This window comes from Paenibacillus lacisediminis (assembly GCF_046567315.2).
The window spans coordinates 346,029-403,699 of sequence record NZ_JBKIAX020000006.1 but is presented as its reverse complement, the minus strand read 5'-3'; the positions used below and the strand labels follow the sequence as shown (position 1 = coordinate 403,699).

Annotated in this window: 55 protein-coding genes, 1 pseudogene and 1 riboswitch (2 of these 57 cut by a window edge); of the genes and pseudogenes, 33 read left to right on the top strand and 23 right to left on the bottom strand. The window is 47.9% G+C overall.

The window, feature by feature from the left end:
- The 6 genes in view from ACLD72_RS14815 to atzF are tightly spaced (at most 60 nt apart) and all read right to left on the bottom strand, a layout consistent with a single transcriptional unit that may run on beyond the window.
- Positions 1-288 carry the beginning of an ABC transporter substrate-binding protein gene (locus ACLD72_RS14815; protein ID WP_410995333.1) on the bottom strand. The gene continues 810 nt to the left of window position 1, outside the view, so 288 of the gene's 1,098 nt are visible here — the first part of the coding sequence; it begins with the start codon at positions 286-288; the stop codon falls past the left edge of the window.
- A gap of 60 nt (positions 289-348) precedes the next feature.
- Positions 349-1,722 (bottom strand): MATE family efflux transporter, encoded by a 1,374-nt coding sequence (locus ACLD72_RS14810; RefSeq protein ID WP_410995334.1) that lies wholly within the window; start codon positions 1,720-1,722, stop codon positions 349-351.
- Positions 1,709-2,512, bottom strand: a complete 804-nt coding sequence (locus ACLD72_RS14805; protein ID WP_410995335.1) for an ABC transporter ATP-binding protein — start codon at positions 2,510-2,512, stop codon at positions 1,709-1,711. The genes ACLD72_RS14810 and ACLD72_RS14805 overlap by 14 nt, the downstream gene beginning before the upstream one ends.
- Before the next feature lie 36 nt (positions 2,513-2,548).
- Positions 2,549-3,355, bottom strand: a complete 807-nt coding sequence (locus tag ACLD72_RS14800; RefSeq protein WP_316560366.1) for an ABC transporter permease — start codon at positions 3,353-3,355, stop codon at positions 2,549-2,551.
- Between the two features lie 30 nt (positions 3,356-3,385).
- The gene (locus ACLD72_RS14795) at positions 3,386-5,020 is read right to left on the bottom strand and encodes a PucR family transcriptional regulator (protein WP_410995337.1); all 1,635 of its coding nucleotides are present in this window, start codon (positions 5,018-5,020) and stop codon (positions 3,386-3,388) included.
- A 31-nt stretch (positions 5,021-5,051) separates the two neighbouring features.
- Positions 5,052-6,800 (bottom strand): allophanate hydrolase, encoded by a 1,749-nt coding sequence (atzF, locus tag ACLD72_RS14790; RefSeq protein ID WP_410995338.1) that lies wholly within the window; start codon positions 6,798-6,800, stop codon positions 5,052-5,054.
- A 456-nt stretch (positions 6,801-7,256) separates the two neighbouring features.
- Positions 7,257-7,356, top strand: a riboswitch (guanidine-I (ykkC/yxkD leader).
- 101 nt (positions 7,357-7,457) lie between these two features.
- On the opposite strand from atzF, the gene ACLD72_RS14785 reads away from it, so the two are divergent.
- The 8 genes and pseudogenes from ACLD72_RS14785 (at position 7,458) to ACLD72_RS14750 (ending at position 15,359) form a co-directional block, all read left to right on the top strand.
- Positions 7,458-8,174: an urea amidolyase associated protein UAAP1 gene (locus ACLD72_RS14785; protein WP_410995339.1), complete on the top strand. Its 717-nt coding sequence runs from the start codon at positions 7,458-7,460 to the stop codon at positions 8,172-8,174.
- Between the two features lie 31 nt (positions 8,175-8,205).
- Complete coding sequence (locus tag ACLD72_RS14780; protein WP_410995340.1) at positions 8,206-8,862, top strand: urea amidolyase associated protein UAAP2; 657 nt, start codon at positions 8,206-8,208, stop codon at positions 8,860-8,862.
- Positions 8,863-9,155: 293 nt separating this feature from the next.
- Positions 9,156-9,302: a hypothetical protein gene (locus ACLD72_RS14775; protein ID WP_410995341.1), complete on the top strand. Its 147-nt coding sequence runs from the start codon at positions 9,156-9,158 to the stop codon at positions 9,300-9,302.
- Between the two features lie 151 nt (positions 9,303-9,453).
- Positions 9,454-11,184: pseudogene (locus tag ACLD72_RS14770) on the top strand (glycoside hydrolase family 6 protein); the annotation flags it as partial.
- The gene (locus ACLD72_RS14765; protein ID WP_458475840.1) at positions 11,176-12,123 is read left to right on the top strand and encodes a fibronectin type III domain-containing protein; all 948 of its coding nucleotides are present in this window, start codon (positions 11,176-11,178) and stop codon (positions 12,121-12,123) included. The pseudogene ACLD72_RS14770 and the gene ACLD72_RS14765, both read left to right, overlap by 9 nt.
- 270 nt (positions 12,124-12,393) lie before the next feature.
- Positions 12,394-13,227, top strand: a complete 834-nt coding sequence (locus ACLD72_RS14760) for a sugar phosphate isomerase/epimerase family protein (protein ID WP_410995343.1) — start codon at positions 12,394-12,396, stop codon at positions 13,225-13,227.
- 481 nt (positions 13,228-13,708) lie between these two features.
- The gene (locus ACLD72_RS14755; RefSeq protein WP_410995344.1) at positions 13,709-14,776 is read left to right on the top strand and encodes an SMI1/KNR4 family protein; all 1,068 of its coding nucleotides are present in this window, start codon (positions 13,709-13,711) and stop codon (positions 14,774-14,776) included.
- A 181-nt stretch (positions 14,777-14,957) separates the two neighbouring features.
- The gene (locus ACLD72_RS14750) at positions 14,958-15,359 is read left to right on the top strand and encodes an AEC family transporter (protein WP_410995346.1); all 402 of its coding nucleotides are present in this window, start codon (positions 14,958-14,960) and stop codon (positions 15,357-15,359) included.
- Between the two features lie 13 nt (positions 15,360-15,372).
- Here the strand turns inward: ACLD72_RS14750 and ACLD72_RS14745 are convergent, their stop codons facing one another.
- The 6 genes from ACLD72_RS14745 to leuB form a co-directional block, all read right to left on the bottom strand.
- Positions 15,373-16,362 (bottom strand): D-isomer specific 2-hydroxyacid dehydrogenase family protein, encoded by a 990-nt coding sequence (locus tag ACLD72_RS14745; protein ID WP_410995348.1) that lies wholly within the window; start codon positions 16,360-16,362, stop codon positions 15,373-15,375.
- Positions 16,363-16,490: 128 nt separating this feature from the next.
- Complete coding sequence (locus tag ACLD72_RS14740; protein ID WP_410995350.1) at positions 16,491-17,837, bottom strand: 2-hydroxycarboxylate transporter family protein; 1,347 nt, start codon at positions 17,835-17,837, stop codon at positions 16,491-16,493.
- Between the two features lie 20 nt (positions 17,838-17,857).
- Complete coding sequence (locus tag ACLD72_RS14735; RefSeq protein WP_410995351.1) at positions 17,858-19,123, bottom strand: aconitase/3-isopropylmalate dehydratase large subunit family protein; 1,266 nt, start codon at positions 19,121-19,123, stop codon at positions 17,858-17,860.
- A 7-nt stretch (positions 19,124-19,130) separates the two neighbouring features.
- Positions 19,131-19,640, bottom strand: coding sequence for a LeuD/DmdB family oxidoreductase small subunit (locus ACLD72_RS14730; protein WP_410995352.1), 510 nt, complete (start codon positions 19,638-19,640; stop codon positions 19,131-19,133).
- A 12-nt stretch (positions 19,641-19,652) separates the two neighbouring features.
- Positions 19,653-20,795, bottom strand: a complete 1,143-nt coding sequence (locus ACLD72_RS14725) for an aconitase family protein (RefSeq protein ID WP_410995353.1) — start codon at positions 20,793-20,795, stop codon at positions 19,653-19,655.
- A 1-nt stretch (position 20,796) separates the two neighbouring features.
- On the bottom strand, positions 20,797-21,897 hold the full coding sequence (leuB, locus tag ACLD72_RS14720; protein WP_410995354.1) for a 3-isopropylmalate dehydrogenase: 1,101 nt from the start codon (positions 21,895-21,897) through the stop codon (positions 20,797-20,799).
- Positions 21,898-22,121: 224 nt separating this feature from the next.
- Here leuB and ACLD72_RS14715 point away from each other — a divergent pair, with 224 nt between their 5' ends.
- Positions 22,122-23,150: a substrate-binding domain-containing protein gene (locus ACLD72_RS14715; RefSeq protein WP_410995355.1), complete on the top strand. Its 1,029-nt coding sequence runs from the start codon at positions 22,122-22,124 to the stop codon at positions 23,148-23,150.
- Between the two features lie 172 nt (positions 23,151-23,322).
- Positions 23,323-24,285, top strand: coding sequence for a hypothetical protein (locus ACLD72_RS14710; protein ID WP_410995356.1), 963 nt, complete (start codon positions 23,323-23,325; stop codon positions 24,283-24,285).
- A gap of 94 nt (positions 24,286-24,379) precedes the next feature.
- Here the strand turns inward: ACLD72_RS14710 and ACLD72_RS14705 are convergent, their stop codons facing one another.
- On the bottom strand, positions 24,380-25,189 hold the full coding sequence (locus tag ACLD72_RS14705; protein WP_410995357.1) for a hypothetical protein: 810 nt from the start codon (positions 25,187-25,189) through the stop codon (positions 24,380-24,382).
- Between the two features lie 201 nt (positions 25,190-25,390).
- On the opposite strand from ACLD72_RS14705, the gene ACLD72_RS14700 reads away from it, so the two are divergent.
- Entirely contained in the window at positions 25,391-25,879 is a 489-nt protein-coding gene (locus tag ACLD72_RS14700) for a pyridoxamine 5'-phosphate oxidase family protein (protein WP_410995359.1), read from the top strand.
- A 97-nt stretch (positions 25,880-25,976) separates the two neighbouring features.
- Here ACLD72_RS14700 and ACLD72_RS14695 read toward each other — a convergent pair whose 3' ends face one another.
- Positions 25,977-28,289 (bottom strand): bifunctional 2',3'-cyclic-nucleotide 2'-phosphodiesterase/3'-nucleotidase, encoded by a 2,313-nt coding sequence (locus tag ACLD72_RS14695; protein ID WP_410995672.1) that lies wholly within the window; start codon positions 28,287-28,289, stop codon positions 25,977-25,979.
- A gap of 605 nt (positions 28,290-28,894) precedes the next feature.
- Between ACLD72_RS14695 and ACLD72_RS14690 the strand changes: the two genes are divergently transcribed.
- The gene (locus ACLD72_RS14690) at positions 28,895-29,227 is read left to right on the top strand and encodes a nucleotide pyrophosphohydrolase (RefSeq protein WP_410995361.1); all 333 of its coding nucleotides are present in this window, start codon (positions 28,895-28,897) and stop codon (positions 29,225-29,227) included.
- Between the two features lie 68 nt (positions 29,228-29,295).
- On the opposite strand, the gene ACLD72_RS14685 is transcribed toward ACLD72_RS14690, so the two are convergent.
- Positions 29,296-30,705 carry a hypothetical protein gene (locus ACLD72_RS14685; protein WP_410995363.1) on the bottom strand — a complete coding sequence of 470 codons (1,410 nt, stop codon included), beginning with the start codon at positions 30,703-30,705 and terminating at the stop codon, positions 29,296-29,298.
- 178 nt (positions 30,706-30,883) lie between these two features.
- Between ACLD72_RS14685 and ACLD72_RS14680 the strand changes: the two genes are divergently transcribed.
- Complete coding sequence (locus ACLD72_RS14680) at positions 30,884-32,641, top strand: ATP-dependent nuclease (protein WP_410995364.1); 1,758 nt, start codon at positions 30,884-30,886, stop codon at positions 32,639-32,641.
- A gap of 544 nt (positions 32,642-33,185) precedes the next feature.
- Here the strand turns inward: ACLD72_RS14680 and ACLD72_RS14675 are convergent.
- The gene (locus ACLD72_RS14675; protein ID WP_410995365.1) at positions 33,186-33,830 is read right to left on the bottom strand and encodes a hypothetical protein; all 645 of its coding nucleotides are present in this window, start codon (positions 33,828-33,830) and stop codon (positions 33,186-33,188) included.
- A 190-nt stretch (positions 33,831-34,020) separates the two neighbouring features.
- Here ACLD72_RS14675 and ACLD72_RS14670 point away from each other — a divergent pair, with 190 nt between their 5' ends.
- Positions 34,021-34,626 carry a TetR/AcrR family transcriptional regulator gene (locus tag ACLD72_RS14670; protein WP_410995367.1) on the top strand — a complete coding sequence of 202 codons (606 nt, stop codon included), beginning with the start codon at positions 34,021-34,023 and terminating at the stop codon, positions 34,624-34,626.
- A gap of 56 nt (positions 34,627-34,682) precedes the next feature.
- Positions 34,683-35,147 carry a DoxX family protein gene (locus ACLD72_RS14665; RefSeq protein WP_410995369.1) on the top strand — a complete coding sequence of 155 codons (465 nt, stop codon included), beginning with the start codon at positions 34,683-34,685 and terminating at the stop codon, positions 35,145-35,147.
- A gap of 16 nt (positions 35,148-35,163) precedes the next feature.
- On the opposite strand, the gene imm47 is transcribed toward ACLD72_RS14665, so the two are convergent.
- The 5 genes from imm47 to ACLD72_RS14640 all read right to left on the bottom strand — a co-directional run bounded on the left by imm47 (position 35,164) and on the right by ACLD72_RS14640 (position 38,804).
- On the bottom strand, positions 35,164-35,940 hold the full coding sequence (imm47, locus tag ACLD72_RS14660; RefSeq protein WP_410995371.1) for an Imm47 family immunity protein: 777 nt from the start codon (positions 35,938-35,940) through the stop codon (positions 35,164-35,166).
- Positions 35,941-36,233: 293 nt separating this feature from the next.
- The gene (locus ACLD72_RS14655) at positions 36,234-36,947 is read right to left on the bottom strand and encodes an Abi family protein (protein ID WP_458475839.1); all 714 of its coding nucleotides are present in this window, start codon (positions 36,945-36,947) and stop codon (positions 36,234-36,236) included.
- A 284-nt stretch (positions 36,948-37,231) separates the two neighbouring features.
- On the bottom strand, positions 37,232-37,567 hold the full coding sequence (locus ACLD72_RS14650; RefSeq protein ID WP_410995374.1) for a helix-turn-helix domain-containing protein: 336 nt from the start codon (positions 37,565-37,567) through the stop codon (positions 37,232-37,234).
- 267 nt (positions 37,568-37,834) lie between these two features.
- A complete protein-coding gene (locus ACLD72_RS14645; RefSeq protein WP_458475833.1) occupies positions 37,835-38,197 on the bottom strand; it encodes a hypothetical protein in 363 nt (120 codons plus the stop codon).
- 67 nt (positions 38,198-38,264) lie between these two features.
- Complete coding sequence (locus tag ACLD72_RS14640; protein WP_410995375.1) at positions 38,265-38,804, bottom strand: hypothetical protein; 540 nt, start codon at positions 38,802-38,804, stop codon at positions 38,265-38,267.
- 136 nt (positions 38,805-38,940) lie between these two features.
- Between ACLD72_RS14640 and ACLD72_RS14635 the strand changes: the two genes are divergently transcribed.
- The 3 genes from ACLD72_RS14635 (at position 38,941) to ACLD72_RS14625 (ending at position 41,783) form a co-directional block, all read left to right on the top strand.
- Entirely contained in the window at positions 38,941-39,294 is a 354-nt protein-coding gene (locus ACLD72_RS14635; protein WP_410995376.1) for a helix-turn-helix domain-containing protein, read from the top strand.
- A 280-nt stretch (positions 39,295-39,574) separates the two neighbouring features.
- Positions 39,575-39,907 (top strand): nucleotide pyrophosphohydrolase, encoded by a 333-nt coding sequence (locus ACLD72_RS14630; RefSeq protein WP_410995377.1) that lies wholly within the window; start codon positions 39,575-39,577, stop codon positions 39,905-39,907.
- A gap of 13 nt (positions 39,908-39,920) precedes the next feature.
- Positions 39,921-41,783: a DNA/RNA helicase domain-containing protein gene (locus ACLD72_RS14625; RefSeq protein ID WP_410995378.1), complete on the top strand. Its 1,863-nt coding sequence runs from the start codon at positions 39,921-39,923 to the stop codon at positions 41,781-41,783.
- Between the two features lie 158 nt (positions 41,784-41,941).
- Here the strand turns inward: ACLD72_RS14625 and ACLD72_RS14620 are convergent, their stop codons facing one another.
- Positions 41,942-42,286, bottom strand: coding sequence for a helix-turn-helix domain-containing protein (locus ACLD72_RS14620; protein WP_410995379.1), 345 nt, complete (start codon positions 42,284-42,286; stop codon positions 41,942-41,944).
- A 185-nt stretch (positions 42,287-42,471) separates the two neighbouring features.
- On the opposite strand from ACLD72_RS14620, the gene ACLD72_RS14615 reads away from it, so the two are divergent.
- Positions 42,472-43,875 carry a helix-turn-helix domain-containing protein gene (locus ACLD72_RS14615; RefSeq protein WP_410995380.1) on the top strand — a complete coding sequence of 468 codons (1,404 nt, stop codon included), beginning with the start codon at positions 42,472-42,474 and terminating at the stop codon, positions 43,873-43,875.
- Between the two features lie 179 nt (positions 43,876-44,054).
- Here the strand turns inward: ACLD72_RS14615 and ACLD72_RS14610 are convergent, their stop codons facing one another.
- Positions 44,055-44,276: a hypothetical protein gene (locus tag ACLD72_RS14610; protein WP_410995381.1), complete on the bottom strand. Its 222-nt coding sequence runs from the start codon at positions 44,274-44,276 to the stop codon at positions 44,055-44,057.
- 120 nt (positions 44,277-44,396) lie between these two features.
- On the opposite strand from ACLD72_RS14610, the gene ACLD72_RS14605 reads away from it, so the two are divergent.
- The 14 genes from ACLD72_RS14605 to ACLD72_RS14540 form a co-directional block, all read left to right on the top strand.
- Positions 44,397-44,690 (top strand): hypothetical protein, encoded by a 294-nt coding sequence (locus tag ACLD72_RS14605; RefSeq protein WP_410995382.1) that lies wholly within the window; start codon positions 44,397-44,399, stop codon positions 44,688-44,690.
- A 241-nt stretch (positions 44,691-44,931) separates the two neighbouring features.
- Positions 44,932-45,639: a LytR/AlgR family response regulator transcription factor gene (locus ACLD72_RS14600; RefSeq protein WP_410995383.1), complete on the top strand. Its 708-nt coding sequence runs from the start codon at positions 44,932-44,934 to the stop codon at positions 45,637-45,639.
- 50 nt (positions 45,640-45,689) lie between these two features.
- Positions 45,690-46,439 (top strand): LytR/AlgR family response regulator transcription factor, encoded by a 750-nt coding sequence (locus tag ACLD72_RS14595; RefSeq protein ID WP_410995384.1) that lies wholly within the window; start codon positions 45,690-45,692, stop codon positions 46,437-46,439.
- Between the two features lie 7 nt (positions 46,440-46,446).
- Positions 46,447-47,499: a S8 family serine peptidase gene (locus ACLD72_RS14590; protein ID WP_410995385.1), complete on the top strand. Its 1,053-nt coding sequence runs from the start codon at positions 46,447-46,449 to the stop codon at positions 47,497-47,499.
- A gap of 146 nt (positions 47,500-47,645) precedes the next feature.
- Positions 47,646-47,792, top strand: coding sequence for a pseudouridine synthase (locus ACLD72_RS14585; protein WP_115311321.1), 147 nt, complete (start codon positions 47,646-47,648; stop codon positions 47,790-47,792).
- 171 nt (positions 47,793-47,963) lie between these two features.
- The gene (locus tag ACLD72_RS14580) at positions 47,964-48,668 is read left to right on the top strand and encodes an ABC transporter ATP-binding protein (RefSeq protein WP_410995388.1); all 705 of its coding nucleotides are present in this window, start codon (positions 47,964-47,966) and stop codon (positions 48,666-48,668) included.
- Positions 48,656-51,052: an ABC transporter permease gene (locus ACLD72_RS14575; RefSeq protein ID WP_410995389.1), complete on the top strand. Its 2,397-nt coding sequence runs from the start codon at positions 48,656-48,658 to the stop codon at positions 51,050-51,052. The genes ACLD72_RS14580 and ACLD72_RS14575 overlap by 13 nt, the downstream gene beginning before the upstream one ends.
- A gap of 134 nt (positions 51,053-51,186) precedes the next feature.
- The gene (locus ACLD72_RS14570) at positions 51,187-52,344 is read left to right on the top strand and encodes a radical SAM protein (protein ID WP_410995391.1); all 1,158 of its coding nucleotides are present in this window, start codon (positions 51,187-51,189) and stop codon (positions 52,342-52,344) included.
- Positions 52,319-53,464, top strand: coding sequence for a radical SAM protein (locus ACLD72_RS14565; protein WP_458475832.1), 1,146 nt, complete (start codon positions 52,319-52,321; stop codon positions 53,462-53,464). The genes ACLD72_RS14570 and ACLD72_RS14565 overlap by 26 nt, the downstream gene beginning before the upstream one ends.
- The gene (locus ACLD72_RS14560) at positions 53,448-54,725 is read left to right on the top strand and encodes a radical SAM protein (RefSeq protein WP_410995394.1); all 1,278 of its coding nucleotides are present in this window, start codon (positions 53,448-53,450) and stop codon (positions 54,723-54,725) included. Before ACLD72_RS14565 ends, ACLD72_RS14560 begins: the two co-directional genes overlap by 17 nt.
- A gap of 44 nt (positions 54,726-54,769) precedes the next feature.
- A complete protein-coding gene (locus ACLD72_RS14555; RefSeq protein ID WP_410995395.1) occupies positions 54,770-56,470 on the top strand; it encodes an ABC transporter ATP-binding protein in 1,701 nt (566 codons plus the stop codon).
- 445 nt (positions 56,471-56,915) lie between these two features.
- Positions 56,916-57,344 carry a phage tail terminator family protein gene (locus tag ACLD72_RS14550; RefSeq protein ID WP_458475831.1) on the top strand — a complete coding sequence of 143 codons (429 nt, stop codon included), beginning with the start codon at positions 56,916-56,918 and terminating at the stop codon, positions 57,342-57,344.
- A complete protein-coding gene (locus ACLD72_RS14545) occupies positions 57,337-57,540 on the top strand; it encodes a hypothetical protein (RefSeq protein ID WP_458475830.1) in 204 nt (67 codons plus the stop codon). Before ACLD72_RS14550 ends, ACLD72_RS14545 begins: the two co-directional genes overlap by 8 nt.
- On the top strand, positions 57,533-57,671 hold the 5' end (the start) of the coding sequence (locus ACLD72_RS14540) for a phage tail sheath family protein (RefSeq protein WP_410995398.1). The gene runs 1,190 nt beyond the window's last position; 139 of the gene's 1,329 nt are visible here — the first part of the coding sequence; the start codon lies at positions 57,533-57,535; its stop codon lies off the right edge, out of view. Before ACLD72_RS14545 ends, ACLD72_RS14540 begins: the two co-directional genes overlap by 8 nt.

Here is a 57,671-nt window from a genome sequence, read left to right as displayed (position 1 = left end):
ATCCACGCCGTGGGCCAGGTCAAACTCCTTGTCATCGAGGGCGTAGACCCCGATACCTCCGATAAACGGCGCATACGCCGTTTTGACGGTCACGGGCGCGGAGGAGCCCGCCGCGCCGTTCGAGCCTGCCGCCGACCCGGCGGCGTTGGCAGGGCTATTGCCTCCGCCGCCGGTCGTCCCGCTGGCGGAATTGCCGTTTCCGCATGCGATCACACCGAACATCATGGCCGTTAATAGCAGCAGCGTTGCCCCCGTTTTCATCAAGCCGCGTTTCTTTTGTCTCGTCATGATTTCTCGCCTCCAATTATTTTTTTATTTGATTACATCCGGTGAAGTAGCCATTAGCCGCTAGCCCACCAGATTGCGAATCCATTTATTGCTCCGGATGCGAAGCCGGACAAGCACGTATTTGCAAACATCGTCAATGATGACGAAGAGATAAACGACTTCGATGCCGAGATTCAGTGTATAGCCGGCAAGAAACGTCAGCGGAAGCGAGACGCACCATAGGGCGGCATTGTCGATGATGAAGCACATCTTCGTATCTCCGCCGGCGCGCAGCGTCCCCATGATGTGTACGAAGTTCATTCCCTTAATCGGCATGATGACGGCGAGGTAAACGACGATCAGTATGACGTTGTCCCGCACCGTATCCGAGATGCCTTGATAAAGCTGGAGCATCAGCGGCGTTCCCAAAACCATAACCGCTCCGGTCAAAACGCCGAACAGGGCGGTATAAGCTTCCATGCGCTTGACGTAATAGGGCGCTTTCTCCGGTCGGCCTTCGCCGATCGTCTGTCCGAGCATGATCGCGGCCGCCTGTCCGGTGCCGATGAAGAAAGCGATGAGCAGCTGCTCCAGCACCTTGGCGATCCCCACGGCCGCGCCGACGGTGTAGCTCATATGGTAAAAGACGACGCTGTACAGAGCGTAGCCGATGCTCCAAACCGTTTCATTGATGATGACGGGAAAAGAGGTTTTGAAAAAAACAGCCAGGAAATCCCGCTTGGCCGCGAACAAATCGCCGGCCGCCGGTGCGAAGTCGCGGAATTTGCCGTACAGCACCGCCGTCATAATGAGCATTTCGACGCATCTCGCGGCGACGATTGCGTAAGCGGCCCCTTGGATACCCAGCGCCGGCATGCCGAACTTCCCGAAAATCAGTCCATAGCTCAGAGCGATGTCGATCAGGATGGTCAGCACGGTAATGCGCAGCGGGAAGCCGGGACGGCCGATATTCCGGAAGATCATCGTGCAGGCGAGCGATAGTCCTGTCGGCAAATAGCTGAGACAGACCACTTGCAGATAGCGTCCCGCCGCCGCGACCACTTCGCTTTCGTTGGAGAACACCCGCAGCGCCTGCTCCGACCAGAACAGCCCGATCGCTGTAAACAATCCGCTGACGCCCAGGATGAGGATGAAGGCGAGCGCCGAGGCGATTTTTAGCTGCCGCCGGTCTCCTTTGCCGTAAAATTGCGACAGGAAAATGGTGGCCCCGCTGACGATGCCGACGATAACCAGATTCAGAATGAAAAAGACTTGGCCGGCCAGGCTGGTGGCCGACACCTGCAGGTCGCCAAGCTGGCCCACCATCACCGAGCTGAGCGTGTTCGTAATGCTCGTAACCATGCTTTGCAGGCCGATCGGCAGTGACAGAAGCAGGAAGCTTTTTAGAAACGGAGCATCCTCACGAAAGGTCGATAGGAGGTCAGGTCGCCGCATGCAGGTCATTCCTGAAATCGCCGGAGTGCAGCAGGCCGTGAATCCTTTTGCGAATGTGGATGAACTCCGGCGTGTCCTTCAGCTCGAGATCGCGCCGGGCCGGCAGGTCGATCGGGATATCGGCGATAATCCGCCCCGGACGGGCGCTCATGACGTATACGCGCTGGGAGAGAAACACCGCTTCCTCGATATCGTGCGTGATGAAAATAACGGTGTGCTTTTCTTGTTCCCACAGCTCGCGCAGCTGCAGCTGCATATTGCCTTTCGTATCCGGATCCAGGGCCCCAAACGGCTCGTCCATCAGCAGCACCTCGGGGCTGTTCGCCAGCGCCCGGGCGATGGCTACGCGCTGCTTCATCCCGCCGGACAGCTCTTTCGGCAGCCGGCCCCGGAAATCCGTCAATCCGACGAGGCTCAAATATTTCTCCGTGATCCGGTCGGCTTCGTCCTTCGGCATTTTTTTCAGCTTGAGACCAAAGCGGATGTTTTGCTCGACCGACAGCCAGGGAAACAGTGTATAGGCCTGGAACACCATGCCGCGGTCGGCGCCCGGCCCCGTCATGACGCGGTCCCCCAGCATCACATCGCCGGAGGTGGCCTCGTCGAGCCCGGCAAAGATGCGGAGCAGGGTTGATTTTCCGCAGCCGGACGGGCCGACGACGCAAATGAACTCATTGTCCTCAATGTCTATGTTGATGTCTTTCAGCGCATACGTTTCCGATCTTTTGGAACGATAGATTTTGTTAAGGTTTTTACAGGAGATTTTTGGGCTGGACGCTTGTTGCAACATGATTATTTCCCCCTTCCATGGCATCGCAGTATGAGTTTAGAGGTCTTCGGCCCAGTGAAACAGCAGCTTGTTGATGTAAGCGAAAATGCGGTCGAACAGCAGTCCCAACAGACCGATGACGAAGATGCCGCCGAAAATGATGTAGGTTTTCATGAAGCGTTCGGCAATCATGATGCTGTAGCCCAGGCCGGAGCTGGAGGCGAGCATTTCCGCCATAATCAAATAGGTCCAGGCCCAGCCCATTACCATCCGCATCGTGTCCATCACGCTTGGCATCATCGCGGGAATGATCACGCTGCGAATAACCTGTCCTTGTGTGGCACCGAGCGTATAGGCGGTATTGATGAGGTCGATTTGGATGTTTTTTACGATGTCGGCGATCATGGCTGTCATGGAAAAAACGGCTCCGACGACGATAATCGTGATTTTGGCGGTTTCGCCAACGCCGGTCCAGACCATGATGAGCGGGATCAAGGCGGAAACCGGGAGGTAGCGGAAAAACTCGATCAACGGCTTCATCACCGCGTTCACGACCTTGTAGGCCCCCGAAAGCAGGCCCAGCGGAACGCCGATCAGAACGGAGATCAGGAAGCCCATCAACACCCGGTAGCAGCTGACGCCGATGTCTCCCCAGAGGCTTCCGTCTTGAAGGACGGAGAACAAGTAAGCGAAGGTCGCCTCTGGCGTCGGCAGAAAAATCGGATTGATGCCGGAAAAATGGCTCCCGGCATACCACAGCGCAATCAGCAGCAGAAACGTTACCGCCATGATCGTATTGAACAGGCGCGGAGGGATGTCCCGGCGAATTCGAAACAGGGTGCGCGGCTGGCTTCGGTGGTTCATTGTTAATTCCCCCTTTGTGGTTTGAATGCTCTACTCTCCCATTTCGTAAATTTTCAAGCCCAGCTGCAGTTGAAGCCGCGCTTCCGGATCGTCGAACGAGATGCCCAGCAAGGACTTGATTTTATCGAGGCGGTACACAACGGTATTGTAGTGCGTGTACATATTTTGAGCGGTAAGCTTGATGTTGCCGCCCATTTGAAAATAGACCTTCAGCGTTTGAATCAGGCTGGAGTGATGCGCTTCATCGTATACAACCAGCGGCTTTACGTAACGGCCCAAATATTTGTCCACATTGGCGTGTTTGGGCAAAAGGCTGAGGACGGCGTAGATGCCGAGCCGTTCCCACGTAATCAGCCTGGCGTTCTCTTTGCTGATGCATGAGGCGGTGTATAAGTTTTCCGCGTCGATATAGCTGTCGTTCACCGCGAGCGGCCCGCTTGCTTCGCCGACGCATAGGGAGAAGTCGTCCGTTCCGCATACGTCCGCGATGTGGCGGAATAACGGTTCGGTATCCTCCGGCGTGAGTACGGCCCCGCTATTGGCCGTTTGCGGCAGGAGCCCGATGATTTTGCCGCCGATGCTCGTAAACAGGCTGTCGTTTGGCGCGGAGCGGGTAAGCTCGGCGATCAAGCCACTATCCAAAGCGGGCGGCGAGCCGGCATGAAATTTGACGATCGCTGCCCGGTAGGTTTTGGAGGAGAGACCGTCGTACCCGTAGAGCCGGCCTTTAATATCGAGTTGCTCCGCGCTGGGAACGACTCCGGTCAGCCAGTCCTTGATAAAATCGTCGAAGTATTTGGCTTTTACCAGGTTGTACGTGTTTTCGCCGCTCAGCCTGATGTTGATCAGCGGCAAAATCCGCGATACGGTGGACAGGTCCAGCTCGGTGCATTCGCCGTTTTTCTCGGCCAACAGCACAAGAATCGGGTCCTTCTCCGCCTCCCAAAGATTGAATACATGCAGGCGGACGTCGCTGCCCTTGGGCGGCTTGCCCGGGACCGTGATGACACTGCGGCTTTGGGGGGAGTTGGAATTCAGGTTCATCAAACGCTCGCGGAACGGGGAGAAGTAGGCGGCATGCCGCGGCGAGGCGATCATCCGGCCTTCGGCACCTAAAATGCAGAGCGGATTGCCGACCATCGCTTCAACCGCCTCCACGATCCGCGGCATTTCGCGGCCGTGCAGCATCAGTTCCGCCACTTGCTCCAGCCGCTGCTGCAGCAACAGGACGTTTTTCGTTTCTAGCGAAATTACCTTCTCCATCACCTCGCGTACGACGTTGGAGAAGATCGTCGACTCCGGCAGCTCGAAGAGCGGCAGTTCATACGCCTCGGCGCAGTCGATAATCTGCCTGGGGATGTCCGTAATGAACCGCTTGGGCTTGATGCCGAGCGCGGCCACGCCGCGTTCGACCAGCTGCGGGATGATCTCCAGGAAGGCGTCCATATTATGGTGGTGCGAGTAGCCGGTCGTCACCAAAAATTCGTTAGCCTGGGCCCAATTCTGGATATCGGGAACTTCCATAATGTTGACCCGGCTGATGGCGTTGTCCAGCCGGCATTCGCCCGCCAGCAGCTTTAGGTTGGGGAGTGAGTTCATATGAAACAGGTCTGCGCAGCGGAATTCGCGGGCCAAAGGCTCCGTTAAACGACGGGTCATGTTCATGATTGTTCGCTCCCTTCTCTCCTGCTTTCTTTTATCCCGTGGCGGGCTCGCCGTTTTGTCTCCTGCTCCGTTCTGCGGCCGCCCAGCCGCCGTAGCGGGTGATGTCTTCTCCGCCCGGCTCGGCGTAAGGCTCGCACAGGAAGCCGGTGACCTCGCTTCCGTTTTGCAGCTCGATCTTGCCCAGCCCGAGCGGCGCGGGCACCTTGCGGATGAACTCGCCAAGCCGGTGCAGCGGAATCCGCCAGACCTCCAGCTCGATCGAGCTGCCTGGCGCGGAGCGGATCAGGCCCGGCTTCGGAGGGTTCGATTGCAGCCGGATCAGGCGGTAGCATGGGGCTGTCCGGTCCGGCCGCAGGAAGGAGGCGCCGCATTCCAGCAGCTGTTTTTCCAGCGGGAACCCCCGCATATGCAAGCCGCAGACGGCCAGTTCGATCGAATCGGTCTGCATAAACTCGGCGGCGGCACCCTTCAGGATGTGGTCCTGGCCGCGCAAGGCAAACATTGTGATGCCGAAAGGCAGCCGCTCGCCGGCGTAATCGGACGGCAGCGCAATGGCCGTCAGATCGAGCAGGTTGCAGTGGTTGGTGTAGTAGCCCATGTCGCTGTTGGCGGCAACCGGCGAAGCGGCGACCTGCTCCCGCGTATACGTTCCGCCGCAGGTCGGCATGACGAGAATGGCGTCCCGCATCAGCGCGCCGGTCTGCTCTTTATAGCCGCGAAGCTGGTGTTGCGCCGTAAACACGGAGGCGGCGTCGTACCCTCGTTCGCTCGAGGAGCGGAGGACTTGCTCCGTCACCGGGAAAATGTCGCCGGGATGCGATTCGACGAATTCTCCTAAATCGGACCAGCGCTCCGCGATCCACGGGCCGTCATACAGGATGCCGGACACCTTGCGGAAAATGCCGCAATCGATGTATTCGATGGGGATTCCGCATTGCTCCAGCCGTTTTACCGCTTTGTCCCAAGCGGAGCGGTAAGCGTCTTTGTGATCGCCGTAAAAGAACAGCGGCTCCTTCGGCAGCAGCAGCTTCCGCGGCTTGCCCGAAGCGATGGGCGGGTTGAAGCGGAATCCGCCGCCGTTGTGGGCATCCTGCTCCCGTATTCCCCGGGCAACGGAATCGACAAGATAAGCGTCCTCCAGCGCGGACGTGAACACCGTTACGCAATCGAGACTGGCGCAGGCCGGAACGACGCCTTTGACCGGCCAGTCGCCGATCGCGGCTTTGTAGCCGATCAGATCGTTCAGCGCGGCGGGAACACGCCCCGACCCGGCCGTGTCGGTGCCAAGCGCGAAGACGGCCTGCCCGCGGGCGACGGCCACCGCCGACCCGGCGCTGGAGCCGCCGCTGATCAGTTCGGGCAGCAGCGCATTGTGCGTTTCGCCGTAAGGGCTGCGGGTGCCGACAAGCCCGGTCGCAAACTGGTCGAGATTGGTTTTGCCGAGCGGGATGGCCCCGGCTTCGACGAGCCTTTGCACTACCTCCGCGCTTTGCCCGGGTGTATAAGCATAGGCCGGGCAAGCCGCCGTTGTCGGGACGCCCGCCAGATCGATATTGTCCTTAATGGCGAAGGGGACGCCCCAAAGCGGATATTGCTCCGGATTTTTGTCCTTCAGGCCGTCCAAATAAGGCTGAATAAACGACAGGGACGGAGGAACGATCCAGATGTTTAAGGACTTGTCGCATTCGGCCTTTTCAATAATCGCTTCGATCAGCGCCTGTGGCGTCGTCTTCCTGCTCCTGTACATGGCCTTCAACGTAGCGATAGTCAGCTTCTCCAAGATGTGAACCCCTCTCTCTCAAAATTTGCATCCATAATGGAAAATCAAAAAAATAATATTCGTGTAATATTTTATAACTCTAAATGTTAACAAATTGCTGTAAAACTCTTTGATTTGCGGATTGATGTAATGTAACTTGACGTTGTGTTATGGCTTTTATTATTGTCGCTGTTGTCGAAGACTGTCAAGATACCACGAATCGGACTCGATATTTTCATGGTTCGTCCACAGAAATGGTGCCTTCCTCCCTCTGGAATTTGTGTACGCTCCACAAATAATTGCCGGGAGAACTATGAACAGATTCAATAATGGCGCGGAAAAACCCGCTGTTTGCGGGGGGGTTGAAGATGTGCTCGTTTCAGTTGGCGGGAGATTTTCTTCAGAATTATTTACATTTATTTGATTTGACAAGGAAATGATTCTGTTGTTATGTTATCTAACATAAAATAAAATAGTTTAACGGTTTACTAGGGTTCCGTCTGGAAACAGAGTCTGGTCCGAGAGTAAACGGTCCCGTGCATGGGGGATTACACGGAAGGATAAAAACCTGGGAGATATCGTAAGGGCGCGCGCCAAGCTGCGTTTAAAGATGTCTTCCTTTTGTTTTACCTTCCGAAAGTTCGGCGCGAACCGCCAGGAAAAAAGGAGTGGATAGCCATGAACGTGATTTGGAGCGAAACGATGCACCCGGGAGGCAAATGGTCCGGGGTGATCGGCAGGGGCAAGCTGATTCGTTTGACGGCCCTGGAAGAAGGGGCGAATGTTGCAATGCTGATGTACCACGCCCGCGATTTGACGGAACGTTACAATATGCCGGATACGCTCAAAGCCCAACACACCGCGCATTTAACGAGGGGGAACGTGCTTATGAGCGACAACGGCCGGGTGCTGGCAAGCATCGTTCAGGATGATTTGGGTTGGCATGACCCGTTAGGGGGCCACACGACGCGAGAAGCCACCGACGCGAAATACGGCCTAAGCCGGTATCAGGAGAAGCGCAATGAATGGCTGCGCAGCGGCCAGGAAAATTTGGCGGTGGAGCTTACCCGCAGCGGGCTTGGCAACCGGGATTTGTCGCCGGTTGTCAACTGGTTTTCCAAAGTGTTCTGCGACGAGGAAGGCAATATGAGTTTTGTCCAAAGTCACTGTGCTGCGGGACAGGCAGTCACACTGCGTACGGAAATGGATGTCCTCGTTATCTTTTCGAATACACCCCATCCGTTGGATCCGCGAGAGCCGTACCCGTCGGTGCCGGTCAAGATCGAAGTGCTGCCCGGATTGCCGGTTGATTCGCTGGACCCGTGTGTTAACCACCGTCCGGAGAACCGCCGGGCTTTTGATAACACGTGGAATTATTATGCGCTGCAATGCTAAATGACGTAAAGAAAAAAAGGAGGTTAAACTTATGAAGGCATTTTATCGGGTGGAAAGTTCCCGGGTGGCAGCAACGGCGGTTTGTGACGAGGTCATACCGGCGGGCCAAGGCTGGATGCATGAGCTTGGGCCGGGGCAGGTGCTGCGTATCGTGGATCTGGAGGGGAATCAGGCGGCGGATACACTGTTTTACGATGCCGACAATCCTGAGGATCATTATAGCGCCGTGCGGACGATTCATGCGCAGAATAATATTTACCTGACAACGGGCTCCGCGCTGCTTGCCGAATCGGGCAAGGAACTGGCCCGGATCGTCGCCGATACGTGCGGCCGTCACGATACGCTGGGCGGGGCATGCTCGTCCCAGAGCAATACGGTCCGCTACGCCCATGAGAAAGGCTATATGCACAACTGCCGCGATACGTTTATGCTGGAGCTGTCGAAGTATCCGGAAGGCCACTTATACGGGAAACGTGATTTGTCGCCGAATATCAACTTTTTTATGAACGTGCCGGTTACGCCGGAAGGCGGGTTGACCTTCGAAGACGGCGTATCGGGGCCGGGCTGCTATGTGGAAGTTCAGTCGAGCTGCCGCTCCATGGTACTGATCAGCAATTGCCCGCAGCTCAACAATCCGTGCAACGCCTACAATCCGACGCCAATCCGCGTGTTGATCTGGAACGAGTAGAAGCCGGATATTCAATAGAATCTGAGAATTTTACGCAAGTAGTCTTCCAATTGCCTGCCTCTATCAACTATGGGGGCGGGTATTTTTGTCTAAACGGGGCGGAGGAACATATCAATTGTAAAATGAATGTAAAATATTGGATTAAAACCAGGTTATAAGATTCGATGGAAAATAGAGTAATTTTTTTAATTGACAAATTATTCCTCCTATGTATACGATGAAACTAGTTTGCAAGCGTTTCTTACTAACGCCCAAAAACTACTAATTTGTCAGCAGGAGGCGATGTATAAAAGGTGAAGATCGGATGGCTGAACGATGCGGAAAATATGGGGAACGAGTCGGCCAAGGGACTGGGGGAATTCAGGCTGCCGAGCTGCCTGGCGGCTTTAATTCTCTTTTTCTATCGTTTCCAACCTAAAATGCTAGAAAGAGGAGCGTGAATTATGAACTGTTAAAGGCTGTCGCTTGCGGCTTTTCCGAGGGAGCTGAAGCGTCAGCCAACGATGAGATTTTATAGTTATATTCATACAATTTTTGTTAGAAAAGTTCGAATTTGCGGAAATTGTCGAAACAACGAAGGGAGTAAAAGAAATGAAGAAAAAGCTTTTCGCCAAAATGAAGACCCTCTTCATGGCTAGTATGATTACAGCATTAACCGTTCCGGCAGCTTTGCCGGCTTCGGCTGCGGACTCCGGACATGTGGACAACCCATTTGTCGGGGCCACGGCGTACATTAATCCGGATTACGCGGACTTTGTCGACACGTCGATTGTGCAGGTAACCGACGATGAATTGGCGGCGAAGATGGAGACCGTCAAATCGTATCCGACGGCCGTCTGGCTCGACCGCATTTCGGCAATCGAGGGCGGTGACGGACGTCTCAGCCTGGAAGAGCATCTGGACAACGCCCTGGCGCAAAAACAGGGTGATACGCCGATCACGGCCAGTTTCGTCATCTATGATATGCCGGGACGCGACTGTCACGCTCTGGCTTCCAACGGCGAACTGCCGCTCACGCAAGATGCGTTGGAAAGATATAAAAAGGAATATATCGATGTAATCGCGGATATTTTCTCCAATCCGAAGTATGAAGATATCCGTATCGTCACTGTGATCGAACCTGACTCGCTGCCTAACCTGGTGACGAACTTGAGCACCCCGGCTTGTGCAGCGGCAAATTCCAGCAATATTTACCGCGACGGGATCCGTTATACGCTGGACCAATTGCATGACATCCCGAACGTCTACAAATATCTGGACATCGGGCACTCCGGCTGGCTCGGATGGGATTCCAACCTCCAGCCTGCAGTCAATCTGTATACTTCCGTAGTTCAGGGAACCAAAGGCGGTTTCTCCAGCGTTGACGGTTTCGTCACCAATACGGCCAACACCACGCCTTTGGAAGAACCGAACTTGCCGAACGCGGATTTGCAGATTAACGGACAGCCGATTCGCGCGGCGAAATACTATGAATGGAATCCGTACTTCGATGAGGCCGACTTTACGGCGGCGCTGTACTCCGGCTTTGTAGCCAAGGGCTGGCCGTCCGACATCGGTTTCCTGATCGATACCTCGCGTAACGGATGGGGCGGACCTGACCGTCCGACCGGCGCATCCGGCTCGGATATCAATACTTATGTAAATTCCGGACGTATCGATAAACGTCTGCATCGCGGTAACTGGTGTAATGCGGCGGGCGCAGGGATGGGCATGCCGCCGGAAGCCGCTCCGCAAGCTTATCCGCATGTCGATGCGCTGGTATGGGTGAAGCCGCCCGGAGATTCGGACGGTTCGAGTACCCAAATCCCGAATGATGAAGGCAAAGGCTTTGACCGGATGTGCGATCCGACTTACACGACAGCCGACGGTACGTTGACCGGGGCACTGCCGAACGCTCCGCTGTCGGGTCACTGGTTCCATGATCAGTTTGTAGAGCTTATACAAAACGCTTATCCGGCTATTCCGCTGTCTGACAACGGCGGCAATCAAGATACGCCTCCTGTAGCTCCGGATAGCCTGACGGCCGCAGTAACGCTGAACTGGTCGAAGGCGGAAGGCGCGAAAAGTTATAACGTAAAACGCGCGACAAGCGCGGAAGGTCCGTTTACCGTTATCGCCTCCGAAGTGAAGGGCTTAACCTACACGGACGCAAGCGTGAAGAGTGACACTACTTACTACTATGTTGTCAGCGCCGTTAACAAAGCCGGCGAGAGTGTGGATTCCGCCGTACAGGTCGTCGTAACGACGGGCTACGGCAAATCCGTTCCTACGGTACCGGCCGCTCCTGCGAAGGTGACCGCAAAAGCGGGGGACGTGCAAGTGAAGTTGAACTGGAATGCCGTGGGCGGAGCCGATAGTTACACCGTGAAGCGCGCGGACAATGCGGGAGGCCCGTTTGAGGCGATTGCCGAGACCGTAACGGGGACCGTATATACGGATAGCAATGTGATCAACGGCACTACTTATTACTACGTCATCAGCGCCGTAAACGGCGCCGGAGTAAGTCCTGAATCTACCGTGGTCAGCGCGACTCCTGCCGCAGAACCAGCCCCGGGTGCGCCTGAGGGTCTGAAAGCAACGGCCGGCAGTGCTGAGGTGAAGCTGAGCTGGAACGCGGTGAGAGGCGCAGAGAGCTATAATGTGAAGCGCGCGGATAGCGCTGAGGGACCATTTGATGTAATCGCGGATTCCGTAACGGGAACCTCTTTTACGGACAATGATGTGAAAAATGGCAACACGTACTACTATGTCGTGAGCGCCAACAATAAATCGGGAGAGAGCGCGGACTCCAATGCGGTCAGCGCAGCTCCCCGGGAATTGCCTAAAGGCGATTTGGCCGCGCAATACCGTAACGGCGATTCCAGCGCTACCGACAACCAAATCCGGCCTCAGTTCAACATCAAAAACAATGGTTCGACCGCCGTCAAACTGAGCGATGTGAAGCTCCGCTACTATTTCACTAAAGAGGGCAGCGATGCCATGCAAGCCTGGGTGGACTGGGCGCAAGTCGGTTCCTCTAACGTAGTGGTAACCTTCACGGACAGTTACATGGAAGTTGGTTTCACCAGCGGTGCGGGCTCGATTGCTCCGGGAGGACAATCCGGGGATATCCAGATCCGTGCAGCTAAATCAAGCTGGACCAACTTTGACGAAACCGATGATTACTCCTACAATGCAACCCAAACATCGTTCGCAAACTGGGAAAAAGTGACGCTTTTCCAAAACGGAGAACTGGTGTGGGGGATCGAACCGGGGGTATGATGGCAAGCTTAAGCGCTAAACAGCCGGTGTGTGCCTGAAAACTTTTAAAAACGCTCCGTGATGAAGGCGCTGGTGCTTTGCGCAGCTTTGTACCTGCGGTGAAAAATTTGAATTTTGCTTAGGAATAAATGACCCGGGCCCAAAAACGGCTCGGGTCTTTCCGTCGTTTTGTAATTAACTTCTACCGTGGCAGGAATACACCCGAAAATGGCGAACTGGAAGAAATGAGAATTCATTCCTGATGGTGAAAAAACGGAGGAGGAGAAGCGTATGTCCGTCGGTATTTTAGCGCATTTGTTGGGAAAGCTGCCTTTTAAGGAATTGGCCGCAAAGGTGGCTGAATACCATTTTCCTTATGTGCAGTTGGCGTTGTCCAAAGCAATTGCGGATGTTGACTTTTCGCTGGGTAAAATCAGCCCTGGCTTGGCTAACGAAGTGGGGGACGCGTTTGCGGACAACCGTGTACGGATCGCTGTGCTCGGCTGCTACGCCAGCCTGATCGAGCTGGATGACGAGAGCTTCCGGCATAATGTAGACCGGTTTAAGGAGCATTTGCGGAATGCGCGGCATTTTGGGGCGCCGATCGTCGCAACCGAGGTGGGGGTGCCCGCGGACCGGAGCAATTTGACTAAGCATTGGGAACGGCTTAACCAGGCGCTGGAGGAACTGGTGGAAGAAGCGGAACGTTGGGGCGTCACGATCGGTTTGGAGGCCGCGCAAGGCCATTTGATCGATTCCCCCGAAACGATGGCCGAAACCATCGAGCGGTTCCCCTCCTCATGCGTGGGCGTACTGCTTGATCCGTGCAATATGTTAAACGCCTCCAATTTTGACCGGCACGAAGAAATTATCCGCAAGGCCTTTGATCTGTTCGGCTCGCGCATCGTCAGCGCCCATGCCAAGGATGTGAAGCGAGAGGCGGACGGCGGCGGCGGGTTAACGGTCACGGCCGCCGGGCTAGGAGAGCTTGACTATCCGCTCTTCTGGCAGCTGCTGGAGCAGCACAAGCCGCACGGGTTTGTCACGCTGGAGCAGGTGACGGAGGAACAAAGCGCCGCCGCCGCGCGGTTTGTGCGGGAGGGCCGGGCGAAGGCTAGAGTGTGATATAGGGGGACAGTCGGACTCCCCGTTTCAGACTCCCTATTTCGGACTCTCTATTTCGTGCTCCCTATCTCGGGCTCCCTATTATAGAAGGCCTCATTGGCCGGCCAACTGCAAAAGTGCATCTCATTTCGGCGATTTTTCCTTTCTGAGGAGATTGACCTGCAAAAGTGCAGTTGGTTGGGATGCTTTTGGGAAAATATGGTTGTATGGCTAAAACTGAACTGCTCTTTTGCATTTGAGCCGCCTATTACAGAGGGTTTCGACAAAAATCGCCTGCACTTTTGCATTTCGTGGAATGTTACTGACCTCCCGTGATCGGAGAAAGTTGGCCGGAAAGAGATGACCGGAAAGAGATGACCGGAAAGAGATGACCGGAAAGAGTTGACCAGAAAGAGATGAACAGTAGGAGGTGCCGCGCTGGTGAACGCTCCTCTCGGAATGGTATAATTTGAAAAAGGCTTTCGCGTAGGAGGAGTTCGTGTTGAGAGAAGATCTTTTGGTGCAGTTGGAGACGTGGCATGAGGAAGATGAGTATGAGAATATCGTAAATGCGATTACGGAGATTCCCGCAGAGGACAGGGATTATGAGTTGGTCAGTCATCTAGGGCGGGCGTTAAACAACCTGGAACGGTATGATGAAGCGGTTGAGCAGTTTATGACTGTTGCGGATGAGGGGCAGGAGGACTCGCTTTGGCATTACCGGGTGGGACTGGCTTACTACTATCTGGAGCGGTATGACGAAGCTTTGAAAGCCTTCGAAGCCGCTGACCGGTTGGACCCCGGGGATGAAGACACGCTGGAATTCCTGGGCTGGATCCGGGAAAAACTTGCGGAGGAGCCCGTCGAGCCGGAAGACGGTGACCGGAGCAAAGCTGAGGCCTCAATTGGGGCGGATGCCGGAGCGGACGGGGACAATGATGGCGGAAGCCGTACTGATGGCGGTGCAAGTGGAGGTACCAATGGCCCTGCCGATGGTCGTGCTAATGGCCATGCTGCGGGCGGCCAAGGTGGGCGCGGTTACGCCGTTTCCGGCGCGAACGGCGATTTGGATTTGGCAAGTTTTTGGGACGATAGTGCCCCGACCGCCGAGAATTACGTATCCGCACCACCCAGCGACGCGCTGATTGCTTCCGTGGAAGAAGAACTGGTGTTCAAGCTGCCCGCCTTTTATGTGCAGATGATGAAATTACATAACGGCGGCGTCCCGCGGAGCCGGTTTTTCCCTATAGGGGAAGCAGGTGATGGAACTAAGGGCCATATCGAGATTACAGGTATTTTAGGCATTGGCAGAGAGAAAAACCATTCCTTGTGTGGGGCAGCGGGCAGCCGATTCCGCATCGACAACGAGGGTTACCCCGAGTTTGGCGTGATCATCGGCGAATGCCCGGAAGAGTCCGGGGCGGTCATGCTGGACTACCGCGAGGCCGGAAACGACGGTGAACCCGAGGTTGTACATGTTGATAAGGCGAACCAGTTCAAAGTGGTCAAACTTGCCCCGAACTTTGAAGCTTTCGTTCGTGGACTTGCTGACGAGCGGACCGCGAACTAGTGAAGATCGATTGACCTTTGGGCGCTTACGGCCACTTATTTTGAACGAACGGAAAGCTAAAGAATTCATGAGAATTCTTTAGCTTTTTTCATTCATTAATGGTATGTGACCGAAATTAAAACGTTTCCTCAATTGAATAAGATTCTGGCCAAAGCTCTCTTCCAGAACAATTATAGGTCTGTTGCTGTACTGTTTTTCGATCCGGTTACCGGGTCCGGTTTATTTGTCCGTCAAATCCATTGCTCAACTTAATACAGCACTTTCCATGATTGTAATCGGTACGACCATGACCCAAATCTCATTTGGTAAAGTCTTTACCGACCTGGATTCCTGGATCGGGGTTGCAATGAGGAATCTTGTTTTTCCCCTTACCCTGTTATTTTTGCTTTATGCATTAGGGATAAGAGGCGAACTGCTGCCCTGCAGCTTAATACCGGCGGCCTGTCCCGTCGCCGGCTTTGCCGTGCTTTTCTCCAAGTTGACAGGCAAGGAGGTTGTATTCCCATGTAAAGTCATGACCCTATCCACCCTTGCCAGTCTGATCACTATGCCGCTCATTCTCGGAGCAATCCAGCTTTTGTAATGGCAATAATAATTTAGGATTGTATTTCCCACCGGCTATTTCCGTGCCCCATAAAGGAAACGAGTGATCTTAGCGCAATTTCTACCATATCGCTCACCGCTTGATCGGTGTAAAAGGCCATGTGTGGCGTTACGATGACATTGGGGAATGCCTTTAAAATGGCCAGTTGGCGATGGTTCAGGACATTCAAACGGTGGTCTTTGTGAAAGATGTCCAGTTCGTCTTCAATGACATCCAAGCCGGCGGCGCCAACTTTGCCCGTTTCAAGGCCATAAATCAGCGCTTCGGTATCGATTAACGGCCCGCGTCCGCAATTCACGATGCAGACGCCATTCTTCATTCGTTTGATACTTTCTCGATTGATCAGATGATAATTACTGTCGAGCAACGGTGCGTGCAGCGTAATCACATCGCTGCTGGCTATTAATTCTTCCAGCGAAACATACTCAATCAAATCTCTCAAATTATCATTTTCATAGACATCGTAACCGATGATCCTACAGCCGAATCCGGAAAGATTTCTGGCAACCGTGGCCCCAATTTGGCCGGTACCGATAATCCCGACGGTTAAGTTTCTGATTTCCCTGCCTTGAATCCCTGCTAAGGTGTAGTCCTGTACGGCGCCTCGCGCCAAAATCGATTTTGCTTTACGTTCGCACATCAGAATTAACATCGTTGTAAAATCAGCGACGCTGTTTGGCGAGTAGGTCACATTGGAAAATCGTATGCCATACTCTTGGGCTGCAGCGATATCTACATAATTGTACCCGGCGCTTCTCAACGCAAGATACTTGACGCCAACCTTGCTTAAAGCTTGCAAAGTTGCCCGGTCGGCCTTATTGCTCCCTTGTATCGTAACGGCCGTCGCACCTTGCGCCTGACTAGCCGTCTCCGCGTTTAATTCTTCGGCTACGTATTTAATGTCCAACTGAAGCTCCTTCGCAAATTTTTTGAAGTATGCCATTTCATCATCTCGCGCGTGGTAAACTACGATTTGATTCACGATTGTAAACCCCTTTCAGTGGTATGGAGTCGGAACATAGAGGATATTTTGCCGGGCGGAATAATGTGATAATATTCACAATCAACTGCCCGGACATTACACAGCGCATAAGTATTTAAAGAAGCACCTTACAAGAAGAAAGGCAACAATAAACTGATGACAATCACCATCAGGGCTCCGCCGATCCGGTTGGCGATGGTGGCAAACGGCATCATCCCCATACGCTCCGAAGTTGACAGTACCCCGATGGCACCGGAGCCTCCCAGGTTCCCCAAATTAAGGCCAACGGCAATCATCGCATCAATAGGATGGAATTTCATGAGCTTGCCGACAAGCAATGAACCTATCACAGCACCGATGACCCCGAAAATGATAATGACAAAATTGGAAATCGTGAAATAGGAGACGACCTGGCTCAAATCAAGCGATGAAATGCCGATCCCCGTAATCAGAAACGGTAAAAAGTTCCGGACCATAAACCCTTGCCAGTAATCGCTGGATTGACATAAGGTATCATCCAAAAAGCCGGTCGCTTTCACGATAATAACCAAAATGACGGCCCAGGCAATAAAGTTAAGCTGCGGAACGAGGCTCTGCAAAATGTTGCCGGCAATCATAAAAGCAACCGAAACAAACAAACCAATACCTAACTTTGTAATATCTTTTTTCAAATCACCGGAGACCTTAGCTTTCTCTTCGGCAGGTTGGTTCGTACTCTTACGCGTATTCTTTAGTAATTCACCGTTTCCTGTCAGGGAAGGATAGCGTTTGCCGAGCCTATGCAGAAAGCCGGCGAAAATGACGCAAACCAGGTTCGAAATGTTCATGTATACCAGGAACTCCCCGGAATAAGTTCCTGCCGGCTTATGAAAGATCGGGCTGTAAATGGCCGGAACGACGGCGATCGCCCCGGAAGATCCCCCGGTGTAATTCGGTAAGCCGACCATAAACAATCCCTGTAGCAACGAAGTTCCTGTCAGGAACGATCCCAAAATTAAGAAGATGAACACAAAGACCAAAGCACCGAGAATGCACGGCAAAAGCCGTAATGAAATGGTAACCAGTGTCTTCCGGTCCATACTCAAGATCGAGCCGATGATGATGGCCGCCAAGAATAAATTAACAAAACCCGATCCGATCAAATTGGAAACGTTCGTCTGTACGTAGTCCGGAATCAGGCCATAATAGACAAGGGCCGATCCGGCAAATAAAGGCAGGAGGATGGCGCCCCCCATCCAACTGCCGAAAATGGGAATGACGCCTCCAATATACGAGAAAAGACCGCCCGCCATTAAGAGAAATGCAATCGAACCGATAATATCTTTATTCAAATTTCCGGTATAGGCCGCAACCAAAATGATGATCGAAAACGGAATATAGTATTTTAACGGAAGCCCCGTAATTTTAATGCCTTTAACCCGGGTGAGAAAACCCGGCTTCGGCGGATTGGCAGAAAGTCCGATTTGCTTGTTCATAGTACTCTCCCTCTGGTGATTTAGTGTAAGGCCAAATGTTTAGCCGGGTGGGTGATAACCCCCGTCAACGCGGAGGCTGCGGCCACGGCGGGAGACGACAGATAAATCAGCGACTTCTTGGTTCCCATTCTGCCGATGAAATTCCGGTTGTTGGTGCCAAGCACCACCTCGTCGTCACTCATTAATCCGTAGGGCTGCCCGCAGCATAATCCGCAGCAAGGATGAGAAACGCTGGCGCCGGCATCGATAAACGTTTGGATATAACCGCGTTCCATCGCTTCTTTATAGACGTTGATGGTTGCCGGGATCACGATCATCTTTAGGAAAGGGGCTATTTTTTGGCCTGCAAGGATTTTTGCCGCCACTTCCATATCCTCAATGCTGCCGTTGGTGCAAGACCCGATATACACCTGGTTCAGTTTCGTTCCTTCGACTTCGGAAATCGGATGCACATTGTCGACCCCTTGCGGGCAGGACAGTTGGGGTTCAAGCTTGCTGACATCGTAATGAAGGACGTGTTCATATTCGGCGTCGTCATCGATTTTCAACCAGGAAATTTGCTTATAATCCATGTCATAATACGCGGCCGTCTTTTCATCCGCCTCGAACAACCCGACCTTGGCGCCGGCTTCCAAAGCCATATTGGCAATGGTGAAGCGTGACTGCATACTCATGCCGCGTACCGCATGGCCGGTGAATTCCAACGATTTATATTGGCCTCCATCCGACTTGATGTCGCCCAGTATTTTCAAAATGATGTCTTTGGCCCCCACGCCTTCGGGAAAGTCGCCGTCGAGCACGATCTTGATGGCGGAAGGGACTTTGAGCCAAACTTCGCCCGTGGCCATGACCGCGGCCATTTCCGTATGTCCGATACCGGTGCAGAAACAGCCCGCCCCGCCATAGGTTGTTGTATGGCTATCCGTTGCCACGACAACTTCACCGGGTCTCGCGTATTTCAGTTCATGCATCAGCGAATGGCAAATTCCCTCGCCTTTATGGACGTTTTTAATTTGGAATTTCTCCGCCAATTCAAGTCCGTCCACAAAGTGAACCGGGTCGGTGTGGGCCTGGTTGGTCGGCATCAGGTGGTCGAAGATGATCACTCCGCGATCGGGGTAAACCGCCTTGGTCACATGCATATCCTTTAAAGCGCGTTTGAGAAACGAAGTATAAATATCGTGAATCATATACCGGTCAGGGCGAGCGATGATCATGTCACCGGGGCTAAGGTTTCTTTCGCCCGTATTTTTCATCAGAAGTTTTTCCGCCAAAGTATGTCCCATGGTTTTGTTATCTCCCTTCCGCTTCAGCTTGTTCCATGCGTTTAATGGTATTGGGGATTAACCCGCCATCTTGAATAATCCCAAATAAGTTATCGGGCACTTTGGGAATGCTGAATTCCTTGCCGCCCACGGTGACCGCCTGATTCACCTCGACCGTCAGGATATCGCCTTCTTGGCAATGTTCGGGGATTTCCTCGCTTTCAATCAGCAACATCCCGTTGTTGATGGCATTTCTAAAGAAAATACGGGCAAAAGATTTAGCGATGATGCAATAAACACCGTGCACATTAATCGCTTCGGCGGCCATTTCCCGCGATGAACCGCAGCCGAAGTTCTTCCCGGCTACAAGAATGTCTCCGGGCTGCACCTGGGAAGCAAATTCCGGGCGAAGGGTTTCCAGGCAATGCGAGCCCATTTCCTTCTTGTCGAGAATGACGCCGTGCCGCCCGGCGATGATGGTATCCGTGTCCACGTCGTCCGGCAGTTTCCATACCTTGCCGCTAAATTTCTTTTCCATAAAGCTATCTCCTCATCCCTTAGAATTTAATGTAATACAGCCCTTTAGCGCGGAGCCCGCAACGGCTTCCGCAGAAGCCAGATACACTTCAGAATCCTTTGAGCCGTTGCAGCCCTGAAAATTCCAACAACTGGCCGACAGCATGGTCTCACCTTCGCCAATTACGCCTTTTGAAGTAGTAACGCAGCTGCCGCAACCCGTGCTCAAGATTTGCGCGCCGCTGTCGATAAAAATTTGAATTAATCCTTCGGCAATCGCCTGCTTATAAACTTCATTGGTTTGCGGCCCGATCGACAATCGCATATTCACGGGAATTCGCTTGCCTTTCAGAACCGCTGCGGCTGTTCTTAAATCCTCAATGCTGCCACCCGTACAGCCGCCGATGAAACAAGCCGACAAGGGTGTGCCCTCCAATTCGGACAGCGGTTTGGAAGTCCGAATCGATCCAGGCAGGGCTGCCATAGGCTCCACATTTCTCAGATCATAGCTTTCTTGGCCGGGTCCTTGGTAATCCGGGTGGGCAAAAGCTGTGACTGCCCCGCTTCTGGCTGCCAATTGGCATAGGTCAGCGGTTTCTTTCAGGGATAAGGAATGCAGCCCCTCGCCATAGAATTCGATAGCTTTACCACGATACTTAAGCTCGTCCGATGCTATAAATGAGATCATAAAGTCTTTCATCGCGGCCCCAGGCTTCAGTTGACCGGTAAGCTCGATATGGATGGTTTCCGGAACCGTTAGCTTCATCCGTCCGGTTGCACACACATTTAATAATTCGGCCGGATCTGCATGAATTCCGAGGGCCTTCTGTACGCCGAAAATACTGTTGTGCCAGCCTGGCGTAACCACGATATCACCTGGTTTTACGTATTGATCCAGCAGGAGGTGATAGCCGATGCCCTGGGACTGGACAAATTTCAGCCCGTGCTTGCGCGCAAATTGAATGAGCTTCTTCTGGATCTCGGCTGATGTGAAATTCCCAGCGGGAGTATCGTAATAGAGCATGACGATCACCCGCTCAGGCGCGGCGAGCTTTGTTATATTTTCCAATTGATTTACAATATCCAAGGATAAACTGTCATTCAGAACGATGTAGTTCGGTTCAATCACCGTGGCGGCTCCGGGCTTTTCGTTCAAAATGGATTCGATCAACGTCATATCAAACTAGCTCCTTCCCTATTTCCCTGATTTTTTCGGCTATGATGGACCCCATTTCACTGGTCCCGATCAGCTTGCTGCCTGGCAAACCAATGTCCGTTGTCGCGTATTTTTCATTTAACACGCGTTTGACCGCTTCCTCAATGGCCCAGCTTTCTTGTTCCAAACGGAAAGCGAAGCGCAGCATCATGGCTCCGGACAAAATTGATCCGATCGGATTGGCCAGATTTTTATGGGCGATGTCGTGGTCTTTGTTGTGAATTTGGTTAGGGGTGAACAATCCTTTACCTTGGCGGTTGAGTTCCGCTGATGGAAGTAAATGCGGCGCTCCCGCCAAGGCGGAAATTTCATCCGAAAGGATGTCCCCAAACATACTCGACGTTAGTATCACATCGTAATTATGTGGGCTTGTAATGACTTGCGCAGCGGCATCGTCGATGTATTGATGCGCTAAAGCAACATCCTGGTACTCCGCACCAGCTTCTTGAACAACCTCGCGCCATAATTTCGAACTTTCCAGAATTACCGCTTTGTCCAAGCTGGTGACCTTCTTCCGGCGTTGCCGGGCAAATTCAAATGCGAAGCAAGCGTTCCCTCTGATGATTTGTTCGTTGTAATATTCCTCATCATAGGCCTCTCTGCCGTGCTCCCCGGCTCCCCGGTATTTCTTGGACATGATCATGCCCCCGGCCAAATCGCGAATCATCAGAATATCAAAGCCTTCGCCAATGATATTATTTTTTAAAGGACTTAAATCGGCTAACGATTTATAAACGGAAATGGGCCGCAGGTTTGTGGTAAGCCCTAGATTTTTCCGCAGCAGGGACAGGACATAGCTGGGACGCTTTTGTTGCGGTAATTCCGGATAATGGTCGAGCCACAGGCTGCCCAATAAAATGGCATCGCTTTCCAGACATTGCCTTAAGCTTTTGTCAGGAAGTGGTTCGCCGTATTGTTCAACGGCCTCGGTCCCGGCATCGCATATTTCAAAACGAAACGTATGATGAAATACGCCCCCGACCTCATTCATCACCTTGATCGTCTGGTCGACAATTTCTTTGCCGATCCCGTCTCCATAAATAACTGAGATGTTATATGCCATCTACGCTTCTCATCATCCTTTCAAAAATTCGGCCGAATTTCATGGAATTTAAGTACAACGTTTTAGTATAACGTTGTACTAATTGACACGCTCATTTTATATCAATAAAATTAATAAATCAATAACATGTTCTACTTTTCACAATTGTTCACATTTGTAATGGATTTGGTATGATTATTTTAAGAATACATGTCAATTATTTGTGTTGGATTGGGGAACTTACGATGGTTACGATGAAAGATGTCGCTAAATTAGCGGAGGTGTCGGTGTCGACGGTTTCCATTGTCGTCAACGGCAAAGCGAAGGAACGGAATATTCCCTTAAAGACCTATAATAAAGTCATCAAAGCCATGGACGATTTGGGGTACCAACCGAATGTCAGCGCCAGGCGTTTACGCAATTTGGATCAGGCCAAGCCGATCATTGCGTTATATTGGACTTTAGACGCCCGGACAAATATGCTGGCGGCGTTGCTGGCGGGGATTCAGTCCGAAATCGAGAAGAAACAGTTTGATTGCGAGCTTGTTATACGCATTTATACGAATGACCAGATCGCCAAAGATGCGAAGGAGATCGAGAACAACAGCTATAACGGAGTTATTATAGGCGCAACATCCGAATCGGATTTGGCCTATTTGGAGTCATTATCGCCCCGCATGCCGGTTGTGCTGATTAATCGTAATTCCCAAAAGTATTCGACGGTCTATGTTGATTCCGGCGAAGTTGCGGCAGAGGCGGTTTCTTTGCTTACGAAACAGTCGATTGAACGAATCGGTGTCGTGTCGGTGGAAAGTCCTTATGTTGCTTCCAGCCAGCGTATTGTTGCTTTTCTTGAAGCGTGCAAGCAGCAGTGTATTTCGGTTGATCCACGGGACATCATTACGGTGCCGAATTCGCTGGCCGGGGGAGTTGCGGCGGCGGACAAATATCTTCGATTACCGGCCAGACCCGGGGCTCTATTTTGTGAATCGGATACCGTCGTTTTGGGAATAATCCATCAATTTAACCGTTTGAAGATTGGCATTCCGGAGGAAGTTGCCATTATATCCATCGGGATGACCGGACCGGAAGCGACCCAATATTCTACGCCGCCCATCACGACCATAGATATTCCATCCGAGAAAATAGCCGCTGCAGCCATCTCGATCATAAAAGAGTCGCTGTCCAAGAAAAAATTGCATGAGCGTCTGTTGCCGGTTCATCGAAAAATAGCTCCCGCCACTTATGTTCGGGCATCATTTCCGGCGGGGTAAAATGGCGTCGGATCGTATTTTGCATGGGCGGAGGGACTTTCTTCGTGAATTGTTCGGCTCATTTAAATAACGCCGCCGCTCGAAAGAGCGGCTTTTTTTGTGCCCTTGTCACAAATAGCCTATCTACATTTGTTATATAAGTGAACAGATTAAGGATCAGGGAGGAACAACAATGAACAAAATTCACAAAATACTCGGCTCTGTTGCACTGGCCGCCATGCTGGTGAGCGGTCTGCCGGACGCTTCTGCCCATGCGGCCTCGGCTGTGACTATCCAGAACGTGGATCAAGCTTTAATCGAAGCTGCGCAGAACAAGCTGAAAGAGATCACGGGGAATACCTACTCGTTCTCGAAAGCCGAAGCATTCGGAAACGATGTGGCGTTTGAGATCGAGGGGAATTCATACAGTCAAGTGATCGTAGATGCTGAGGGAACCGTTAATATCATCTCGGCCCAATTCAAATACAAGGACCTGCAAAACGCAAAGTTTAAGAAAGAACTGAAAGATGCATGGAAAAAGGCATTCCCGAAAAACAACGAGGAGCTTGACATAGTTATCGTTAACTACACGGATTCAGAGGGGCTGAAAGTGAATACAGGAAACGATGACGGGACCGTTTATCTAACAAACGGAAAGCTGGTATACAGCACCGTAGACGTTAAAGACAAGGATGTTCCTCAACCGGCCAAGGCGGCGGCGGACGCAGCTCTTGCCAAAATCGGCGGGCTAAAAAAGAAAGCCCGCAGCGTGAGCGGGATGACGATGAAACCGAATCAAAAGCCGATTTATAATTTGGCCTACACGACAGACAAGGGGAACGTATGGATTGACGTCGAGCAAGGAACCAACCGAATTATGACCGTCAACGCGATAGCACTGTCTGATCAACTTCACAGAGTAAACACCAAAGATAGGGAGGCTATCGAAAACAAGATCAAAAGCTATACTGTGGATCAATTGCTGAAAACAGCCACTAAGCAGGCCAAATCCATCATGAGCCTGAATCTGTCGGGATATACCGCCGAAAAAGTCGAAGGTAATGAAGATACCGTGATGTTTACTAAAAAGGGTGCCCCCCAGGTACAAGGGAAATTTAATTCAAAAGGTCAATTTTATTATTTCGAAGTGATGTAAAAACTGTGAACAAGCCTTCTCAGTCGGCCAAGACAACCGCCGGGGAAGGCTTGTTTTATCGGAAAGCGAGTCAGTGTTATGCAGGGCGCCTTCCCTACTTCAAGTTGCTGAAAGGTTCGACTTCAATTTGATCCGCAACAAATTCGTTTTTGGCAGGATCGATCTTGTAGGTGATATGGACATCACATACGTACACCGCCACTCCGATGCTTGCGCCCAAGGTGGAGGTGAGCTTTTGATTCTCCACGTTATAATAAACTACGCCGCCGAACCCAAGCCGATCTTGATCTAAATCAGGGTATGGGGACTCGTAACGGAATTCGTGTTCTTTTCCCATGGCTTTCACTTGAATGTCCAAAATATCATCATGGTTCGTAATATGCGTTTCGATATGGTTGGCGACGGTTTCCTCATAACTTGGCACTTTGATTTCCGAAAGATCGCCGCTGTTCAGCACATGGATTTCATCAAGGCTTAAACCAGTACCTTTTCCTATACTATAGATGATAACCGCCTCTTTCTTACCATCTCCCGTCACATCGGCATAAAAAACCTGAGGTTCATAGAGCGTAGGGAAGCTCCAGTCGAACTCTTTTTTCACGCCATTGACTTCCACAGTTAGGCCCTCATAGGAAGAATCAGTGGCTTTCACAGGTTTAAGCTTCACTTCTTTGTTTTCCGAAGACCAGGTTGGGCCTTCTTCAGCCTCTTGTGTTGGCTCCGTTACCGCTGTAGCTTGCTCGGGATTGGCCGTACCCTGGTTCGTCCCTTGCTCCTGCTGCGTGAATGCCTGATTGCCGGTAGGCTCGTTTGGTGTCTGTGAAGCTGCTTCCGGCTTATCCGAACTACATCCCGCAAGCAAAACAGCCCCCAACAACAGCCATGCGCCAAGTTCTTTTTTCAACGTTATGTACTCCTTTCAGCTTGTCTAGCAAAAATGATACCAGAGAAAATAAGCGGGTTATTTACATAAAAACAACAAAACTTTACAAAAAAGTTAAGTTCATGCGAACAAGCCTGTTTGGTCTGTTTATTTTCCGGCCTTCCTGCTTAACCTAACGGGGAAGTAACATTCAGGCCAAAACCCTAAATGGAGGGAACCAAAATGACAAACAATCAGGCGGCGCATCAAGAGGCCGTTGAAACGGTCCGGGAATTGATCAAAGGGATCGAGATGGCGATGCTTACCACCGTAACGAAGGAAGGATTAGTGTCACGTCCGATGAAAACGCAGGAAGTTGAGTTCGACGGCGACCTCTGGTTCCTAACCAAAGAGGATACGGACAAGTATCGTCAACTTCAGGAAAATCCCGAAGTGAATGTGGCCTATGTGGGAAAATCCTACGTATCGATTCGCGGAAAAGGAGAGCTGGTCGAGGATCGGGCGAAAATCAAAGAGTTCTGGAACCCGGCCTATGGCAAGCTGCTAAATACCACAAGCGATGATCCGCAGCTTGTTTTGATTAAGGTTCGGGCCGAAGCGGCCGAATATTGGGAGACCGGCAACTGGACCAAAATGATGAAGCGGATGTTCTCGCAGCTTACCGGTGCCCATTCCGAGACGGAAGTGAACAAGACGGTGACTTTGGTCTAAACCCGGTAAAGTTTGGGGAGCACTAAGTCAGCCTGAAAAAATTAAACCAAAGGCGCAGCCATCCTGGCCGCGCCTTTGGTTATTTTATCGCAATAAGTTACTTCGCCGGAATCACAATTTTTTGTCCGATATGGAGCAGATGCGGATTGGCCAGTTTGTTGTACTTGGCTAGAACCTGCCAGGTTGTGCCGTGTTCAATCGCGATGCGGTACAGGTTGTCACCTTTTTTCACCTTATAGACGATATTTTGGGAGGCCGCCGGCTTAGACGACGGCGCCTTCGCCGGTTCCGTTGCCGGTTTAGCCTCGGCCTCCGGCTCCGGCGTTGTGGTTGGCTCTTCTGCCGGAGCGGGCTGCTCCGGTGTCGTTGCCGGCGTTTCCGCCGGATCGGCTTGCGGCGCCGCTGGCGATGCCGGCTGCGAAACCGGTTCGGAAGCAGGGCTGGCGGAGGCCTTTTCGGCATTCACGCTCAGCTTGAATTTAGCATAGCCGTCTTCCGTATTTTTCAGGTACGTCAAAACGTTTTGCTTCGCGGCCAATGCGGCGCTAGCGGTCAGGGCGTCTTTGGCTTCCGGCGAAGTGGCGAACGTTACGTTGGCGCTGCCAAACGGAGCGAGCGACCAGTTGCCGTCCGCACTCGGATTGATCTTTTCGTTTTTGCGGATGTAGTCGATAATGACCTGCCGGTTTTCGTCCGGCGAAGCCAGGATAATCCGCTTGCCGTCCGGGTTGGCGAATTTGTTCGACGAGGCGCGGTAGTTGTTGCTGGCGACGACGAATTTTTGCTCCGGATCGATCGGTTTGCCTTGGTAGCTGAGATTGACGATGCGGCTGGATTTTTCGTTCAGCAATCCGCCCTTGGCGTCGTATTTGGCCGGCTGCGTGACGTCGATTTGGTAAGTCACCCCGTCAATCACGTCGAAGTTGTACGTCGGGAAATCGTAGTTGACCAATTCTTGCTCCTCCGTTTTGGACGGATCGATCTGGTTGAATTGTCCCGCCGACCATTCCAGCCATTCCTTCAGCTCGGCACCCGTCACCAACACGGCGTTTACCGTATTGGAGTACAAGTACAGATCGGCGACGTTTTTGATCGCGATGCTGCCGGCCGGAATGTCCGTGTAGTAGTTGGCGCCTTGGCGTCCGCCCGCTTTGAAAGGAGCCGCCGCCGAAATGATCGGAATGCCTTCGTATTCCGTTCCTTGCAGATGCTGCTCCACGTACCATTTTTGCGCGTTGTTTACGATTTGGATCGACGGATCGTCCTGAATCAGGGCGAACCAGCTGTTGATCGGCGCCGTCGTCGTGCCGACCGGACCGCGTACGTAGTTCAGCGTGTTTCCATGATCCTCGGCGACCGCGTCCCAGATTTTCTGGTCGGCTTCGACGAGAGGTTTTTTGTTGGCGGTGTCGTAAATCGGCTTCACGGAAGCGGCGGAATCCTTGACCGTCCACTTGCCGTCCGTTTGCTCCAGCGTCAGGTCGATGATCCCCAGGTGGTTGCCCCAGTAACCCGGTTCGACGGCGGGAACACCGTTGATCGTGCCTTTTTTCAGGTCAACACCCGTTTTGCCTTCGAAGGAAGCGTCCGGGAACACTTTATGCGCATGGCCGAACAGGATCGCGTCGATCCCTTTCACCTTGCTGAGGTACAGCACCGAGTTTTCCATCAGCGGTGTTTGCGGAATGTCCTCGAAGCCGGAGTGCGGCACCGCGATGATGATGTCGGCGCCTTCCGCTTTCAATTGCGGCACGAACTTCTCGGCCGTTTCCACGATATCTTTGGTGATGACTTTGCCTTCCAAATTAGCCTTGTCCCAAGACATAATTTGCGGAGGCACGAAACCGATCACCCCGACCTTGAGCGTGTGCTTCGCTCCGCTGTTGTCAGTCACTTCTTTGTCCAAAATGATGTACGGCTTAAACGCGTTTTTGTCGTTTGCGGGATCCCCGTCTTTGTCGTCTATGTAAATATTCGCGTTCACATAGGGGAAGTTGGAGCCTTTTAACGAGGTATTCAGAAAATCCAGCCCATAGTTGAACTCGTGGTTGCCCAAGTTGCCCGCATCGTAATCCAGCAGATTCATCGCTTTATAAACCGGGTGCGTTTCGCCTTCCTGCAGCTTCTCCACCGTGGCCACGTAATCGCCCAGCGGGTTGCCTTGAATCAGGTCGCCGTTGTCGATAAGCACGCTGTTTTTGGCTTCTTCACGAGCTTGCTTGATGAGCGTCGCCGTTTTCGCCAGGCCGTACTCATCGGTAGGTTTGTCCGCAAAATAGTCATAGTTGACGATATTCACGTGCAAATCGGTGGTTTCCAGAATGCGGAGCTCCACGGTGGCCCCGGCACTGTCGGCCGCAAAGGCCGGGAAAGGCATGGCCGCAAGGCTGGCGGTCAGGATCGCTGACATCAGGATGAGCTTTGGACTTCGGTGCTTGATCAATTTTATTCCTCCCTCTTTTTTTGGCCCAACCTAGTAATCGGCGCTTGACAGCCTGCTGCTGGGGCACGAAGAACCGCCGGCCTTGAAAATAGCGGAATTTTATGCGCTTATTATCCGAAGCCGGGGATGTTCAGTCCCATTAGCGGAATTTTTTGTCCTTATTTTCCTAAGACTGGTCTGGGACGCGGACATTTCCTTGTGATTTGCTAAAATAGGGACATAATTTTCCTCTATTTCTCTCACGTGGACTGATATCGCCGGAATAACGACATTTATTGTCCTTATATTTTTTTTGGAGGTTCTCATAATTGGTTGGTCAAGCGCCGTTTTTGGTTTTGAGCCTTTTTTGGTACTTCCGAGCAAACGTAAAAACTAAGTAAACTTATGAAATTGTTTTTATTTTAAGGGATGGGGTGGGAAAAGTCATGGTTTTTTTGGACTGATGATAGGGAGATGTCAGTTATTTTTCTCTTTAACCAGCCGATTCATACACCTTGTCTCCAGACCGCACGTTTGACGAACGGCGCATTCCGTAATAAGTTGGAAGTAAGACGATGATAGGAGCGCCGAACATGAATGAAGAGCTGATAAAAATGATTCTTGCTTCCCGGGAGGAGCGGAATTGGGAGCAGTTCCATAATCCGAAAGACTTGGCGATCTCTCTAAGCCTGGAGGCATCCGAGCTGCTGGAGAGCTTTCAATCGAAAACCTCCGCGGAAGCCGTTTTGTACAAAAAAACGGATATCGCGGACGAACTGGCCGACGTACTGGTCTGCGCGGTTTATTTGGCTGATGCCCTGGACCTCGACATCGAAGATATTATTCGCAGCAAAATGCGCAAAAACGCAGCCAAATATCCGGTGGACAAGGCCTATGGGAAGAGGGAGAAGTATACGGAGCTGTAGAAGTACAGGCAATTAAAAAAACAGCGGCTATGGACTTGAGCATCCATAGCCGCTTGGCTTTATCGCTGCTATTCCGCTGATGTTGTTGTTTGTTCCGCGTTTCCGCCCGGGCCTGGCCCGCTCATTTCCCCGGGCCCGCCAGCCGGACTTACTGCAATTTTAAGCGCATCTGTTGAATTTTCCGCCAGCGTATACTGGATCATGGACCCTTCCTGCAGCTCGGACAAGGAAATTTCGCTTTCCACCATCTGATTGACCGAAAAAATGACGGAAACCAGCTTCGTATCGGACGTTACCGTAATCACAGCCGTTTCCCCGCTCGCATTATCGGGGGCTGTTTCTTTCGCCGGCGGCTCAAGTTGCTCTCCGCTAGACGCTACTGCCCCTTGGGGTGGAGCGGAGGCGACATATACCGTAATCTGCTCGCCGCTGATGCTTTTGATCTTGCCCATCGTTCCGCCGCCGGATTGAGCGGGATTCCCTGGCCCTTGAGGTGTTCCGGTGGAACCTGTTTTGGCCGCTGATTGCGACGATTGATCGCTGTTCGCAGCCCCTTGATTTGCATTGGCCGCCTGCGAGGAGGTTTTATCCCCTTGTTTACCGTTTGCAGGCGAACCACCCTCGCCGCGAGCAGGCTGGCCCCCCTCTGGCGGTTGTCCATCTGCCGGAGGTTGTCGCCCTGCCGGAGGTTGTCCGCCCGCTGGCGCTCCGCCGTTGGGCCGCTGCCCGTCGACAGGCTTTCCGCCAGCATTTTGCGAGGGCTCAGCAGGGCTCTTTTCCTGGACATCGGGGGCTTCCGTATTTTTAGTATTTTCCTTACCCGTGGCGGGTTCGGTTCCCTCCGGCAAGAAGGCGGCCATCACCTCAATCCTGGTCGCTTCCGTCGTCCCTTCTTTTAAATGAATGGAGACAACATCCCCAACTTTAAGATCATCCAGGGTTAATTCGCTTACTGCAACGCCATTATCCGTTCCCGGGCTACCGCTGGTCATGGAATTTCCAGCTTTGGCGGTGCTCTCCGCGTTACCAGAACTCACTACGTCCTCGGTACTCCCCGCGATCTTGGAACCCTCTACGTCCCCGGCATCCGCTTTACCTGCCGCGGCAATGATGATCGTATCCTCCGTTAACGTCACCTCAATCGTGTCTTCGGTAGAACCGCCTTCAGACGAAGCTGCTTCTGTCGAAGATGTCTCTGCTGGACCTGCTTTTGTTAAATCTGTCTCTGTTAAACCTGTCTCTGTTAAACCTGTCTCGGTCGAAGCCTGTTCGCCTTCAGCATCCAAAGCCCTATACACCGTAATCGTCTGCCCTTCAATGCTTTTGATCTTGCCGACAAACTCGCTGGCCTGCTGTTCTTCCTGCACCACATTTGCTACGCCGAGCTCCGGCTCATCATTGCCCTGGCAGCCCGCAAGCAAGGCTGAAGCCAAGGCCAAACTTCCCGTTATGTACGCCGTTTTGCCTATCCTATTCATTATGTACTGCCTCCTGTAAACATGAATATATTGGAAATTTAGCACAGCAAACTGAAAATACGTTTAATGCCGGCTGAAAAGTAACCAAATGAAGGGTTAGCAAGAGGCGGTACAGGCGATAATGATTTTAGTGAATCTCTCATTCTAATAATCTCGCAGGGATACGGGAGGAACGGAAATGAAATTAGCGGAGCTAATCATCGAAAACTTTCGAGGGATCGGTCCGAAGGGCGTAAAGGTCAAAATCGATAATATTATTGTACTTATAGGCAAAAATAACGTCGGTAAAACCACTGTACTATCCGCCTATGAGGCTTTTGCGTCGACAGGTGCACCCTTGAAACTGAAAGATTTTTACAACGAAGATATTAATAATAAACCCATCATTACCGGGATTTTTGTGGATGTTGAAGAAGGGGAATTAGCCCAAAAGTGGATCCATGAAGACGAGGAATCCGGGTATAAAAATTGCATCAAAGCGCAATATCGCTGGTCCTCGCCTGATGTGGGCGGTGAGAAATTTTCCTTTAATCCCGCGACCGGTGAATTCGAAAAAGGGGGCATGGGCGGTTTTGACAGTATTCTGACGAGCAAGATCCCAACTCCGTTAAAAATATCTCCACTCGATGATCCCTCAGAATTGGAGAAAAAAATCCTCGAAATCCTCATTGATGCCATTAAACAAAACACCAAAAGGGATAACACGAAGGTTCAGCAGCTTTTAGCCGATATTAAGAAATTAGCGGAGGACGTCCAAACGGAAATTTCTGAGGAATTGAACAGCTCATGCGCTATGGTTTCCACAGAAATCATGAAGGTATTCCCGGAAGCAAGCATCATCCAGATTGACCCGCAGGCCAGCAAAATCGAACCGGACAAGCTGATCGGCAGCGGCAGCTTTATCCGGTTGGGCAGCAGTGAACAGCATTTAGCGCCGCTTTCCAATCACGGTACGGGTCTGCAGAGAACTTTTCTGTGGTCGGCATTAAAGATGCTCGCGGAAACCGGCAGACACCAAGTCAAAAAGAAGCCGGTCGGCGTAGGCACGAAAAAAATTTTACTATTGGAGGAACCGGAGGCTTTTCTGCACCCCTCGGCGATTCGAAGTGCCATGGAATCACTCTATACGATTGCTGAGCATTCCGATTGGCAGATGATGATCTCCACACATTCACCTGTTTTTATCGATCTGACGAAAGACCATACAACCATCATTAGAATTGAAAAAGATCATGGCGCTAACCACACGGTGAATACTTTTTCTACGGGTGATGCCAAGTTTACAGCCGATGATAAAGAAAACTTAAAAATGCTGAATTTCTGCAACCCATATTTCAACGAGTTTTTCTTTGCAAATCATAACTTGCTGGTCGAAGGGGAAACCGAAGTCACGGTTGTAAAATCCCTCATGCAAACCGGAAAAATCGCACAGGACTCGGTTCACGTCATCAATTGTTTGGGCAAGGCGAATATCGTGACTGTGTCAAAAATACTTAATCATTTTAAAGTAAACTACAGTATTCTTCATGATGCGGATAGCCCGAAAATCAAAAGAAACGGCAAGTACATCATAAATTCTATGTGGACGATGAACCAAAAAATGATGAGAGAAGTTGAGGCAGGGCGAGCGAATGGCCTTAACATCAAATCCTTTGTATCCATACCGAATTTTGAAGCCGAGTATTTAGAGGGAAAGGCCGACGGTTTAAAACCGTATAATGCATGGAGGATTTTCACTGAGGAAGAAAATGAGGCTGCCCAAAAATTTATTACCATCATAAACAGAATCATTGGAAAAGAACACAATTGCAATTTAGAATACGCAAATCTATTTGAATTAACGAAGAAAGTGAGCGGATTTATTGCGCAAAAAGGGTTAAGTCATGATCCGCTTTGGAAAATTAGGGATGAGGATATTACGGTGGTGAATGAGTAGTATTATAGTTGAAAACTTAAAAGGCCGCTCAATGAGCGGCCAGTCTATTATGTATTGAATCAGGACATGGGCAATTTACCAGATACACGGAGTGCAACGCGGATCGTTTCCAGTACGGCACACGTATCCCGTATGGAGAAATTAGACATCCTTTCATGACTCGTTTTTTGCGGGTTTGGCTGGTCATGTTGGTGAAAGTGCTTTGTCGCTGGCCAATATTGTTCCGGATGATAGGTATCATAGTGGAACTTCCAACAGGCATCCGGATTATCCGGGTTGTACTGCCAATCATATTCAAAACCAATCACTTTAGGGGCTTCGCCCCTACGATCTTGTATGTACTCAGAGGCGTGCAAGGTACCTCCGCTATATTTGATACGGATCGTTTTCCGGATTTGGGGGTATCGGCTAGCCCCTTCTTTGTTCCCGTCAAGAATCGAGCCATCTATAATATCATCAAACTCGTAACTGACGTAATCCCAATCGGTGGGAACAATGGGAGGCCTCGGTACGTGTTTTTCGACATATTCGCTGTATCTGCTCATTAAAGTTCTTTAAGCCTAGCCAAGTAAAAGCGCCAACGGGAAGCATCGCTTTCCTGTTCGCTTGTCAGATTTTCAAAATCAAAAGCTTCATCAAAGGCTTTCCCACCGTATTTTTGTTGAAGAAGTCCGATCTCACTGATTAGCATTGCTTTTTCGTCTTCGTCCGCGAACGAACCACTTTTTTGGTGTTTGCATCTTTCTACAACAAGTTCAAGAGGCTCCACACTTCCGTCACGGTGCTTGAATGGTGTGAAATGCGGAATTCGCGCATGTCTGCGAGGCTGGCGTTTGTATCCAATAAACCGGCCTTCATCAATCCAGTTATTGATCGCGGTTACGGAGACATTAAAAATCTCGGCAAGTTGAGTAGTGCGATAGGTAATACCTCCCTTGTGGGCGGCAGACGCGATTTCATTAAAATCTACATACTCAATTAACGATTCCATAACGGTTTCAACTTCCGCTTCCGGATTTGTTGCATGGGTAATGATGGCGTAATCTCTCATTAGGTGGATTAAGTTTTTAAGTGAGCCGGCGTCAATAGTGATCAGTTCCTGATCGGATTTAGCAGCAATCTCCCTGACAAGCTCCCGTGCCTGCTTTCGGAGTTCTATGGTTGTCATGAGCCACACCCCTTTGCTCATCGTGTCTATACCTCCCATCATAGCAAACTAAAAGTTGAATTACAACTAAACTGCAAGTTAAACTACAACCAGTATATGTTCTATTTTATCCGATATGAGTTTGGCGTAAACACTAAATAAATATTTACAAACCGACGGTCTGTATTATAATAAACTTATAAAATTTAAATGGTTACATGGAGGGGCGGCTTTGAAACAGGAGGAACGCAGACAACAGACAACAAGACGGCTGATTGACGCAACTAAGGCATTAATTGAGGAAAAAGGCTGCTATTCGATTACGATGCAGGACATCATGGACAGATCCGGTTTGTCCAAAGGGGCGATTTTCCATTATGTCAAAAGCAGAGACGAAATCTTTGTTTGGCTTTTACAAGAAGTTCTTGAAGAAACCAACGAACGTTTCATGAATGAGGTTGAGTACGGCCACCGGAATTTCGACGACCCGATGGAGAAAATCAAGGAGAGTATTATTGAGTATGAAAGTCCAAATAGCATTACAAACAAAGTGCTGCTGTATTTACTCGGCAAGGAGGAAGACCCCTTAGTCGCGGAAGCGTTGAAGGAGTATTACGATCGGTCCGTATATTTATCCAAGGTATGGATTGAAACGGGGCAGAAGCACGGAGTCATTCCTGAAACCGTGGATGCGGCAAAAACAGCGGAAATGTTCACCCTGATGACGCTCGGTTTCCGCATCCGCTCAAGCATTCCGAATGCACTGGCGATTCTTAAAGCACAAGATTTAACGGCGTTGATGACGGATATTTTAAATCCCCGCAGAGAACAGGAATAGAAGGGGTGATCTGAGCCACGGGTACTCTCAAAACCGAAAATAATGGAGGTCATACGATGGAACCCCTTATTGTTCTTGTTGTCGTCACGCTTGTCATTCTCGCTCTGGGAGCCGCTGGAGTAAAACGTCTCCGCTCTTGGCCTGTTGCCCTTCGAAGCGGAGTTGCGGCTATGTTTGTGTTGACCGGCACGGTGCATTTTGTTTGGAGGCGGGAAGAGCTTATTAGTATGGTGCCGTCCATCTTGCCCTATCCCGGTCTAATCGTGACGATCACCGGTCTGCTGGAGTTGGCAGGGGCTATAGGTTTGCTGTGGCGGCCCACGGCCCCTTGGGCAGCTGCTGGACTCTCGCTTCTACTCATCTGCATGTTCCCGGCAAATGTCCACTATGCCCTTTCAGGGCTTGCGACGAAACCGGAAGATGCGCTGATTCCCCGCACCCTGATGCAAATCGTCTTCCTGTCAGCGACCCTTGCAATTATAATATGTTACTTCCGTCACCGATCTGGGCGGCGAACATAAAGTGAGATTCGGGAGGCTATAGCTTATGCCCGTAAAAATATTTTTCCCCGGCCTTCCAATCTCCTCTGGAGAGCTCTCTAACATAATCGATAAAGTCCTTGTAGTTCTGCTCGGTGATCACGGTGTGATACTCCCCAGGCACTTTTCGTCCGGACCAAATTGACAATAATGACGGAATAAGCTGCATTTCGAGTTGTTGTTGCCCGTTGGCGGCGATCAGCACTCGTTCGATTAATTTTTTCGTCAAATTTCCGGGAAAAGCCAACTCCTGATTAAAATAATATTTCCCCGTATCGCGTGCGTAACAGTATTTCCAGTAATAATGCCCGATCTCTTCAATCGAAGCGCCCAAGCCCATTGGTTCTTCATACTCAATAAACGCATCGATGGCCTCTCTAAGAACCATGGAAGTTTCGGACACCTCACCCCAATCCTCAAGCAGGGCCAACAAGTAAGGAACGGCCTCAAGCGAAAGCGAAGTAACCGCAGCCGATGCGAAGGTATGAACCATATCCGCCGGGACACTTGCCAGAAACCGCAGATGATCGGGATCCCTTAAATCTTCATGGGTGGCGATGGAGCAGAACACTCGAATGCACAGGTTTAATACAGCCCGATCTTCGGTATGATTCATTAACTGAATCAGCAGAGGCTTTTGCGAAAAATCCCCTAACTTGAACAATTCGATAAGGTGAAGCAAAACTTCTTGCTCAGTGGATGCGCGTACTGCACAGGTGTCCACCGGTATCTCCCCGTACCAAATGCTATTCATGAGGTTCTGAAAGTTTGTCATGGTTCACAGCCTTTGTCGATTCACGCAGTGGTACGTTGGAGGGACGAGGTCTGCGTGTAAAAACATAGTGATATAATGAAAAGGGAATCGGACGCATCCGATTCCCTTAGGTGTAGTCCGAAGACATTCACCGCTATTCTCTCTATATATTATACAATTAGAGCATACATGATGCAATTATTTTAAGTGCTAATAAATGATTTTAATAAATTTAGCTTATTTCTGGTATCAGTGTGGAAAATTTGATTGTAAATGCTTATTGGAACCAGGGTTCGAAAGTTGTTAATCAAGATCTAGAATTTATTTACAACTTTGTTTAATTCTGTATTGGTAACATGAAAGTTCTTAAGGAGATAAATAACAAGGATAAGATAATCAATAATAGTATGGAAATTTATGTTGGTAATTTGAGTGTCCAGTCGTAGACAAGCTAACAAAGACCCATTTGGATTGCTACTCTTGAATCTTGTATCAAATACGACATCATTATGTGCAATTGAATTTCTTAAGTCCTTTATAATATAGATAATGCTTTCAGTTAGTTTTCCGTTGGCATCACAAGACTGGTTCAAATTTAGTGATGTCGAGATGTTCTTCTTAATATTGATATTCGAGCAAGAAACAAAATTTCCAAATTCCCCGAGACTAATAACTTCGAATATAGCCCAAATAGGAACTGATTCGTCTTTATGATAAAAATGTTGAACAACCTGTCTGTTGTTTGTGTAATCACGTGTTAAAATATTATAAATTTTTTCTCGCAGCCCTAGCCTTTTTTTCAATGCTTTCTTATATTCATCAGATCCAGTTGCGAAAGTTTTATAATAAGTTAAACATTTATCGAATATTTCATTAAAGTTTTCAGTATTTGAGTGCTGTAAGGTTACTTCAAGAACATAATTTTTTAGTGCCGTTTCAATGAACATTATGTGAGGGTAAAAAATTGACTTCAAGTCTAGGTCAAAAGAATTAATCGCTAAAACTTGGTTGAAATCTGTATATGCAATTTTAAGTGAGGGTGTATTGAAAAACGATAACCTTTGTAACCATGATAGTAGCCGATATTTTTCAGTCTTCTTTTTTGGTGACCACCAGAAATTGCAATGTTGTGTCTGTCATTAAGGTATTTCATAAGTGAATCTATATTTTTAATTTTCGACATGATTCAACCCCCCCCTCACATCCAGATTATACCACAAAGTTCCAGTAAAATGAGGGGGCGAGTTTCGCTTGCGTAGTATTATATGTGCTTGAGCCGTACCACAAGTGAAGCAACTTCACTTACAGAAGCTTAGTTTTTCATCTCCATCCCCCAAATTACATCCCTAGTGATCTTCGTAATCAACGCGATCTCTTCCGCATTTCTACCACTTACCAACTTCAAATGTTCATCGAGCAAACGCTGCTTGTCCAATGCTTCTTCCGACTGAACTAGCTCCCCTGCCGGTACGTCTAAAGCCAAAGCGATTTTTTCCAATGTTTCCAAAGAAATATTGCGATCTCCACGCTCCACGCTGCCTATGTAACTGTTATGAAGCGAAGCAGCTTCGGCTAGTTGCTCCTGTGTCCAATTCTTCTTTCTTCTACATTCGCGTATTCGTTTTCCAACAATTTTTGGTAAACTCATGGATTTCCACCTCTTCTTTTAGTTTTGGTAAGGTACATATATAATTATAGTATGTATTTAAGCGCTTGAATAGTACTTATAAGTATAAAAAATAAATGAGAAGAAAATAATTGCCGTTAAACAGGCTCAAAACCGAGATCAGTGCTTGACAAAATAAATTATGACTTTGGCTCTGAGGTGGCTGTCTATAGCGTTCGTGTCTTGGTATCCCTGCATGCTGCCTTGCACGATTATCCCTTTTGTTCTGGGGGGAGAGGTGGGGGCTAATCACGGTCCTTTCATTTTTTCCGATGTCTTGCCCCATTCCTCCGTCAGGTCTGCTTCACTTCTCCTAAACCTCCTTCTCCCAAACCTATTTTCTTTTCCTGAATTTATCTTCCTCTCTGCTTCCGGATCAAACGAGATAATCGTGCAAAGCGTCCGGGCAGCGGATATTGATCTGCCGACCAACCCGCCAGCCTTCCTTGTCCTCAAGCTTTCAACGCCCTTCCGATTTTTCTTGCCACGATCGGTTACCGGCTTGACTGTCAAACGCTGATTATTAGGTTGAGCCGTTAAACATGCTTTGTTTTCTTCTTGGCGTCGTGGGGGATTTGGATGGGTTAAGTGGTTGAGCGATTGGTTGGACATGAATATTATAAAATGCAGCCCGACGCTGATCTTACGGCTCCGCAAACTAGGAGAGAGGGGCTAAGCGTTACGTTAACCGGTCTATTGGAGATATTTCGCTTCTCTTGACGGTTTTCTCACGATATTTTTGCTGAGGAAGTTCGATCTGACTAAATATAATTAGTTTTGATTCTTCACAATCAATATTAATATTGAAGCAATTATCCATCTCCGTCTTCAATAAATTCATTATTCTCACAGATAGCTCAACCACCACCTTCTCTGTTTTATGCAGTAATTCATCTACCTCTTTACATTCCATAATTTCAATATCTATCTCTTGATCACTAATTAAAGCGTCCAGTGTGTTAACAAAAACCATAGTATCCAACTCGAGACTAGGATTTAAATCTATTGGTGGTGTGATCTTGATTAACATAATTTCCGTATCGCTGAGATTCTTACAATTTTCACAAATATAAAAAGCTCGAATCATTGAAGCTAATGCCCAGTTGCAAAGAATAAGAGTTGTTTTGAACTGACCGTGATTTCGCATCAAATGAGCTAAATTCATGTGGTGTAAGGAGAGGTGCAAACAATCGGTAATAAGAGTATTTTTATTTACCATACATATACCTCCTGATACAAAAGAGTTTTATACAATGGAATAATACTTATAAATATCAAAAATATCAATGATATTCTATGATTGATGTTTGCCTCCCGGAAACTTGACTACACTTCTACATAGAGAGGTGAATCTCGTGAAAGACAAAAAGGTATTAAAGCTCGTAGGAGCTAGAGTTCGTGTGCTGAGAAAGGAAAAGGGGTTATCCCAGGAAGCTCTAGGAGAGAAGGGCGGCTTTCATTTTTCATATATAGGGCAAGTTGAACGTGGAGAGAAAAACGTAGCACTTGTGAATTTGGCCAAAATTGCAGAGGCTCTGGAAGTTAATTTGATTCAGTTGTTTGCTTACGTTGAAGAGGAAATGAAAGTAACTCCTTTGGATTGTTCTATCCAAGAGATTATGGACATGCTTCGAGAGGCTAATGAAGAGAAAGTGAAGCTGGCTAAGAATGTTTTAAAGGAGATTTTAAAGACGGATACCTCATCATAAAACAGGTGTTCATTTTACATCCTAACAATTAAAAAAACTCGCCTTTTCTTGTGTAAAGATAAAGAGGTGGGTTTTATTTTATATAAAGAATAAGTCCGATCAATTTGACGAATCTCCCGTTCCGTAATAAGTTGGGAGTAGGAAGATTCAACCATGGGCCAAAGCATGGCCACACCAAGAATGACAAGAGGCGGGCCCTGTACCAAGGGGGTGGACCGTCTCTTTTTTGCATAGGGCAGGTACGGCTCAAACTCTATTACAGAATGATAGGAGCACAAACATGAATGAAGAGCTGATTAAGATGCTGCTCGCTTTTCGGGAGGAGCGGAACTGGGGGCAATTCCACAATCCGAAGGATTTGGCGATCTCGCTAAGCTTGGAGGCTTCCGAGCTGTTGGAGAATTTTCAGTGGAAATCGTCCGAAGAGGCGGTTTTACATAAAAAGCAGGAAATCGCCGACGAGCTGGCCGACGTGCTGATCTACGCCGTGTATTTGGCTGATGCGCTAGACCTTAAGATCGAGGACGTGATCCGGGACAAAATGCGGAGAAACGCCGCCAAATATCCAGTGGACAAGGCCTTCGGCAAAATGACCAAATATACCGAGCTATAGGAGTGCAGGCAGCATGATTATTTATAGCAGCAACGCGTTGAAATTTCGGGAGTCGGTGGACCGCAACCAGATCACTGTGGAAATTGAGCAAGCTTTTATCAATAAGATGGGAATGAGACCAAGCCCGGGCGAAAAAAGAGCCTGGAACAACTCCATGCAGTTTATGGAACGAGTCATCCGTAATTCCAACATTGCCGACGATTGCGGCGTCATGATCGAATACAACATCCCGGCGACCAGCAAGCGCATCGATTTTATCGTGGCGGGTCAGGACACGGAGGGGCGGGATAACTTCGTGATCGTGGAACTGAAGCAGTGGGACGAAGCTCGGGCGACAGACCGGGAGGATGTGGTCGTGGCTTACATCAACGGCCGACAGCGCGAGATCCCGCATCCGTCCTACCAAGCATGGTCTTACCGCCAGTTTCTGGACGATATGAATGAAGCGATTCACAGCAGTGAGCTTAAGGGTTATTCCTGTGCTTATTTACATAACTACCGCGTGCCGGAGCCCGATCCGCTAAAGAGCGAACGCTATCAAAACATCATCCGGGAAGCGCCCTTATTTATGGCGGACGATACGGCGAAGCTTCAGGAGTTTTTACATCAACACGTCGGCAAAGGAAACGGCATTAATTTGCTTTACTTAATTGAGAACGGGAAAATCCGCCCCTCCAAAAAGCTGATCGACCATGTGGACGGGCTGTTCAAAGGGAACGCCGAATTTATTTTGCTGGACGAACAGAAAGTCGCTTATGAGACGATCATCAGTTTGGCCAAAGACATGAGCCGGAAAAAAACGATCGTTATCAAAGGCGGGCCGGGTACCGGCAAATCCGTCATTTCCATGAACGCGCTGGGCGGCTTGCTGAAGCAAAAGCTGAACGCCAAGTTTGTCGCCCCCAACGCCTCCTTTAGAACGGTCATGGTGGAGACGCTGGCGAAGCAGCAGCCGAAGAACAAAGCGCGGGTTCGCAATTTGTTTGCGGGATCAGGTCAATTTGTCGATACCCCGGAAAATTTCTTTGACGTCCTCGTCGTCGATGAGGCCCACCGCCTGAAAGGAAAAGGGGCTTACCAGTACCGCGGCGTCAATCAGATTGAGGATATTATCAAGGCCTCGAAGGTCAACGTCTTTTTCATCGATGAGTTCCAGCGGATTCGGCCGGACGACATCGGCACTGTGGCTGAAATCGAGCGAATCGCCAACGCTTACGGCTCCGAGATTCACGAATACACCTTATCGGCCCAGTTCCGCTGTTCGGGAGCTGAAGGCTTCATCAACTGGATCGACCACGTGCTGCAAATCCGCCCTACGGCCAACTTTAACGGCTGGGACCGGGAATCTTTTGAGTTCAAACTTTTCGATACGCCTAATGCGGTCTATGAAGAGATCAAAGCGAAGGTAGACGCTGGGCATAAAGCACGGATGCTTGCCGGATTCGCCTGGGATTGGACCAAAGACACCGAAGGCAACCGCAACGGCGAAATCGCGGACGTCACCATCCCGGAACACGGCTTCCAAATGCCTTGGAACGGTCGCTCCATCTCCAGCACCTGGGCCATCCACGAGGCCGGCGTCGAGCAAATCGGCTGCGTCCATACCTCGCAAGGCCTGGAATTCGACTACGTCGGCGTCATCATTGGCAACGATCTGAAATACGACCCGACGACGATGGAGCTCTACGCCGATTACAACGAATACAAAGACACCATGGGCAAAAGAGGCCTGAAAAACAACAACGCCCAGCTCACCAAGCTGATCAAAAATATCTACAAAGTGCTGATTTCCCGAGGGATGAAGGGGTGTTATTTGTACTGCCGGAACCCGGAGTTGAGGGAGTATTTGGCGGGGCAGTTGGGGATTACAACATAGAAAATGAAGTATTACAGGTAGTGAGGATTATTCGATGTGAACCGTACAACGAGTTGACCAACACATTAGTTTTAAGTCGTCCTACAAATTGGCTTAAAACTAATGTGTTAACGTATGTGCCCATTATACGGTGAGGAATCAAATTTCCCCGGAAAAGACTATTTAAACGCCTTCACAACCTCCTGATTTACCCGCCGCAAAATCTCAATCTGCTCCTCCGACAATCCTTCAGTACTTGCAATAAATTGATCAATGGCTTCCCAACGAGCTGTTTCAACTTTACTTTGTTCGACGCTTAAGTAGGCAACTTCATGGAGCGAAACGTTTAAGGCAGTAAGCACCTTTTCTAAATTATCTATGGAGAAATTCCGTTCTCCACGTTCGATTGCTCCGATATATCTATAATCCAGGCCGGATATATCCGCTAAATTTTGCTGGGTGAGGCCTTTTGCATTTCGGATTGCTCTGATTCGGTTCCCTAGAAAATTGCGCAATTCTGCCATTTCATCACCTCAGTATAAGCTTAGGTGACCGGGCAAATATTATGCAGGGCAGTAAATTTAGTTTTTTATATACAAAATACTATGTATATGTAGTATAATGGAGTCGAAAGTGGGCATATGTGGGTGCAAGTAGTTTCTGAAATGAATCTTACCGTAGGTTTTCTGCCATTAAAGGAGGTTTACCTATGAAACCTGCAACCACGGTCAGACAAGAATTGGAGGATTTTCTGAGACATAGAGGGTTAACGCTCCACCAATTTTCGGAAATTTCCGGGATTAACGTGGGGACGATCAGTTCGATGTTAAGCGGGTATCGCCAAATCTCCATTCATAATCTGGATCTGATCACTGTGGGAATGGGGCGGGAGGAAGGCAGCCTTTACGAGGTCTATTTGGAGGACTGTTTGCTTAATATGCCTCTGGATTGGCGGCGTTTGGGGCCATTTTTGCGGCGATGTGCGGAATTGGGGAAACTTAATTGCATAGAACGGCTTATTCAGGCGGTCGCAGATAATTTGACGTATGTACCGTTGCTGTTTGAGACGGCGGAGCAGTTTTTTCTGGAGGGAAAAAGAGAGGCTGCGGCACTGCTGTATGACTGTGTCGCCGAGTCCGAAAGGTATCAGCACTCCGAACGTTTGGCGCTCAGCCGCTATCGGCTGTTTACAATCGGCCTCGGCGACAATCAAGAGGAAAATATGCGTGCGGCCATACAGTTTGAACCTTATGTTGAACGCTTGGATGAAGCGGATCAGTTGGATGCATTAAAAGATCTGGCGGATGTGTATGCTTCTCTTCATCAGTGGGATCGTGTTAACGGCTTGGCGGAAAAGTTGGGGCAGAAAGCAACTCTGGCACTTCGTTCTAAGCGTTTCCGCAAGATAAAACCTGAGGGCAGGGGAGGCAAGAAAGCGTCTAGGCCGCCGCTTTTTTACTTTCTTTATACTTATTTGTTAAACGCGAATGTTTGTGACGCTCGTCAAGAGTATGAACAGGCTTTGGGATATGTAAGACGGTATGCTAATTATGAGGTGCGTAGTGGTGAGGAATTAAGCGAACAAGACCGGCAGATTGCCGAGCAGTTTCGGGATTGGGGAAAAGCGAATACTTATTTATACCGTTTGATGTCCGGTGAGGTTGAGGTGCTGGCGAATTACGCGGAATGCGTTGCTGCCAAGGAGCATGAGATTATTCCGGCGATGTACCGGATTTTGCAGGCGGCTAACCGATACCAGTTGAATGTGGATGATCTTCTGGAGCGTTTCAGACCGCATTTTGCGCTAAAAGAACGTCTCTACCGTTTTGGCAAATACAATGCGCAGATTGTGGCAGATCACTATGTCCGTTTCTTAACAGAGTTTGCTTTTTACGATTTACATAGGCAGCGGCATGATTTGGGCATCCGAAATTTATTGCAAAGTTTGGAGCTTGCCATAAGATTTAACCATGAATCCATGCTTTTTCGTTGCGTGCAGTTATTCGAGCAATTCCGCCATGTGGCTTCCCAGGAAAGTCAGGATCAATATAAAAATCTAATTTGTGAGGTGAAAAGAAATGAGAAGAAAAGTGTTGCCGTTTATTATGTTTAGCTTTCTGCTTGGTGCTGTGGGGCATTTGGACAGTGGGATGGTACAAGTTCTGATTCACGGGTTAGGGGGCTAGTTAGGAGGGGGGGGTGAAGGGTCCCATTTTTGGGGCTCTTTTTCTTTAATAAATAAAAAGCCCCGATGTAATCTACACCAGAGCAAATAAATGTGCTAAAGAATCCTTAGCTTCCGCCCATCATGAATTGAATAACCCCTACTATAGTCAACAGTAGAAAAATACCCAAAATAATCGCAACTAAAATAAGGACTCCCTTCTGTATTTTACGTGAGGAATTCCGAGATTGGCTTAGTTGCTGTTCAACATCATGTAATCGCTGTTTAAGCTCATGAATATCTTCTTTAACCTCCTCATGCTTGCTTTCATTGGGCAGGTTTGAATTCATCACAACCTCCTGTGGGAATATTTAGTATTAGTTCCTTATTTACATCATAAGAATTTCTCGCCGGAAGTGCAATGTAAAAAGGCAACTCATATCGGGCCAAGAACCATTCTAGTGCCGCTTATGAGCGAAGGTTGGATCTCGCTGGCTATGCTTTCGGAAATCGAAAAAATTGTTAATTTGGGCAGCAGCGATAAAAATAAGCTTTCGATCGGCAAATATGTTGGTACTGAGGTTGTCAGATACGATATCCCCTTAACGGACGAATACAAGAACGCCAAAGAAGGCGATTTTGTATTAGGCGATTTGCGCGTCAAAAAATATAAAAATATCATGTACATGAATATTGAAGATTTAAAAAAAGTAGGACTTATTGGTTCGGAAATAGAGCAGGAACAACGCTTTGAGTTGTCCTGATTTTCTGAATCAACGGTTCGTTCAATTACAGGGCACTCAATTGGGTGTCCTGATTTTGTTTTTTTAATGCGGTTTGATTAGGCCACAATTATTTTTCAAATAATTATGGATAAATTGTTAAAAGTATAAAGAAGAGGAGGGTAAAAGGTATTTATAGAGAATAATATATAAAATTAATTAAAATGTTATAATTTGCATTTTTATGGCGAGATAAATCCAGGATAGATAGAGGGTGCGGATCGTGATAAAAGTGGCGATGTGTGGTGATGATGAAGGTTGTTTAAGGCAAGTTGAAAAGATACTGAATGACTATGCTTGTAAAAATAAGTTGTCGTTTTCCATCCACAGTTTTACAAATGCCGTTCCCCTGCTTGAAACGATGAACATGGATTTTCAAATCTACATTTTTGATGTTGACATGGCTTCAATGAAAAAAATGAGGTTAGTACATTCCATTAAAAAAATGGATAAATACGCTTATTTGATTTTTTTGACATCGGCTATTGAATTGACCAAGGCTGCTTATTTCGTTCCGATTATCAATTATTTGACGAAACCTCTCCATCAAACTGCGTTTGATAGTGAGGTGGACAGGGCGATAAGACATATTGAGAAAATCGCTAACAACTATATGTTCATTAAAAACCACGACGGATTGTTCAAAGTTTATTTGCCAGGGGTTTATTATATCGAAACCTTTAACAGAAATTTACTGATCCATACGGACCACGGCAATTACTTATGCTTCAAAAAAATGCAACAACTTGAGAACGAGTTAATCAATTATCCATTTATAAGATGCCATAGTAGTTACATCGTCAATATGGATTACATTAGGAAAATTACGAATAACGAGATCGAACTCGAGAATCACGATAAAATTCTAGTCAGTAAATGGAGGAGGAAAAACGTTGTAGAGAGCTTGGCCAGTTATGTTGAAAACGTTTAAAGGGTGAATCATTTCAGAGCTAGATTTGGCAAGTATCGGAGGTATGATACGTGATAAAAATAGCAATATGTTTGGACAGCCCCAAATTGCTGAAGGAGATCCACGGCTACATGCAGCACTATTGCACTTTAAACGACACACATCTGGATATCAGAAAATATTATAACCTTCGCGGCTTTTTGAGAGACATTTATTATCAAGCGTTTGATCTGGTTTTTATGGATATCCCTAAGTCCGGGGAACAGGGATTTGCCATCGACGAGAAAGTAAAAAAAATCGTCCCGGATGCAGTTATAGCTTTTGTATCTACATGTTCCGCCTCCATTATCGTGAAGGAGTCTAACTTGGCGAATGTTGTTTTTCTAACAAAGCCGATCAGTTACGGGAAAATCGAATTCCTAGTTAACGAAATCAGAAATGTGAAATCATATAGAGAGAAAAAAAGCCTGTTGGTTAAAAATGATCAGGGTATTTTTAAAGTCAGGTGTTGCGACATTATATTTTTAGAGCGTTGTCATAAGAGCGTTATCATTCATACGAATGCTGAAGAAATCAATAGCTGCAGAACAATGAAGGAGTACGAGTCTAAACTGCGGGAGCCTGTTTTTTTTCGATGTCATACGAGTTTTATTGTGAATACGAACTATATCGCCAATCTACAGGATCATGAATTGAGCATGATTAACAATAAAGTGATACCTGTAAGCCGTTACCGAAGAAAAGGTTTAATTCAACTTATGTTGAGCCCAAGAAGATGTGAACCCATGAATCCGGGTGCAGGGTCAACCTTTCAAAAGTAGGTGCGAAATGAAAATAGCGGTAATCGATTCGGGCGTTAACTTAAAGGATGAACTACTGCTCGACCAAACTATTGAAACCATCGCAATGGAACAAGGCCGCTGTCAATCATGCTCAACCGACGATAGCGGACATGGAACGGATATCGTAAAAATTATTTGCGGACAGACCATGGCTCCCCACATCGTTTCCATCCAGGTGCTCAACCGCGACAATAAAGGCTCTGTTGATGCCTTATGCGCAGCCGTAAACCACTGTGCCGAAACCGGGGTTGATTTAATCAACCTAAGTTTAGGGCTGCGAAATGCAAGCAGCGAGACCATACAAAAATTAAAGGCCTGTTGCGATGCAGCGGTGAAAAAGGGAGTGGCTATTGTCTCTTCCAACCATAACGACGGAAATACGGACCTTCCGTCCTATCCGTATGCTTTTGACGAAGTTATAGGCGTTTCCAGTTCCCCGGGGATTGAGCAAAAAATAAAATTCGACCGTCAAACGAATAAAATCATTTTCTCCGACAATATTGTCAGCGTCCCTGACCGAAATAGGGTGATACTTCGAAAAGGAAACAGCTTTTTGGCGCCGATCATAGCCGGCTTGTATACTGAATTTCTGAAGGGAACGGTGGATCGCTCCGACATTCACCGCGATTTTTTATCGTTTATGGAGCATGTTCAGTGCAACCATACGAACCTGTTTTTCTATAGAAACAAGAGTCAAAGTTACGGCCAGTTCCATGGCAAAAAAGTCGGTTATTTTTATATGAAAAAAACCGTTAACGACATTCATTTGTTTAACCGGCTCCATCAATTTGCAACCGTTCGTTTATTTCATATGGCCGAAGAAATCGACCAATGCTCTATTTCCGGTTTGGACTTTTTATTTTTTGGAGAAATCAGCAAAGGTGAAGCGATACAATGTGAACCCGTATTGTCAAAACTAATTAACGCCGCCGCCAAGCAAGGCATACATTTGGTGATGATGGTGCCCTTTATGAGCATTCATCAACGATTACAAGTGTCGGAAAAGTATAAAATTTACGTACAGAGCGCATATATCTAGCCTCCAAAAGGTTGCAATTTTATGAAACTGACCAATTAGCCCAAATAATGATACATTTAATCAAAAGCGCTATGGGCAGGAAGAATATGGTTTTATAGTTAAGACATAAAACTTACTTGAGTAAGTGCATGAAAGGAGGGAGAACGATGAGCAAAGAGCTGGAAAAAGAACTCAACGTTTTGGACGAACTCGAGGAAATCGAAGGCTATGCCTACTGCAGCACGCATAAGGACAAATGCTTGAACGATTGTATCAACCCGCTTCCTAACGCTATGATCGCAGACATAAATTAACAAAAAGCGGATGAAAGACCTGGAATCCTGATGCTTTTATTGCAGACGCAAATTAAAAATAAAAGGTTTTAAACTACGATTTGAAACCAAGTAGTTTAAAACCTTTTATTTTACATATATAAAAGTTAAATAGATCAATTCGTCCAGTAAGCCGAGAAAGGATGTAATATCATGGTAGTCTTGGAGGCTATGTATTTAAAAAAGTATTATGGAGCTGCCCCTAACCTGATCAAAGCCTTGGATGGCGTCAACTTATCAGTGAGCCGCGGAGAGTTTGTCGCGATCGAGGGAACTTCGGGAAGCGGCAAATCAACCTTGTTAAATTTAATCGGCGGACTCGACAAACCTACGGAAGGAAAAGTGGTCATCAACGGATGCGAATTGTCCAAACTTAGCGATGATCAACTCACGGTGTTTAGGAGAACAAACATCGGGTTTATTTTTCAAGATTACAATTTGATCCCTGCTTTGAATGTCTACGAAAACGTTATACTTCCGGTTGAACTGGATCATGGGAAGATTGATAAAGATTATTTAACAAGTATTTTAGAGATGCTCGATTTATCCGATAAACAAACGAAATTAATGAATCAATTGTCCGGAGGACAGCAGCAAAGGGTGGCGATTGCAAGGGCACTGGCAACGAAGCCGGCGATTATTCTGGCCGATGAGCCTACGGGCAACCTGGACAGCAAAACAAGTGCTAGCGTGATGGAACTTTTGCGGATGAGCAACAGAAGGTTTAATCAAACTCTCATTATGATTACGCATAATCCGGATATCGCCAAACTTGCTGATCGTATCGTACGCATCGAAGACGGAAAAATAATGCCAGCAGTTCCGGAAAATAAGGTGGTAGAAAAATGGCGAAATTAAATACTTCAGGGATAAAAAGATTATCCAAAGCGAACTTAAAGGCGGATAGAGTTAAATATTACTTTGCCGGCAGTATTATTGCTTTGGCTGCATTTTTATTAACGGTTGTATTGACATTTGGATATAACTCTTTTACGAACTTGCAAAATGATTCCGATTTTCAGGCCATTTTTTATAATGTCAGCCCTGATGAAATTTCTCGAATACAACAAGTAGAGGAGATCGACAAGGTTGGGCTTTACCTGGAGGTGGGCAGGGAGAAACAAGAGGAGCGATCATTATCGATTTTGTATACGGATCAGACGATGATGGATTTATCGAATGCCAGCATCGTTCAGGGCAAGTTTCCGACACAGCCCAATGAAATGGCGATAGAAGAAGGCTACTTTTCGGCCGATGCTCCCAAACCCGGTATCGGGGATCGCATCGCAGTGGAGTTTAGAAACAACGCCAGCAAGGAAATGCAGACGAACGAATTTGTGATCTCAGGCTTGTTACAAACGACTGCGTCCGGAGAGGCAAATCGGATCAGCTACAACGCCTTGGTATCAAAGGCGTTTATCGCTGCCGATCCGCACCTTTCCAAGGCAAAATATTCCGCAGCCATTAAAGTGCAAAATGCCGGCAGCTATGCCAATGAAGAACTGAAATCCAAAATCAAAGATATCGGAAATCAAATCGGCTTTCCTGAGCAAAACGTTCAGATCAATAATATGAATGTAGATACCAACAATCTATCAGGCGGCACCATCCTGATGATTTTTTGCATCATCGTGGTCATTGCATTGGCATGCTGGGTCGTAATCTACAACATTTTTTATATATCGATTATCAAACAAATCAAACAATATGGACAACTACGGGCATTAGGAGCAACGCGCAAGCAAATTAAAAAGATGGTGAAATATGAAGGGGGATATGTATCCCGTAATTTTATCCCGGTTGGCGTTCTCCTAGGATGCTTGATGAGTTGGGCCATGAATCCTTCCGTTTGGACGTTCCTTCCCAGCCTGCTTCTCGCTATAGCGGCAGGTTTGTTTACGGTTCTAACGGTGCGGTTTTCATTAAACGCGCCGGCCAAGTTTGCAGCGAAAATATCCCCGATCGAAGCAATTCGCTACATTGGAGCGGAAACCTATACCTATCAGAGGAAAGAGAAGAAAAGCTCGAAACGGTTAACCCCCTTTACTTTGGCAGGGATGAATTTAACAAGAAGCCGAAAAAAAACGATGTTGACACTGTTATCGTTGATCTTAAGCGGCGTTCTGTTCATTTCATTTGCAACACTGCTGAACTCGGTTGATGCGGTCTCCAGAACTCAGCCGAACTTCCCGAATAACGGGAAGTTCGTGATCAAAATCAACAGTGAACTTTATTCTGAAACGGTGAATTTAAGCGATCTGCAAAGCGAGAATCAGCTCTCCGGGACTTTAAAGGGCAGCATCCTCTCCATAAGCGGAGTCGATCGTGTTATAGAACGTCAGTATATCGAAGCCACTATCAAAGGAACGAGCGAAAGTGAAGGACCTGCGGTGGTAAGCGTAGAAAACATTTCGCCGAATAATATAGAGCCATTACGAAAGCGCCTGGTTCAAGGAAAAATACCTGAAGTTGATTCTTCGGATGATTCCTATATTCTGATGAACAGCGCCAGTAGTGCTTTCGAATTTTATGGCATTAAGTACGCCGTTGGCGACCGAATTTCATTTATCATTGGCAATGATCGGGACAAGGTTGAACATGAGTTCGAGATCATTGGCGATATAGCGGATAAAAACTTGGGAACAGAGTTTTACTTGCCGTCCAAAGTCATGCAATCCTTAGCCCCTTTTAATCCGAATCAAAGTTTTGAAGTGGTTCTCAAGGAAAATACGAATGAACAAATCGTGAAAGAGGAGCTGCAACGTCTGATTCAAAACAAGGACACTTTAAACGTACTTTCATTTTCTGACATGGTGAAGTCCAATAAGGCGGGCTTTCGAATGATCACGATTGCTGTGTACAGTTTTATGATTTTTATAGCCTTATTTAGCGTTATTAATCTGTTGAACACGGTTATGACCACAATTAATGCGAGAAGAGTCGAAATCGGAATTATGCAAGCCATAGGCATGGATCGGAAACAGTTATTCGCCATGTTGGGTTGCGAAACCGGGTTTTTAATTGTTGGAAGCTTCGTGATTTCTCTTCTTGCAGGGAATCTTATCGGGTATGGGTTAAGCGAATCTTTAGGGAACGTTGGCGGACTTTCTTTTATTCATTATAAATTTCCGTGGCTTGCCATTTTCTTATATGTATTCGCTACGTTGCTGATTCAAGTTTGCGTACTCCGGTTCATGAGGAGCTCAATGTCAAGGCAGACTGTAGTGGAGAGATTACGATAAATGGGGATGAGGTTAAGCTAACCACATATGCTAACCATCTAGGCTACTTCAGAGTACATTTAAACAAAAACCATTTCGCCAGGTCTCAAAGGAGCATACAGTTAAAGCAAAACCTGAATGAAAGGAAAGTGCTTATGGAGTGCACCTTAAACCTGGCGGATGGTTGCAATCTTCAATGTACTTATTGTTATGAAGGCAATGAAAAACGGAACGCGGTCTTAAGCGAAGAAGTGATGCGGGAAGCTATCGATTTTATGGTGGAAAATAACCCGAAAGAAGAAAAAATTCATCTTAGTTTGCTAGGCGGAGAACCATTATTAAACAAAAAGGTGCTCCTCCGTCTTTTTGACTATATAGATGATAAATACCGCGAAATAAAACAAAGGTTTGAGTTCGAGATGACCACCAATGGGATATTGCTCGATGACAGGATCATGGAAATCGTGAGAAATAATAACTTCAAACTTTATGTCAGCATCGATGGGGACCGCGAGACGCATAATTTAAACAGATCAAGCGGCAATAAGAGGAATTACTACGACACGATTCTGCGCAATCTACAAAAGTTAATTGAGCAAAAAATCCAGTTTGGCGTTCGGATGACGGTGACTTGCAACAATGTACACATATTTCATCAAAATGTACTTTATTTTTACGAGATGGGCGTGAAAAGAGTTCACGCCGCTTACGATGATTTCGGAGCGTGGACACGAGAAACCCTGAACCTGCTGGATGAACAGATGGAGCTTTTGGACGAGTACTATTTAAATTCGGTGGCAAACACTCAAGATCGCCTCTTTAATTTGCATGATCTCAAGTTAACAACGTTTTTTGCCGGCAGGAAGCCGCTGTTCTGTTCGGCCGGTTCAATCGGGCACTTTACGGTAAATAGCAGCGGGGATATCTTTCCCTGCGGGTATGTACTGAACGATATGAAATGGAACATCGGAAATTTTCAGGAGGGTATTGACCGAACGAAACTAATAAGTTTTATCAAAGCTTCTGTGAAACCTTCGAACAAATGCAATGATTGCGATATCGCCTTTACGTGCAGTGGGCGAAAGTGCGGATTTCAAAATTACCGGCTGACGGGTTCTTTAAATATACCTTCGGACATTACGTGCAAACTGGAACGGATATTGTATAAACATAATTACCAAGTGATTAAAAAGATGTATGAGCGGAAAATCCCCAGATTAATGAGATATTTTGAGATTGCCGAGGCCAATCAAATTAAAATCGGAAAGACGATGGAATCCATCATCCGTGAAGCGGCGGCTGCCAAATCATAAAATAAAGGGGTATCCTACCATGTATTCAATATCGCTGGAAGTTAATCAGAAATGCAATCTGAGGTGTAAATACTGCTATTTAGGGGATAAAGCAGGCTCCGTCATGTCATTGAAAACGGCTAAACAAAGCGTAGATTTGGCATTTGAACAAGCGGTGATTCATAGGGACAAAAAAATCTGGTTTGATTTTATCGGCGGGGAAGCGCTGATCGATTTTCCTTTGCTGAACCAAATACTGCAGTATATCCAGGATAAAAATAAGGACAAGCAGTATCATGTCAAATTGTCGATGACCTCGAATGCTACACTCCTGAATTCAGAAATTATCGATTGGTTGGCGGAAAACAACTTTGATTTAAAAGTAAGCATTGACGGAAAAAAGGACATCCACGATCTGAACCGGGTTACGATCCATAACAGGGGTTCATTTGAGGCTATTTTAAAAAACTGGAAACATGTACGTGAATATGAACGAAAAGCGGGAAAATACATCCAGGCGACCAATGTTATTACGAGAAACAATTACATGCATTACGGAGAAACCGTGAAGTTTCTGGTTGAAGAATTAGGCATCAAAATCGTTGACACGGCTATTGATTTGTTCGTCGACTGGAAAAAAGATGAGCTGACGGTCATTTGCGATGAAATAAATAAAGTATTTGCTTTTTATGAACAATGTGCCGCTGAAAGAAAAGCTTTTGGATGGAGCTTTATTAATGAAGTTTTCAGTTCCGTGGAGAAAAAAAGGAAATTTTACAGCTGCGGCGCCGGGATCATTAGCCTTTATGTCCGGACGGACGGAACCTTTTACCCGTGTCACGCCTACATGGTAGAAGAAGAAAGCTTGGGAAACGTCGATCAAGGGTTAAACCGGAATAAAATTGAATACTTGAAAAATTTGAATTCTATCGATAATGAAAACTGCAATAGGTGTGAAATTTACGAAGTATGCGGGGCAAAGGGCTGTATTATGCAAAGTTTGGAAACGAATGGCGACGTGAATTTGCCGGATCCAACGCTCTGTTATATGCAGAAGTTTAAAACTTCTTTCTATTATAAAAATATAGACCGATTAAAAAAAATCGCTGAAGGAAGTCGTGCCTATGAATACGAACTATAGCGCCCAAATCAAAGTCGTAAAAAAGAATGGGAAAGTAATCTTGCTGAATCCGGAAAACTCCCATTGGGTAAAGATGGATGAGCGTGTTTTTAATAAATATAGCACTCATTGGGCGGTTTTTTGTGAATATTTGAACAAAAGATTCAGCCTTTTTGAGCCGATTGACAAAAAACAATCGGTCAATAACGTATATTATTCGGTGACGGGCAAATGTAATTTGAATTGCGATTTTTGCAGCATGAATTCAGGAACACAAGTCAGCACCAAAGAGGACCTTTCCTTGGAGGAGATAAAACATACTTTGATCCCCAAAATCAGGGCAGTTAACCCCAAAGTAATCATTATTACCGGTGGAGAGCCCTTTGTAAGAAAGGACATCATCGAGATTTTAAAGGCCTTCAGCGATACTTTCGGAAAGGAACGTATCCTTCTTCAAACGAATGGACTGCTGCTTAGCAAAAAGCTTATTGATAACTTCGCACAATACGTTGGAGCTGTAGAGATCAGCATAGAAAATATATTTGAACACGATAAATTGCTGAGTAAGATGATAACATCATTCAACCAAATAATTGATAACGATTGCAGTTTGAAATTTTCCTTCGTCATTAACAAGCATACCGCTCAATTTCTGCAAAGGGCGATCGCTCTAACATATAAATATAACGCGGCGTGTTTAATCAGGTTTGTAAGCGATGTAGGGCGCGCGGCAACTTATCCATCCACCATGAGTTATTTCGAAAAGATAGATATTTATCAAAACATGGTCCACTTTGTTCTTGAGCATGAATATTTCAATGATAACATTACCACTATGTTTTTTAGTACGGTTCAGGCGAAAACAGAGTGCGGCGGTTTCGGGAGAACCTTGGGAATTCATGCCAACGGTGAAATACGGATGTGTTCAAACCTTCATGATGAAAAATTTAAGATAGGAAACATTAGGGAACATACTCCTGATCAGATCGCTAACCTAATCAATGTGAAGAAACAAAATGAGGAGATTCAGAATCTATTTTTGGTAAGCAAGCGGGAGAGTTGCAGTAAGTGCGATATCCAATATTTTTGTACTGGCCCGTGCGCTGCCGAAATTGTGGAAAAGGAGAAAAAATCCGAGGACATATACGGGGATTGCGAACTGAAAATACTACTTGTCAATTTTATGCTTTATAATTATGACCGTTCGAAGTCGAGCAAAGAAAATCTGGGCAACTTCCTGCATTATTTAAACGAGGAAAGAGCGGTTCATACTACAACGTAAACGGTTGGTTTGGCTAGCTTATAGAGGAAAGGTTGTTTCATCTAATGAATCATTCCTATCTCGCTTTTTTGAACAAATATTTGCTTAAAGAAAAAAAAATTATCATCGTGGTGTTGGCTATAACGGTACTTCAAAGCCTCATTACCATCTGTATTCCATTAACCTATAAAGGGCTAATTGATCAAGCATTTCCGAAACGTGACTTTAATCTTTTTATGATTTGTGTTTCGGGTATGCTTTTTTTATTTTTTACGAATTCCTTATTAAATATTTTAAAAGATTATTTACTGGCAAAGATTGTCGAGAATCTGAGCTTTTCTTTGAGAAGAGGGCTCAATGACAAGCTCAGCCGACTGCCCTACAAATTTTTTGACGATCATAAATTAAGCGACATTTTATCCCGGTATAACAAAGAAATCGATACAATCAAACAAAATTGCGGATATATGACGGTCAGCATCTTCAGTAATGCGCTTACCACTGTTTTTGCTTGCAGTATGATCCTATTTTTTGATTGGAAGTTGCTCATTGTTTCCATGCTCATCATCGCACTATACATCTTGGTCAACAGATATTTCGGAAAAAAAGTAAAAGAATATGCGGAAAAAACGATGAAAAGCAATGAGCAGTCGATGAATCAAATTGTGGAGACATATAATAATGTATTGATGACCAAGATTTATAATGCATTCAATTATGTAGAAAAAAATTTTCTAAAAGCTTATAAAAGGCAATACGACCATCAGATGGAATTGGAACTGGCTTATTCCATCAATATCAATATTGGCGGTATATTGGTATACCTGCTATCGGGGGTGATATGGATCATTGGCGGGTTGGGGGTTTTTGCGAATAGATATACAATCGGAACGATCGTTTCGCTTATAAATTACCAGAGTATGCTGCTAGGGTCGACCCGGTTTTTTAGCGAATTTAACAACAGTTACCAAGGGACAGTAACAGCGATTGGCAGATTGGATGAAATTTTAAATGAAGCGGAAGAGAATGTGGAAGGTGCCTCTCCGCCTCAGCAAATTTACGAGATCATCATTGATCATGTATCTTTTACTTACGATGTAAACGACAGACCGGTGCTGTCGAATGCCGAAGGAGCCATAAAGAAAGGAGAAATTACGGCTTTTGTCGGGCCAAGCGGTTGCGGAAAATCGACTATAACCAAGCTGCTGCTCGGGCTGTATAAACCACAGCAAGGTTGTATTCGGATCAATGATGATAGGCTGGATAGCATGGATTTGTGTTTGTTCCGAAGAAGAACGGCCTATATCCCTCAAGATTCCTTATTTTTTCATGATTCGATCCTAAATAATATAGGCTTTGGAACAAATGTTAATTTGGATTTACTAGGTGACTACACTAAGACTATAGATTTGTACGACGAAATTATGGACTTGCCAAACAAATGGGATACGATCTTGAGTGTCGGCGGAAACAATATTTCAGGTGGTCAAAAAAAGAGGCTCGATATTTTAAGGGCCTTGGTAAAAAATGCGGACATTATTATTTTTGATGAGCCGACCGCTTCTTTGGATGTGGAAAGAAGGGGTGCTTTTTTAAATTTACTAAAAGAGATAAAGAACGACAAAATCATTATTTTGATAACCCATAACATGGATGAGATGCGGTACTTTGATAAAATCTATTCCGTTCAGGACGGAACCCTTTTAAACTTAACAAATGAAGAATGGCAAGCCAATGTGAGTAAATCGTCAGTGGTTTGCAGTTAATCGTCATGTGCTTCCCAGAAGCCCAATACCTGTCCCCTTTCTGTCCTCTCATTGTCCTTTCCATGTCCGCTTTAGGGCCGATGATGGCCGCCAATCCGCGATAAAATGATAGTGTCGAAAGATGAAAACTTAATACCGAACAGGGCCGTGAATGAGACTTTCACGGCCCTATTTTTTTCTCGCCGGTTTCAGAGGCAGCGGCAGGCATCCCGTATGGGCGGCCCTCATTGCAGCGGGTGATGATAACCAGGTAGGCGCTATAGAGGAATGGCGTTCGAACAAAAGTGCAAATAGTAGGGTCGCTGATCGGGGCAAGCCGTGAAGTGGTCTGGGAGCGTCGGCCGTTCGATGCCGGTTCGATGCTGTTCAGAATCGTTGTGCCCCCGAAAATCGGCGGGAAAAACAAGCCTAAGCGAAGGCAGGTGAGCATTTGTCACAGTCGATTATGAACGACGTGGTGCAGAGTGTGGCTGCGGCTGTAGCGGCCCGGTTTCCGGACTTGCCGGTTTACACTGAGCCTGGCCCGGAAGGATTTCCGGCGCCGTGCTTTTTCGTGCACCTGCTAAAGTCGGAGCAGCATCAGGAACTGGGGCGGCGTTTTAAGCGGACCTATTCACTGGATGTTGGGTTTTACCCTGCGTTAGAACGCAGCCGGGAGTCTGCGTATGAGGTGGCCGAGCAGCTCTACGAGCTGTTTGCGGATTTTCCGGCGGATGACGGGCTGTCGCATGGGGAGGGCATAAGCGCCGAAATCAAGGATGACGGGACGCTGCATCTGTACCTGACGTTCCGCCAATGGGTCTGGTCGTCGGCCCGCGAAGAAATCAAGATGAGAAAACTCCAGCAGGAGGGGAAGGTCAAAGATGGTGTTTAAGAAGAAAACGGACAAGCCGGCGGCGCCGGCGGAACGGACTTTTTCCAAGGCCCAGCTGCTGGCGGCCAAGCGCTTTAGCGGCGTGGAAAAGGACATTTTGCACGTGACGCTGGCGGATGGGGCGGCCTATACCGCGGCCCAGGCCGAGCAGGCGGTACAATCATTTATCCAAAGAGGAGTGAAGGAACATGGCTAATGGCACATGGACAACGCAAAACAAAGTATCTCCGGGGGTTTACATCAATTTCAAATCGGCGGCTCGCCCGCTAGGCACGGTCGGCGAGCGCGGGGTAGCGGCCTTTCCGGCGTCGCTGCCTTGGGGGCCAA

Bases quoted from the DNA above. Each gene is read 5' to 3' on its own strand.
- ACLD72_RS14810 (WP_410995334.1), bottom strand. From the start codon at position 1,722: ATGCGGCGACCTGACCTCCTATCGACCTTTCGTGAGGATGCTCCGTTT.
- ACLD72_RS14805 (WP_410995335.1), bottom strand. From the start codon at position 2,512: ATGTTGCAACAAGCGTCCAGCCCAAAAATCTCCTGTAAAAACCTTAAC.
- ACLD72_RS14800 (WP_316560366.1), bottom strand. From the start codon at position 3,355: ATGAACCACCGAAGCCAGCCGCGCACCCTGTTTCGAATTCGCCGGGAC.
- ACLD72_RS14795 (WP_410995337.1), bottom strand. From the start codon at position 5,020: ATGAACATGACCCGTCGTTTAACGGAGCCTTTGGCCCGCGAATTCCGC.
- ACLD72_RS14785 (WP_410995339.1), top strand. From the start codon at position 7,458: ATGAACGTGATTTGGAGCGAAACGATGCACCCGGGAGGCAAATGGTCC.
- ACLD72_RS14780 (WP_410995340.1), top strand. From the start codon at position 8,206: ATGAAGGCATTTTATCGGGTGGAAAGTTCCCGGGTGGCAGCAACGGCG.
- ACLD72_RS14760 (WP_410995343.1), top strand. From the start codon at position 12,394: ATGTCCGTCGGTATTTTAGCGCATTTGTTGGGAAAGCTGCCTTTTAAG.
- ACLD72_RS14740 (WP_410995350.1), bottom strand. From the start codon at position 17,837: ATGAACAAGCAAATCGGACTTTCTGCCAATCCGCCGAAGCCGGGTTTT.
- ACLD72_RS14735 (WP_410995351.1), bottom strand. From the start codon at position 19,123: ATGGGACATACTTTGGCGGAAAAACTTCTGATGAAAAATACGGGCGAA.
- ACLD72_RS14730 (WP_410995352.1), bottom strand. From the start codon at position 19,640: ATGGAAAAGAAATTTAGCGGCAAGGTATGGAAACTGCCGGACGACGTG.
- ACLD72_RS14725 (WP_410995353.1), bottom strand. From the start codon at position 20,795: ATGACGTTGATCGAATCCATTTTGAACGAAAAGCCCGGAGCCGCCACG.
- leuB (WP_410995354.1), bottom strand. From the start codon at position 21,897: ATGGCATATAACATCTCAGTTATTTATGGAGACGGGATCGGCAAAGAA.
- ACLD72_RS14715 (WP_410995355.1), top strand. From the start codon at position 22,122: ATGGTTACGATGAAAGATGTCGCTAAATTAGCGGAGGTGTCGGTGTCG.
- ACLD72_RS14710 (WP_410995356.1), top strand. From the start codon at position 23,323: ATGAACAAAATTCACAAAATACTCGGCTCTGTTGCACTGGCCGCCATG.
- ACLD72_RS14700 (WP_410995359.1), top strand. From the start codon at position 25,391: ATGACAAACAATCAGGCGGCGCATCAAGAGGCCGTTGAAACGGTCCGG.
- ACLD72_RS14695 (WP_410995672.1), bottom strand. From the start codon at position 28,289: ATGTCAGCGATCCTGACCGCCAGCCTTGCGGCCATGCCTTTCCCGGCC.
- ACLD72_RS14690 (WP_410995361.1), top strand. From the start codon at position 28,895: ATGAATGAAGAGCTGATAAAAATGATTCTTGCTTCCCGGGAGGAGCGG.
- ACLD72_RS14685 (WP_410995363.1), bottom strand. From the start codon at position 30,705: ATGAATAGGATAGGCAAAACGGCGTACATAACGGGAAGTTTGGCCTTG.
- ACLD72_RS14680 (WP_410995364.1), top strand. From the start codon at position 30,884: ATGAAATTAGCGGAGCTAATCATCGAAAACTTTCGAGGGATCGGTCCG.
- ACLD72_RS14675 (WP_410995365.1), bottom strand. From the start codon at position 33,830: ATGAGCAAAGGGGTGTGGCTCATGACAACCATAGAACTCCGAAAGCAG.
- ACLD72_RS14665 (WP_410995369.1), top strand. From the start codon at position 34,683: ATGGAACCCCTTATTGTTCTTGTTGTCGTCACGCTTGTCATTCTCGCT.
- imm47 (WP_410995371.1), bottom strand. From the start codon at position 35,940: ATGACAAACTTTCAGAACCTCATGAATAGCATTTGGTACGGGGAGATA.
- ACLD72_RS14650 (WP_410995374.1), bottom strand. From the start codon at position 37,567: ATGAGTTTACCAAAAATTGTTGGAAAACGAATACGCGAATGTAGAAGA.
- ACLD72_RS14645 (WP_458475833.1), bottom strand. From the start codon at position 38,197: ATGTCCAACCAATCGCTCAACCACTTAACCCATCCAAATCCCCCACGA.
- ACLD72_RS14640 (WP_410995375.1), bottom strand. From the start codon at position 38,804: ATGGTAAATAAAAATACTCTTATTACCGATTGTTTGCACCTCTCCTTA.
- ACLD72_RS14630 (WP_410995377.1), top strand. From the start codon at position 39,575: ATGAATGAAGAGCTGATTAAGATGCTGCTCGCTTTTCGGGAGGAGCGG.
- ACLD72_RS14625 (WP_410995378.1), top strand. From the start codon at position 39,921: ATGATTATTTATAGCAGCAACGCGTTGAAATTTCGGGAGTCGGTGGAC.
- ACLD72_RS14620 (WP_410995379.1), bottom strand. From the start codon at position 42,286: ATGGCAGAATTGCGCAATTTTCTAGGGAACCGAATCAGAGCAATCCGA.
- ACLD72_RS14615 (WP_410995380.1), top strand. From the start codon at position 42,472: ATGAAACCTGCAACCACGGTCAGACAAGAATTGGAGGATTTTCTGAGA.
- ACLD72_RS14610 (WP_410995381.1), bottom strand. From the start codon at position 44,276: ATGAATTCAAACCTGCCCAATGAAAGCAAGCATGAGGAGGTTAAAGAA.
- ACLD72_RS14605 (WP_410995382.1), top strand. From the start codon at position 44,397: ATGAGCGAAGGTTGGATCTCGCTGGCTATGCTTTCGGAAATCGAAAAA.
- ACLD72_RS14590 (WP_410995385.1), top strand. From the start codon at position 46,447: ATGAAAATAGCGGTAATCGATTCGGGCGTTAACTTAAAGGATGAACTA.
- ACLD72_RS14585 (WP_115311321.1), top strand. From the start codon at position 47,646: ATGAGCAAAGAGCTGGAAAAAGAACTCAACGTTTTGGACGAACTCGAG.
- ACLD72_RS14580 (WP_410995388.1), top strand. From the start codon at position 47,964: ATGGTAGTCTTGGAGGCTATGTATTTAAAAAAGTATTATGGAGCTGCC.
- ACLD72_RS14575 (WP_410995389.1), top strand. From the start codon at position 48,656: ATGGCGAAATTAAATACTTCAGGGATAAAAAGATTATCCAAAGCGAAC.
- ACLD72_RS14570 (WP_410995391.1), top strand. From the start codon at position 51,187: ATGGAGTGCACCTTAAACCTGGCGGATGGTTGCAATCTTCAATGTACT.
- ACLD72_RS14560 (WP_410995394.1), top strand. From the start codon at position 53,448: ATGAATACGAACTATAGCGCCCAAATCAAAGTCGTAAAAAAGAATGGG.
- ACLD72_RS14555 (WP_410995395.1), top strand. From the start codon at position 54,770: ATGAATCATTCCTATCTCGCTTTTTTGAACAAATATTTGCTTAAAGAA.
- ACLD72_RS14550 (WP_458475831.1), top strand. From the start codon at position 56,916: ATGAACGACGTGGTGCAGAGTGTGGCTGCGGCTGTAGCGGCCCGGTTT.